Here is a 46,556-nt window from a genome sequence, read left to right as displayed (position 1 = left end):
ATCCTTCTGGGGCTCCGCCCCAGACCCCGCTCCTCAAACGCCGGAGGGGCTGGATTTTGCCGGCCGAGGCTGGACTTTCCCGGCTGGGGCTTGATCTTTCTAGCCTGTCCGGCGTTTGAGGACGAGGCCGTTCAGGCCGAAAGCGGGGGTCTGGGGGCGGCAGCCCCCAGGGACGGGAATGGGCGGCGGGGGCGAAAACATCCCCCTCAACCCCCGGACGTGTCCAGCTCCGCGTCCTCGCCGATCCCCGCGCAGTCGTACGGGTCCTTCAGCCAACCGTCCGGCAGCACCACCCGGTTGTTGCCGGACGTACGACCACGGGGCCCGTCGGCACCGGTTGGCCAGAGCTGGTCGAGGTCCAACTCGTCCAGCCCGGACCGGAGTTCGGCCAGCGAGGACGTGATCGCGAGCCGCTTGCGCATCTCGGAGCCGACCGCGAACCCCTTGAGGTACCAGGCCACGTGCTTGCGGAAGTCGATGACCCCACGCGCCTCGTCGCCGATCCACTCGCCGAGCAGGGTGGCGTGCCGGACCATGACGTCGGCGACCTCGCGGAGGGAGGGACGCGCGATGTCAGCCGTACGCCCCTCGAACGCGGCCACCAGGTCCGCGAACAGCCACGGCCGTCCGAGGCACCCGCGCCCCACGACCACCCCGTCGCAGCCCGTCTCGCGCACCATCCGCAGCGCGTCCTCCGCCGACCAGATGTCGCCGTTGCCGAGGACCGGGATCTCCGGCACGTGCTCCTTGAGGCGGGCGATCGCGTCCCAGTCCGCCGTGCCGCCGTAGTGCTGGGCGGCGGTGCGGCCGTGCAGGGCGATGGACGTCACGCCCTCCTCGACGGCGATGCGGCCGGCGTCGAGGTAGGTGATGTGGTCGTCGTCGATGCCCTTGCGCATCTTCATGGTGACCGGGAGGTCGCCGGCGCCACTGACCGCCTCGCGCAGGATCGCCCGCAGCAGGTTCCGCTTGTACGGAAGCGCGGAGCCGCCGCCCTTCCGCGTCACCTTCGGGACGGGGCAGCCGAAGTTCAGGTCGATGTGGTCGGCGAGGTCCTCCTCCGCGATCATGCGGACGGCCTTGCCGACGGTGGCCGGGTCGACGCCGTACAGCTGGATCGAGCGCGGCTTCTCGGTCGCGTCGAAGTGGATCAGCTGCATGGTCTTCTCGTTGCGCTCGACCAGCGCCCGGGTCGTGATCATCTCGCTGACGAACAGGCCCTTGCCACCGCTGAACTCCCGACACAGGGTGCGGAAGGGCGCGTTCGTGATCCCGGCCATGGGGGCCAGGACGACGGGCGGCTGGACGGTGTGCGGGCCGATCTGCAAGGGGGACACGGGCGTGGACATTGCTCCATTGTCGCGTACGCGGGTGAGTGCCCCGTCGACCCGGTCAATGATCATGTACCACTCATTAGTTAGACGCACTATCGACATCGGCGTACTCTGGAGCGCATGCCCGAGCTCGGCCACCGGCGCCGCATGCTGGTGCTCGCGATCTGCTGTATGAGCCTGCTGATCGTGAGCCTCGACACCACCGCCCTCAACGTCGCCCTCCCCGCCATGCAGCGGGGCCTCGACGCGAGCACGGCTGGTCTGCAGTGGACGATCGACGCGTACACGCTGGTTCTCGCCTCGCTGCTGATGCTGGCCGGCTCCACGGCCGACCGGATCGGTCGCAAGCGCGTCTTCATCGCGGGGCTGATCGTCTTCACGATCGGCTCGGCGCTGTGCTCCGTCGCCCCGAACCTGGACGCGCTGGTCGCCTTCCGCATGGTGCAGGCGGTGGGCGGTTCGATGCTCAACCCGGTCGCCATGTCGATCATCACCAACACCTTCACGGAACCGCGCGAGCGCGCCCGGGCGATCGGCGTGTGGGGCGGGGTGGTGGGCATATCGATGGCCGCCGGGCCGCTGGTGGGCGGGCTGCTCGTGGACTCGGTCGGGTGGCGCTCGATCTTCTGGGTCAACCTGCCGGTGGGGCTGGCGGCGCTGCTGCTCACCCTGCGGTACGTCCCCGAGTCCCGGGCGCCCAAGGCCCGCCGACCCGACCCGGTCGGGCAGATCCTGGTGATCGCGCTGTTCGGCTCGCTGACGTACGCGATCATCGAGGCGCCGAACGCGGGGTTCGTCTCGATCCTTCCCTTCGCCCTCGTGACCGTCATCGCGCTGGCCGGGCTGCTCTGGTACGAGCCCAGGCGTGACGAGCCCCTCATCGACCTGCGGTTCTTCCGGTCCGCGCCGTTCAGTGGGGCCACGGTGATCGCGATCAGCGCGTTCGCCGCGCTGGGTGGGTTCCTGTTCCTGTCGACGCTGTATCTGCAGAACGTGCGGGGGCTGGACGCGCTGCATGCCGGGCTGTGGATGCTGCCGATGGCTGTGCCCATGTTCCTGTGTGCGCCGTTGTCCGGGCGGCTGGTGGGCAGTCGGGGACCGCGGCTGTCGTTGGTGATCGCGGGAATCGCCACGACCGCGAGCGGCGTGCTCTTCGCGGCCTTCGACGCGGAGACGTCCGACGTCACGCTGTTCCTCGGGTACGTGCTGTTCGGTATCGGGTTCGGGTTCGTCAACGCGCCGATCACCAATACGGCGGTCTCCGGGATGCCGCGGAGTCAGGCCGGGGTGGCCGCGGCGGTGGCTTCCACGAGTCGGCAGTTGGGGCAGACGCTCGGCGTCGCGGTGATCGGGGCGGTGCTGGCCACCGGCGTGGGCGCCTCGTCGTACAAGGACGAGTTCGTGTCCGCCGCGGTGCCGGGGTGGTGGATTCTTGTGGGGTGCGGGCTTGCGGTGCTGGTGCTTGGAGCGGTGACCAGTGGGGCCTGGGCTCGGGGCACTGCTGAGCGGGCTGCTACGGGGCTGGAGTCTGCGGAGGTCCGTCAGGCTGCGGGGGTTTCCGCCTGATCGCCGTAGGGATGGTGCTTGTAGGGCGGCTGCGGGTCCGTTGCGGCTGGTCGCGCAGTTCCCCGCGCCCCTTAAGGGCGGGGTTCCGCAGCCGACTTCACCAGTTCTGTTCAGCGCGCTGAGCCGTCCCGGCCAGGGCAGCCCCCCACCGGCCCGCAAGGTGCTGCAGTGAACCGGGGCTGATTCAGGCGGACTTGGCGAGTGCGATGGCGTGCAGCCGCTCCAGCCGTTCCCGCGACACCTGGTCCGCCGGCGCGTACGTCACCATGCGCGACCCCGTCTCCGGGCCGAGCCACAGGTCGGTGTGGTCGACGTCGATGCGGCCGACGTACCGGTTGAGGAACTCCTTGCGCTTGGGGCGGGGGGCGTTGACCTCGTGCCGGTCCCAGACCTCTCGGAACTCCGCGGACTCCGCGCGCAGCCGCTTGAGGAGCATCTTCCAGGCGGGCTCGGCGAGATGGCCGGCCATCGTGGCGCGCAGGCGGGCGGCCATGAGGCGCCGGGTCTCCTCCAGGTGCACGATCGACTCGGCCCACTCCGCGCTCGTGTAGCAGAGGACCATGCAGTTGCGGTCCTCGGGCGGCACCGCGTCCAGGTCGCACAGCAGCAGGCCGTACGTGCGGTTGTAGGCGAGGATGTCGTACCGGCTGTTCTGCACACAGGCCGGGATCGGCTCCATCTGTTCGAGGACCTGCCGCAGCGCGGGAGTGATCGACGGGCAGGTGGTCGCGGGCGTGGGGTCCACCGCCCCGGCGAGCTGGAACAGGTGGGCGCGTTCGCTCGGGTCGAGCAACAGGGTGCGGGCCAGGGCGTCGAGGACCTGGACGGAGACCTGGATGTCGCGGGCCTGCTCGAGCCAGGTGTACCAGGTGACGCCGACCGCGGAGAGCTGCGCGACCTCCTCGCGGCGCAGGCCCGGGGTGCGGCGCCGGCGGCCGCGCGGCAGGCCGACCTGCTCGGGGGTGACGTGCTCGCGGCGGTGGCGCAGGAAGGCGGCGAGTTCGTGCCGCCGGATGTCCGCCTCGCCCCTGCGGGGTGCCGCCGTAGTCTCCTGGGCCATCGTCGTCATGCCTCCAGCCTGCCGCCCCGCGGACCCTGTTTCCAGGTACTCCTTCTACCAGGATAAGAAGACTCTGGTACCAGGCTCGGAGTGGGAGCAGGCTCGACCGCGTGACCGAAACCACCACTCCACTCGCCGTCCGCTCCCCCGTGGCACCGCCCGCGCTGGGCGGCCTCGGCCTGTTCACCGTGCTGCTGGCCGCGGCACTCCCCCTCATCGACTTCTTCATCGTCAACGTCGCCCTGCCCACCATCGGCGCGGACCTCGCCGCGAGCGAGTCGGTCCTCGAACTCGTCGTGGCGGGTTACGGGTTGGCGTACGCCGTCCTCCTCGTCCTCGGCGGCCGCCTCGGCGACCTCTTCGGCCGGCGCCGGCTGTTCCTCGGCGGGATGGCGGCCTTCGGCGTGACCTCGCTGGCGTGCGGGCTCGCGCCCACCGCCTGGACCCTGGTCGCGGCCCGGGTCGCGCAGGGCGCGGCGTCCGCCGCGATGCTGCCGCAGGTGCTCGCCACGATCCAGTCGGCCACCGCGGGCTCCCGCCGCGCCAAGGCGATGGGGCTGTACGGCGCGACGGCCGGCCTGGCCATGGTGGCGGGCCAGATCCTGGGCGGGGTGCTGGTCGCCGCGACGCCTTTGTCTTTTCTTTTTGGCGCGGGCACCGGCTGGCGCGCGGTGTTCCTGGTGAACGTGCCCGTCGTCCTCGTCGGCCTGTTCCTCGCGGCCCGTACGGTCCCGGAGACCCGCGCCCAGCGCCCCGAGCCGGTGGACGGGCCCGGCACGGTCCTGCTGGCCGCCACCCTGCTCGCGCTGCTGGCCCCGCTGACCGAGGGCCGGGCGGCGGGCTGGCCGCTGTGGACGTGGCTGTCGCTGGCGGCCTTCCCCTTCCTGGCGTGGTCGTTCTACGCCGTGGAACGCAGGGCGGACCGCCAGGGCCGTACTCCGCTCGTGCCGCCGAGCCTGTTCGAGCTGGTGTCGCTGCGGCGCGGGCTGCTGCTGATCCTGCCGTTCTCGATGGGCTTCAGCGGGTTCATGTTCGTGATCGCGGTGGCGCTGCAGGAGGGCGCGGGGCTCGGTCCGGTCCAGGCGGGGCTGGCCCTGATCCCGCTGGCGGTGACGTTCCTGTTCACCTCGATCGCGGGCCCGCGGCTCATCGCCCGCTACGGCACGCGCGTGGTGACCGCCGGTGCGGTGATCCAGGCGGTCGGCCTGGCCCTGATCATGCTGGCCGCCTGGCGCTCCTGGCCGGACCTCGGTCTCGTCGCGCTCCTGCCCGGCGGCGCGATCGCCGGAGTAGGTCAGGCCCTCCAACTCCCCGTGGTCTTCCGGATCGTCCTGTCCGAGGTGCCGCCCGCCCGGGCCGGCGTCGGCAGTGGCGTGATGATCACCACTCAGCAGTCCGCGCTGGCACTCGGCGTCGCCACCCTCGGCACGCTCTTCCTGTCCCTCGCCCCGGGCATGGGCATGCGGAACGCCCTGGTCACCACGCTGCTGGTCCAGCTGGCGGGTGTCGCCCTGACCGGCCTGCTCAGCCTGCGGCTGCCGCGGACGATCGTGTGAGGAGGCTTCACGGTTTGACGAACTCGCTGTGAAGATACTGCTGTTGATGTTGGTCTTGCTGCACACTCCTATCCGGAGGCGAGGCACATGTTGCAGATCAACACGAGCAAGGTGAGCCGCTGGGACCAGCACGGACGCGAGCACGTCGTCCGGGTGCTGCGCAAAGGCACGCAGCGCACGGTCAGTTGCGAGACCTGCGGCTGGCGCAAGGGCGCGCAGTTCCTGCCGTGGCTGAAGGCCCAGGAGCATCTGGCGGAGGCGCATCAGGCGACGGTGGATCCGACGGAGACGTAGGAGATCCGGACGTCCCTCGTCACCGCCCGCTGAGCGCCAGCTTCGCGCCCAGCGCCACGAACGACCCCGCGAAGCTCCGCCGCAGCCATGCCATCACCCTCGGCCGCGAGATCACGTGACCGCGGACCGAGGCCGCGAGGACGCCGTACGCGGCGAAGACCACGAACGTCACCAGCATGAAGACGCCACTGAGCGCGAGCATCCGCGGCAGCGCGTGCGGGCGGGCCGGGTCCACGAACTGTGGCAGGAACGCGAAGAAGAAGATCGTCAGCTTCGGGTTGAGGAGGTTGATCAGCACACCCCGGACGATCACCCGGCCCGCCGAACTCGGAGTGCCCCGCTCGTCGACGGCGATCGCCTCCTTGTCCCGCACCGTCGCCCACGCCATGTAGAGGAGATAGGCGACACCGGCGTACTTGAGGACCTGGAAGGCCGCCGCACTGGCGTTCAGCAGGGCGGCGAGCCCGGTGACGGTGGCCACCACGTGCGGCACGATCCCGAGCGTGCAGGCGAACGCCGCGACGACACTCGCGCGGCGCCCGCGGGAGAGTCCGGCGGCAAGGGTGTAGACGACGCCGGTACCGGGGGTGGCGACCACGACGAGGGTCGTGAGGAGGAAGGCGATGCTTCCCATTCCCGTCCCTGGGGGCTGCCGCCCCCAGACCCCCGCTGTCGGCCCTGAAGGGGCCTCGTCCTCAAACGCCGGACGGGCTGGGTTTTTCAGCCCCTCCGGCGTTTGAGGAGCGGGGTCTGGGGCGGAGCCCCAGAAGGATGGGACGGGTAGGGGCGGCGGGGGCGAGAAAACTCGGCCTCAGCCCTGCCGCAGCGGGATCGCCAGGTCGACCACCTGGTGTCCCTTCGGGAAGGAGCCGGTGGAAGTGGCCGCGCCCGTGAGCAGGTTGACGCGGAGGGCCCGGGAACCCGTCACCGCGTAACCGCTGTTGGTGCCGGTGTTCGCCGAACTGTAGATGTCGAACCCGGAGTTGGACGGCACGTCGGTGCCCAGCTGACCGGTCGGGGCGAGGTTGCCCGCGTTGGCCGGGGACTGGACGGAGATCCGGTCCTGGGCGGTGTCGAGGTCGAAGAGGGTGGTGGCCGTCGCGGCGTTCAGGTCGTTGTTCGTGTACGCCGCTCCGGTCACGCCCATGGCCGTCGTGCCGGAAGTCGCGGGCGGGACCGGCGGGTTGGTGAGGGTGCCGTCCACCGCGGTCGTACCGGCCGCGGGCGCGCCCGCCGGGTCGTCGATGTTGTGGCGGAGGTTCTGGCCGGTGTCGCTGATGACGCGGAGCCGGTTGGCGGCCGGGTTGAAGTCGACGCCGAAGTTCGAGCCCTGCAGCGCCACACTCAGCTGCGAGACCTTGGTGGCCTTGGCGCCGATCTCGCGGATCGTGTAGATGCCGCCCTTGTCCCCGACTCCGTACAGCTTGGTGTTCTGGACGCGGTAGTCGATGCCGACCAGCCTGCTGTCGCCCTTGAGGCCGTTCACCTTGCCCAGCCGGAGCGTGCGGTCGGGCCGGTCGACGCGGAAGCTGACGAGGTTCTGGTCGCCGGTGAGACCGACCGCCTTCAGCCGGTCGCCCGCGGCGCCGGGCAGCCCGGCCGCGGTCCCGGACTGGGTGGAGATCCCCGAAGGGGAGTAACCCTGGTCGTTCGCCGCCACATAGCCGACCGTGCCGACGGCCAGGGCCAGCGTGGCCACGCCGATGACTGCTTGCTTGCGCATGGTGCCCCCGTAAGTGACGCGTGACCCCCGGTGGGCCGCGCATGACCTTCCCTTCGGAGCCGTATGCGCCCGGGATGGGCGAAAGCCCGGTTCTGTTACGTCTGTTACGGAACCAGGGTGTTCGTATGCCCTTGGTAACCGACGGTCCATGGAGCTCAAGTACCCTCCGCACGGGCGGGACAGGACGGGGCCGCCCGACGGGGACAGGGGGAGGGCGGGCGGATGATCGGGACGGCGTTCCGGACCGGGGACGTGCCGGTGGAGCACCGGTTCGAGTACTGGCGGCAGGTGATGAGTCTGGCGATCGCGCCCAGCGAGATGAGCAGTGAATACGCCGCGGACTTCCGGGCGGAGCAGCGATTACTCGAACTGGGGCCGGTGCGCGTGTGGCCGATCCGGATCCGGCCGACGCGGTTCAGACGGAACGCGCGGCTGGTGCGGCAGTCCGACCCCGAGGAGTACCACCTGTCGCTGGTGCTCGGCGGTGGGATGGGCTTCGACCACGTGGGGCGGGCCGACACATACGGCCCGCACGACCTGTGGCTGTCCGACACCTCACGCCCGTACGACGTGCAGCCCCACAACATGCGGCCGTCGGCCGATCGGGACATCCCCTTCATCGTCGGGGTGGGCGTGGACTTCCCCAAGTCCCTCCTGCCGCTGCCACCGGACCGGGTCCGGGAACTGCTGGGCAGGCGGCTGTCCGGGCGGGAGGGAACGGGCGCCCTGCTGACGGGGTTCCTCACCGGCCTGGAGCGGCAGTCCGACTTCCTCCAGCCATCCGACGCACCCCGCCTGGGCATGGTCCTGGTCGACCTGCTGGCGGCGTGGCTCGCCCACACGCTGGAGGCCGAGGTGGCCCTGTCGCCGGAGACCCACCGCCGGGTCACGGTCACCCGCATCCGCGCGTTCATCCGGCAGAACCTGCACGACCCGGAGCTGCGGCCGCCCGTGATCGCCGCCGCGCACCACATCTCCCTCAGCTATCTGCACCGGCTCTTCCAGGAAGAGGTGTCGGGCGAGACGGTGGCGGCCTGGATCCGCGGTCAGCGGCTGGCGGGCGCCCGCCGCGATCTGGCGAACCCCGCGCTGCGCACCACGCCGGTCCACACCATCGCCGCCCGCTGGGGCATCCGCGGCGCCTCCGAATTCACCCGCGCCTTCCGCGCCAGGTACGGGATCTCCCCCACGGAATACCGGTTCCAGGTCCTGTCCGGGGGCGAGTAGACGCATAGTCAATCCCCTGTGGACCCTGTGTCAACGACAGCCCCAGGAGCCCCTCCGCATTCTGGTGACGTGATGAGCACATACGTTTCACCCGAATCGAGAGAACTCCTTCATGGGTAGAACCTTCCGGATCCCCCTCGCCATGGCGGCCGTCGCTCTGCTGACCGCGCCCCTCCTGTCCGGTTCCTCCCTCACCGGCACGGCGACGGCGGCAGAGAGCACCACGACCACCACGACCGCGGCGGTCACCGCCGAGGCCGCCGCGGACCCCGTCTACGCCCGGCTCTACAACCAGGGCACCGGGAAGTGCCTCGCCGTGCCCGGCGGCGCCAGCGCGGAGGAGGGAGCCGAGCTGATCCAGTGGACGTGCAGCACGAGCGAGAGCCAGTACTGGGCACTCATCCCCGCGACGGGCGGCTACCAGGTGAAGAACCTGGCGACCGGCAAGTGTCTCGCCATGGCGAGCAGCACCAAGGTGCAGGGCGCCAACCCCATCCAGTGGACGTGCGACGGCGGTGACGGCGGCGAGCAGGTCTGGGCGCAGGACAGCAGCGAACGGCTGATGAACTACAACAGCAAGTTCTGCCTGGCCGTCCTCAGCACCGACACGACCAACGGAATCAAGCCCGCTCAGTGGACCTGCGGCGACAACAAGGATCAGCAATGGCTCTGGTAATGGAACAGCGGTCCTCGCGTCGGCCCCGGGTGGCCGTGCCGGCCGGGCTCCTCGGTCTCGTGGCCGCGCTGCTCGTGACCCTGCTCATCGCACCCGACCGCGCGTCCGCCGCGAGTATCTCCGCGCCGATGACGGCCTATCAGAACACGGCGACCGAGGGCGACGGGCCCCGCACCCCCGACATCATCAGCACCAGCGAGAACGACGCGGTGGTGGTCTGGCGGGAGGGCACGACCGCCTCGGTGATCACCGCCCCCGACAAGTCGGTCTTCGACCACGGGTACATCCGTTACTCGTACACCACCGACGGCGGCACCAGCTGGAGCCGGCCGCAGACGCTGGCGCAGGAGACCAGCGAATACTCCTGGCACTACGTCGAGCTCTACAAGACGGGCAACAGCATCATCGCGTACATGGGCAGGACCTCGCCCTCGGAGTACTCGGGCCTGCCGATCAACGCCATCGTCGCCAAGGAGAGCACCGACGGGGGGCACACCTGGCACGACTTCACCGTCAACCTGCCGCTCGCCGACCATGGGAACCTCGCCCTCGCCGGACGCCCGGTCCAGATGGCCACCGGAAGATACGTCATGCCGGTCTGGTGGACGGGCCGGCAGGTCGGGGCGCTGTACTCCGACAACCTCCAGACCTGGACGGCCGGCACCGCCGCAGCCAACCCGACCGCCTACCTGCCCGGCGAACCGCAGCTCGTCATCTCGCAGGACGACCCGACGAAGCTGCTCATGGTCGCCCGCAGCACGCCCGCCGACGGCACGTCGCCGACCTTCGCGTTGACGGCCGTCAGCACCAACGGCGGCGAGTCCTGGGGCGCCTTGAGCACGGACACCAACGTGCCCAACAACGATTCCAAGGGCTACTTCACCAAGGACAGCACCGGCCGGTACCTGACCATCTACAACACCAAGACGAACCCGATCCGGCAGGCCATGAACTACCGGACCAAGAGCCCCGGCGCGGCCTGGTCGAGCAGCAAGCTGTTCGCCGACCCCACCGGCCCCACCGACCCGACACCGGCCGGCACCGGCGCCGGCTGGGACACGTACCCGATGGGCGACGAGTACGCGCCCGGCAAGTACTTCATCGTCTGGGAGCACGACACCTCGGCCATCCTGGTGAGCAAGCTCGACATCTCCGACACCTAGGGCCATGTCCGGCGGATCAGGCCGGCTGCAGGACACGGCGCTCGCCAGGCGACCCGAGCGGGGTCTGGTGCGTGCGGCGGCAAGGCGGAGGAGACGCTGACATCAGCCGCTGCCGCGGCGGGCGACGCGATGGAGATCCCCCCGCGCGAGGTTGTTCGAGCGTGGGGGAGTCGGCGAGTGACGACAACGCAGCAGATATGCGTGCCAGGGCCCGCGACGCCGGCATGAGCCGCCGGACAGGCCCTAGGAGCGCAGCCCCCGCACCACGAGCTCCAGTACCGCCTCGAACTCCTCCTCCGCGCCCGGGAGTTCCCAGTCCCGGGCGTACCCGGGGTCGTGGAAGCGGGCCGTGGCCTGGAAGACGGCGCGGGCGGTGGTCGCCGGGTCGGGGGCGGTGAAGTCCCCGGCCTCGACGCCCGCCCGGATGATCCGCGTCAACTGGCCGAGAAGGTCGGCGAGATGGGTGTGCACCGCGTCGCCGCTCTCGCCCGCGAGGACCGAGTACGTGGCGAACAGCTCGGGGTCGCCGGCCGCCTTGTGGCGCTTGGCGGCGTAGAGGGCGGCGAGCCAGTCGCGCACCCGGGTCTCCGGGGTGCGGTCCCCCTCGGTGACGATGCCGGACAGGGTGTCCGTCGTACGGTCCAGCCACCGCTTCGTCACCGCTTCCCGCAGCGCCGCCTTCGTCCGGAAGTGCCGGTAGACGCTGCCGTGGCTGACCCCGAGCACGCGGGCCACGTCGACCACGGTGGCCTTGGCCGGGCCGTGCCGGCGCAGCACCTCCTCGGTGGCTTCGAGGATGCGCTCGGCGGTCAGGGTCTGTGGGGTCGGTGCCATGATCAGACCGTACCCGGCCCGGCGCTCACTGCTCGGTGCCGAGGTGCGGCATCTGCGCCGCCGGGTAGCGGGTGCCCGCGGCGGCGTCCGCCGGCACGGCCTCCTCGATCGCCGTCAGGTCGGCCCCGTCCAGCGTGACGTCCAGCGCGCCCAGCGCCTCGGTGAGCCGCTCGCGGGTACGGGCACCGACGAGCGGCACGATGTCCTCGCCGCGGGAGAGCGCCCAGGCGAAGGCGATCTGCGCGACGGAGACTCCCTTCTGCTCGGCGATCTTCCGCAGCGCCTCGACCAGGTCCAGGTTGTGCTGGAGGTTGTCGCCCTGGAAGCGGGGCGAGTGGGCGCGGAAGTCGCCCGGGGTGAACCGGTGGTCGCGGGTGACGTGGCCGGAGATCAGACCGCGGGAGAGCACGCCGTACGCCGTGACGCCGATGCCCAGTTCACGGGTGGTCGGCAGGATCTCCCGCTCGATGTCGCGGGTGATGATCGCGTACTCCAGCTGTACGTCGGCGATGGGCGCGGTGGCGGCGGCCCGCCGGATGTTGGCGGCGCTGGCCTCGCTGAGGCCGATGTGACGGACGTACCCCTTCTCGACCAGCTCCGCGACGGCGCCGACCGTCTCCTCGATCGGCACGTCGGGGTCGACCCGGGCGATCCGGTAGACGTCGATGTGGTCGACGCCGAGGCGCTGGAGGGAGTACGCGGCGAAGTTCTGGACCGCGGCCGGGCGTCCGTCGACACCGAGGAAGGCGCCGTCCGGGCTGCGCAGGGCGCCGAACTTCACGCTGAGCAGGGCGCGTTCGCGCAGGTCCGCGGGGGCCGTGCGCAGGGCTTCGCCGAGCAGGATCTCGTTGTGGCCCATGCCGTAGAAGTCGCCGGTGTCGAGCAGCGTCACACCCGCGTCGAGGGCGGCGTGAACGGTCGCGATCGACTCCGTGCGGTCCGCGTCGCCGTACACCGGGGACATGCCCATGCAGCCGAGGGCGAGGACGGAGACGTGGGGGCCGGTGGTTCCGAGGGTTCGGGTTCGCATCGTCATGCCCTTCACCATGACATGACAGCTGACAGATTTCAATATCTGTCAGCTGTCATTTGTCACGAAACCCGGGCAACAAAAAACGCCGAGCGGGCCTTTTCGGCCCACCCGGCGTTCCGGACGGATCTAAGCAGACCCGGCGAAGTCCGGTGCAGTACGGCAGCGCCCTGAAGGGGCGCGGGGAACTGCGCGACCAGCCCCCACCGGCCCGCGGTAAACGAACCGCATAACCAGCGGAGGGCTTAGGCGCCCAGCAGACGCCCGGCGAGGTACCCCTCGATCTGGTCGAGGGAGATGCGCTCCTGCTTCATCGAGTCACGCTCGCGGACCGTGACCGCGTTGTCGTCCAGGGTGTCGAAGTCGACCGTCACGCAGTACGGCGTGCCGATCTCGTCCTGGCGGCGGTAGCGGCGGCCGATGGCGCCGGCGTCGTCGAACTCGATGTTCCAGTTCTGGCGCAGCGCGGTCGCGAGGCCCTTGGCCTTCGGCGACAGTTCCGGGTTGCGGGACAGCGGCAGGACGGCCACCTTCACCGGGGCGAGGCGGTGGTCGAGGCGCAGCACCGTGCGCTTCTCCAGCTTGCCCTTGGCGTTCGGGGCCTCGTCCTCGATGTACGCGTCGAGCAGGAAGGCGAGCATCGCGCGGCCGACACCGGCCGCGGGCTCGATGACGTACGGAGTCCAGCGCTCGCCGGCCTCCTGGTCGAAGTAGGACAGGTCCTGGCCGGAGGCCTTGGAGTGCGCGCCGAGGTCGTAGTCGGTGCGGTTGGCGACACCCTCCAGCTCGCCCCACTCGTTGCCGCCGAACTGGAAGCGGTACTCGATGTCGGCGGTGCGCTTGGAGTAGTGGGAGAGCTTCTCCGCCGGGTGGTCGTACCAGCGCATGTTCTCCTCACGGAGACCCAGGCCGGTGTACCAGTTCCAGCGCTGCTCCATCCAGTACTCCTGCCACTTCTCGTCCTCGCCCGGCTTGACGAAGAACTCCATCTCCATCTGCTCGAACTCGCGGGTGCGGAAGATGAAGTTGCCGGGCGTGATCTCGTTGCGGAAGGACTTGCCCATCTGCGCGATGCCGAACGGCGGCTTGCGGCGCGAAGTGGTCTGCACCTGGGCGAAGTTGGTGAAGATGCCCTGGGCGGTCTCGGGGCGAAGATAGGCGATGGAGCCGGTGTCCTGCGTCGGGCCGAGGTGCGTGGAGAGCAGGCCCGAGAACTGCTTGGGCTCGGTGAACTGACCCTTGTTGCCGCAGTTGGGGCAGTTGACGTCCGCCAGGCCGTTCTCCGGGAGGCGCTTGTGCTTGGCCTCGTAAGCCTCCTCCAGGTGGTCCGCACGGAACCGCTTGTGGCAGGAGGTGCACTCGGTCAGCGGGTCGGAGAAGGTGGCGACGTGACCGGAGGCGACCCAGACCTCGGGGGCCAGGATGACGGACGAGTCGATACCGACCACGTCCTCGCGCGACGTCACCATGTAGCGCCACCACTGGCGCTTCAGGTTCTCCTTGAGCTCGACACCCAGCGGCCCGTAGTCCCAGGCGGCGCGCTGTCCGCCGTAGATCTCACTGCAGGGGAATACGAAGCCACGGCGCTTGCTCAGGCTGACGATGGTGTCGATCTTGTCGGCGGCCACGGTGCTCTCTTCATTACGACGACGGGCGACGAAGCGAGGATGCTTCAGAGCGAATGCTTCAGGTTACCGGCGGGGACTCCCCCTCAATCAAATCGGTTCGGACTGCGGACCCGCCCCGCGGGGTCTCACCCCCCTCTTACCCTGGCTTGTTGACAACGGTTTCCATAATTGTTGAAAATGACTGTCATGAACGTACGACGACAGCACATATCCAAGATCGCGATCGCGGCGGCCACCGCTCTCGGTCTCGGAACCCTGTCCGCCTGCTCCTCCGACAGCGCGGCCGCGACCAACACGGACAAGTTCGACGTCGTCGCGTCGTTCTACCCGATGGCCTTCCTCGCCGAGCAGATCGGCGGGAACCATGTGAGCGTCACCAGCCTCACCCAGCCCGGCCAGGAGCCGCACGACCTGGAGATCAGCGCCAAGCAGACCGCCGCGCTCCAGGAGTCCGACGCGGTGCTCTACCTCAAGAACCTCCAGCCCTCCGTCGACGACGCGGTGGCCCAGTCCGAGGTCAAGACGAAGATCGACGCCGCCTCCCTCACCTCGCTGGAGAAGCACGGCAACGAGGTCGGCGGCCACGCGGCCGAGCACGACGACCACGCGAACGAGGAACTGGCCGGCCTCGACCCCCACATCTGGCTCGACCCGGTGCGCTACGCCCAGGTCGCCGAGGGCGTCGGCAAGGCCTTCGAGAAGGCCGACCCGGACAACGCAGCCGACTACAAGAAGAACACCGCGGCCCTGGTGAAGAAGCTCGACGCCCTGAACACGCAGTTCGAGGACGGCCTGAAGAACACCAAGACCAAGGTGTTCATCACCACCCACGCCGCCTTCGGCTACCTCGCCGAGCGCTACGGCCTGACCGAGGAGGCCATCAACGGCCTCGACCCCGAGTCGGAGCCCAGCGCCGCGCGCGTGAAGGACCTTGAGAAGATGGCGAAGGCCGACGGCGTCACGACCGTGTTCTACGAGACGCTCGTCAGCGACAAGACCGCGAAGACCATCGCCTCCGACGCGAACCTGAAGACGGACGTCCTCGACCCGATCGAGGGCATCACCTCCAAGTCCCGCGGCAAGGACTACTTCTCGGTCCAGGAAGCGAACCTCAAGGCCCTGCAGACGGCCCTGGGAGCCAAGTGAGCAAGAACCGGAGGACGGCATGACCGAGCCCGTCATTTCCCTGCGCGGCGTACGCGCCGACCTGGGCTCGAGGCCTGTCCTGCGCGGCATCGACCTCACCGTGAACCACGGTGAGGTCGTCGCGCTGCTCGGCGCCAACGGCTCCGGCAAGTCGACCGCGGTGCGCACGATCATCGGCCAGGTGCCGGCCGTCGCCGGCGAGATCGAGCTCTTCGGCACCCCCAGGCAGCAGTTCCGCGACTGGGCGCGCGTCGGCTACGTCCCGCAGCGCACCACCGCCGCGGGCGGCGTCCCCGCCACGGTCACCGAGATCGTCTCCTCCGGCCGCCTCGCCCACGCCCGCTTCGGCATGCTCCGCAAGGCCGACCACGCGGCGGTACGCCGGGCCCTGGAGCTGGTCGGGATGGCCGACCGCGCGAAGGACTCCGTGAACGCCCTCTCAGGCGGCCAGCACCAGCGCGTCCTGATCGCCCGCGCGCTCGCCGCCGAGCCGGAGCTGCTGATCATGGACGAGCCGATGGCGGGCGTCGACCTGGCGAGCCAGGAGGTGCTGGCGCAGACCCTGCGGGAGCAGGTGGCGCAGGGCATCTCCGTGCTCCTGGTCCTCCATGAACTGGGCCCCCTGGAGCCCCTGATCGACCGGGCGGTCGTCCTGCGCGACGGCTGCGTCCTGCACGACGGTCCGCCCCCGAAGGCGGTCGGCCAGCACGCCCTCCCCGGCCATGACCACGTACACCCGCACGCGGCTCACGACGCCGAACCGATCCGGACGGGACTGCTGAGCTGATGGACTTCCTCGACTACGCCTTCATGCAGCGGGCCCTGCTCGCCGCCGTCCTGGTCGGCATCACCGCCCCCGCCGTCGGCATCTACCTCGTCCAGCGCCGCCAGGCCCTGCTGGGCGACGGCATCGGCCACGTGGCGATGACGGGCGTCGGCCTCGGCTTCCTGCTGAACGCCTCGCCGGTGTGGATGGCCACGCTCGTCTCCGTCCTCGGCGCCGTGGCCATGGAGCTGATCCGCTGGTACGGCCGCACCCGCGGCGACATCGCCCTCGCGATGCTCTTCTACGGCGGCATGGCCGGCGGCGTGATGTTCATCAACCTCGCGCCGGGCGGTTCCAACGCCAACCTGACCTCGTACCTCTTCGGCTCCCTGTCCACCGTCTCCGAGTCGGACGTGACGGCGATCTGCCTGCTCGCGGCCTTCGTGGTGCTGGTCACGATCGGCCTGCGCCGCCAGCTGTTCGCGGTGAGCCAGGACGAGGAGTTCGCGCGGGTCACGGGCCTCCCGGTGCGTGCCCTGAACCTCCTGACCGCCATCACGGCGGCGGTGACGGTGACGGTGGCCATGCGCGTGGTGGGCCTGCTGCTGGTGTCGGCCCTGATGGTCGTGCCGGTGGCGGCCGCGCAGCAGCTCACCCGGAGCTTCGCCGCGACCTTCGCCGTGGCGGTGGCCATCGGCGTGACGGTGACGATCGGCGGCACGGTGACGTCGTACTACCAGGACGTGCCGCCCGGCGCGACGATCGTGCTGCTGACCATCGCGGCGTTCGTCGCCATGACGGCGCTGGCGACCCCGCTGGCCCGCCGCCGCGCGCGTGCGGCGGCGGCCGCGCAGCCCGCCGGAGACCCGACGGAGTGCGCGATTCCGGCCAGTCGGGAGGCGGGCGGCAAGGTCGGCGTCTGACCGGGCACAGGCCGGGCTGGCACAATGGCCCGGCAGGCTCAGACGTCAGGCGAGCCGAAAGAGGAGGAACCGGTGACGACCGCAGGACCGCCCGTGAAGGGCCGCGCCACCCGGCAGCGGGCCGCCGTGGCGGCGGCCCTCGACGAGGTCGACGAGTTCCGCAGCGCGCAGGAACTCCACGACATGCTCAAGCACAAGGGGGACGCGGTCGGACTGACCACGGTCTACCGCACGCTCCAGAACCTCGCCGACGCCGGTGAGGTCGACGTCCTCCGCACCTCCGACGGCGAGTCCGTCTACCGCCGCTGCTCCACCGGCGAACACCACCACCACCTGGTCTGCCGGGTGTGCGGCAAGGCGGTGGAGGTGGAAGGTCCCGCCGTCGAGAAGTGGGCGGACGCGATCGCGGCGGAGCACGGGTACGTGAACGTGGCGCACACGGTGGAGATCTTCGGCACCTGCGCGGATTGCGCCGCGAAAATCAGCCCCTCCGGCGTTTGAGGAGCGGGGTCTGGGGCGGAGCCCCAGAAGGACGGGACGGGTAGGGGCGGCGGGGGCGAAAACCCTCTCGCGCACCCCGGCGCACCGTCAGTCCTCCGTCCGGCCCTCCATGGCCAGCAGCTCCTCATTGGGAATCGCCCCGCCGAAGCGCCGGTCCCGCGAAGCGAATTCCACGCACGCGCGCCACAGGTCGCGCCGGTCGAAGTCCGGCCACAGCACATCCTGGAAGACCATCTCGGCGTAAGCGCTCTGCCAGAGAAGGTAGTTGGAGGTGCGCTGCTCGCCGCTCGGCCGCAGGAAGAGGTCCACGTCCGGCATGTCCGGGTAGTACAGGTACTTCGCGAAGGTCTTCTCGTTGACCTTCGACGGATCGAGGCGGCCCGCCTTCACATCCTCCGCCAGCGCCTGCGCCGCGTCCGCGAGCTCGGCGCGGCCGCCGTAGTTCATGCAGAAGTACAGGGTGAGCTTGTCGTTGTCCTTGGTCTGCTCCTGGGCGACCTGGAGCTCCTTGGCCACCGACTTCCACAGCTTGGGCATACGGCCCACCCAGCGGACCCGGATACCGAGCTCGTCGAGGGTGTCGCGGGTCTTGCGGATGAAGTCCCGGTTGAAGTTCATGAGGAAGCGCACCTCGTCCGGCGAGCGCTTCCAGTTCTCGGTGGAGAAGGCGTAGAGGGAGATGTTGCGCACACCCATCTCGATCGAGCCCTGGAGGACGTCCAGCACGCGCTCGGCACCGACCTTGTGGCCCTCGGTGCGCGGCAGCCCGCGCTCCTTCGCCCAACGGCCGTTCCCGTCCATGACGATCGCCACATGCTCGGGGACCAGCTCACCCGGCAGCTTCGGCGCGCGGGCACCGGACGGATGCGGCTCCGGCGCCTTGTACTCGCGGCGCTGACGCCCCAGGAACCCGCGTACGACCATGGTGCTTCTCGTCTCCTCGTGCTTGCTTGCTAGGACTTTTCCACGTACCGAAGTGAACGCAGGCCGCGCTCCAGATGCCAGTGCAGATAGGCGGACACCAACCCGCTCCCCTCCCGCACATACCGCGGCTCGCTGGCGTCCGCGGTCTCCCAGTCTCCCGTAAGCAGCGCGGCGAGGAGTTCCAGGGCCTGTGGCGACGGTACGACACTCCCCGGCACCCGGCAGTCCACGCAGACGGAACCTCCGGCCGCGACGGAGAAGAACCGGTTCGGCCCGTCCATCCCGCACTTCGCGCAGTCGCTGAAGCTGGGCGCGTAGCCGTTGACCGCGAGGGAGCGCAGGAGGAAGGCGTCGAGGATGAGGTGCGGGGCGTGCTCGCCGCGGGCGAGGGTCCGCAGGGCGCCGACGAGCAGCAGATACTGCTGCACCGCCGGCTCGCCCTCGTGGTCGGTGAACCGCTCGGCGGTCTCCAGCATGGCCGTCCCGGCGGTGTACCGCGCGTAGTCGGCGACGATCCCGCCACCGTACGGCGCGATGGTCTCGCTCTGTGTGCACAGCGGCAGCCCGCGCCCGACCAGCTCGCTCCCCCGCGAGAAGAACTGCACGTCGACATGGGAGAAGGGTTCGAGGCGGGCGCCGAACTTGGACTTGGTCCTGCGCACCCCTCTGGCCACGGCCCGTACCCGTCCGTGACCGCGGGTGAGCAGCGTGATGATCCGGTCCGCCTCACCCAGCTTCTGGGTGCGCAGCACGATGCCGTCGTCGCGGAACAGGCTCATGGCCCCATTCTCTCGTACGGCAGCCCCTTCAAGGGACCTCACCCCGACTGCGGGCGTTGGCATACGCCGTCGCCGCGCTCAGCCGCTCGGCCGAGGTGGCGCCCCGTACGGCGCCGGGCTCCACGTCCCACTCCCTGCCCCCGCCGTACGGTCTCAGCTGGACGTAGGGCCCTTCGTGCCCCATGACGATCCCGACCTTTCCGCTGCGCGTATCCACGACGTGGCTGCCGACGGGGGGTTTCATTACCTCTCCTTAATTAACGACCGTAACGAACGCGACGCACAATTCCGAGTGGTGTGTGCGGTGCGCCTCCACCGTGCTCCCCGCTCTTTTCGAGTTTCACGCTTTGCATCTCCAGCGTGACCCGTTTTACCTACACTCGGCAGGAGTCTGTGCACTACAAGTGCGGGTCAGCGCTAGGGGGTTGGCTGTGGCCAACGGTTCGCGGCAGGCGGCTTGGGAGTTCTTCGGGACGGAACTCAAGCGACGGCGGGAGGATGCGGGGATCACTCAAGCGGAGCTGGGGACACGGGTCTTCGTTTCCGGTGGCTATATCGGTCAGTTCGAACAGGCGATCCGGAAGCCGCAATTGGACGTGGCAAAGCGGATTGACATGGAGCTACAAACCGATGGTTTTTTCGAGCGGCTGTGGCGGAAGCTCATCAAAGAACAGCGGTACGCGGATTACTTCGCCCACGCAGCAGAGCTGGAACGGCTGGCGACGACCATCTGCGAGTGGGCGCCGGCCGTGGTACCGGGTCTCCTGCAAACACCCGGGTACGCCCGTGCGATCTACCTGGCGAGCAACCCGCTTGTCGCCGACACCTACATCGAGGAGATGGTCGGCCTCCGTATGGAGCGTGCCCAGCTCCTCAAGGACGCTACACGGCCCGTGTATTGGGCACTCCTGCACGAGACGGTCCTGCGCGTCCCGGTCGGCTCCCCCGCGGTGATGGCCCAGCAACTGGACCACATCGCAGCGTTGGTGCGCAGCCGCCAGGTCCTGGTGCAGGTGCTGCCATTCTCGGCAGGAGCGCACCCACAGATGGGCAAGATGATGACGCTCATGGAGTTCGAGGACGCCCCGCCGACCGTCTATACAGAGGGCGTGCTTTCGGGGAACCTCCTGGACGATCCGGCCGTAGTGAAGCAGACACAGGCGGATTACGATCTGCTCAGGGCCGCCGCCGCATCACCGGAGGTGTCCCTGGCCCTGATCGAGTCGGCGGCGGAGGACTACAGACGATGCACGGGTACGACGTGACCAACGCCCGCTGGCGCAAGAGCACCTACAGCGGCGGCAGCGGCGGCGAGTCGTGCGTCGAGGTCGCCGACGGAGTCCCCGGCGTCGTCCCGGTCCGTGACAGCAAACTCCCCGCCGGTCCCGTGCTGTTGGTCGGGGCAGCCGCCTGGACGGAGTTCACGGGAGCTGTGGCTACTCGGCCAACGCCGTGATCAGGGTGTCGATCCTTAGGCGCAGGTCGCCGGAGTCGGCGCCGGCGACGAGGACGGACACCGTGTCGGGCTCGCCGTCGTCGTCCTCGGGGTAGGGCCGGGCGTACGCGAGGCTGACCCGCACGGCGTGGATGCTGCCTTCGAGTGGATAGGTGTACCAGGCGGCCACGTCCTCCTCGTCGTCGGTCGGTTCGATACCGAGGGCGATGGTGTCCCAGTCGGTGTCGTCGAACTCGTAGCCGAGGTAGCCGGAGAGCAGCTCGAGGAAGGTGCGGAGGTTCCGGCTGCGGACAGGGCCGTCGAGTTCGTGCGGGGCGGGGTTGTGGGCCAGTCCCCCGCTCACGGCGTGCCGGTCGCGGATCGTGACGTGCAGGCCGGCCCAGAGATCGAGCTGACGGACGGCACTCCTGGGGTCGTACGCGGCCTGGGGAAGCCGGGGGACGCGCTTGCGGCCGGTCGGATCCAGACGGTACGGAACCTCGAACGCGGCGCCCCAGCGGGCGAGTTCGGGGGCGTACCGCTCCTCCGCCTCCGCCTCGCCGATCCCCAGGTACTGCCCGATCTCCGCCCAGGACGCTCCCCCACGCTCGAACAACCTCGCGCGGGGGGACCCCCATCGCTCCCGCTCGTACACCACGGCTCGCACGAGCGTGCGTTCCGCGGCCTGCGTCAGCCGCACCGCCTCACTGACCCGTCCACCGAGCCCGGTGTCCACGTCGTTGCGCGTCGCCACGAGGGCATGCGCGGCGCCCGCGGTGTCCACGGCCTGCGAACAGAGAACGAGACGAGCGAGGTCTTCGCGGGAGTAGGCGGCGCGATCCGCGTCGTAGGGAGTGGTGGTGGGGAGTGTCACGCGGGTCAGGGTTCCATGCGGCCCTCGGAACGTCACCGGGTTTTGCGCGCAGCCCGGGCAGTCGGTACCAGCCGACCACGTCGTCCGGAACCCCGGCGACGTTCCCGAACCAGTCACAGCAAGCGCAGCCATGGGCGGGCAGGAGAGACATGGTGCCCAGTTAGACTCCGGCTTCCCCCGACCATCCTGTAGCCGCCCCGGAATGCGTTTCCGCTCTCACCTCGGAGATCTCCTCGCGTTCCACCCGGAATCGCCGCAAGAACCCCCGCTCTCCCTCAACTCACGTATGCATCATGAAAGTTGGGGAGCCATGACCAGCGGGGGCCAGCGTGGGAGTCGAGTACCGATTACTCGGGCCGGTCGAGGCCTGGTACGAGGGCAGGCCGTTGCGGATCGGTGGTCCCAAGCCGCGGGCCCTGCTGGCCGCGCTGCTGTTGCGGTCCGGGGAGGTCGTGTCCGCGGATGCGCTGGTCGACGTCGTGTGGGGCGAGGGCCCTCCGGGGACGGCCCGGGCGCTGATCCAGACGTATGTCTCGGCGTTGCGGCGCGCCCTGCCGGGGACCGCGTCGCAGCCGGCGATCGAGACACGGCCGCCGGGCTATCTCATCCGGCCCGGCCCCGGCGCCCTCGACCTCGTACGGTTCGAGGAACTGACCGGCGAGGGACGGCGCGCGGCCGGCGCCGGTGACCACGACACCGCCGCCCGACTCCTGCGCGAGGCCCTCGCATTGTGGCGCGGGCCCGCGCTCGGCGGGGTCGGGGAGGCCCTGTGGAGTGAGGCCGTACGGCTGGACGAGGCGCGGCAGGCGGTCCTGGAGGAGCGGATCACCGCCGAGTTGGAGTGCGGCACAAACACGGCCGAGCTCGTCACCGAACTCACCGCACTCGTCGGGGCGCGGCCCACCCGGGAGCGATTACGCGGCCAACTGATGCTCGCCCTCTACCGGTCGGGGCGGCAGGCCGACGCCCTCGCGGTGTACGGCGAGGGGCGTGCCGTACTCGCCGAGGAGCTCGGCATCGATCCCGGGCCGGAACTGAACCGGCTGCACGAGGCCGTCCTGCGGGCCGACCCCGCGCTGCTGCCGGCCCGGAGCACGGCCGCACCCAGCGCCTCCCCCGCCCGCCCCGTCTCCGTCCTCCCGCCCGCCATCGGTGACTTCACCGGGCGGGAGGAGGAGCTGGCCGAGGTCGTCGACGGCCTCACCGGGCCCCGCGAGGCCACCTCCCTGGTCGTCATCTCCGGGCCCGCCGGTGTCGGCAAGTCCGCGCTCGCCGTGCAGGCCGCGCACCGGGCCGCAGCCGAATACCCCGACGGCCGGCTCTACGCCGAACTGCACGGCTTCAGCGAGCCGGTACCGCCCGACGAGGTGCTCGGGCGGCTGCTGCGGGCGCTGGGCGCGGACCCGCCCGAGGGCACCGCCGAGCGCGGCGACCTGTTCCGCAGCCTCGTCTCCGGGCGCCGCGTCCTGCTGGTCCTGGACGACGCGGGCAGCGAGGCGCAGGTGCGGCCCCTGCTGCCGGGCAGCGCGAGCTGCGGGGTGCTGGTCACCTCGCGGGCCCGGCTCGGAGGCCTGGGCGGGGTCCGTCGTACCGATCTCGCCGTACTGGACGACATACAGGGGCTGGAGCTGCTGAGCCGGGTCACCGGCGAGCGCCGGACCGACCCGCGGGAAGCGGCCGCCGCCCGGCGGATCGTCGCCCTGTGCGGCGGGCTGCCGCTGGCCCTGCGGATCGCCGGCGCCCGGCTGGCGACCCGCAGGCACTGGACACCCCGCGTGCTCGCCGACCGGCTCGCGGACGAGCGCCGGCGCCTCGACGAGCTGTCGGTCGGCGACCTGGAGGTCCGCGCGAGCCTCGGCCTCAGCTACCAGGCCCTCGATCCCGCCGCCCGCACCGCACTGCGCCGGGTCGCCACCCTCGGCGCCTCGGACGTGGCCGCCTGGATGGTCGCCGCGCTCGTCGACGGGCCGGAGGACGAGGCGGAGGAGGTCCTGGAGCGGCTCGTGGACGCGCAGTTGCTGGACTGGACCGGGACCGACCCCGCCGGGCAGTCGCGCTACCGGGCGCACGACCTGGTCCGCGTGTACGCCGCCGAACGCGCGGAGGCGGAGGACCCGCCCGCCGTACGCAAGGCGGCGATGGGGCGTGCGCTGGGGGCGGGGGTGCGGCTGGTGGAGCGGGTGGCGCAGGAGGCGCCATCGGGGGTGGTGGTGCTGCGGCCGTATCTCGGGGGTCCGGCAGGTGTGAACCGGTCCACGGGCGGCTCCCCCGATCCCTTCGCCGACGTCGGCCCCGAGACCGCCCGCCGTGCCCTGGCGGATCCCTTCGCCTGGTTCGAGGCCGAGGCCGATGCGCTGGCCACGGCGGTGGAGCGGGCGGCCGGGTACGGTCTGCACTCGCTCGCGTGCGCGGCCGCCGCCGTGCTGTGTTCCTCTTCCTTCGCCATGGGAAACCGCTTCGACGCGTGGTGGCGCAGCCATGATGCCGCGCTCGCCGCCGCGCGGCGGGCCGAGGACCGTGGCGGGGAGGCGCTGCTGCTCATCGGGCTGGGGCAGTTGCGGTACGAGCAGGACCGTTACGCGGAGGCCCAGGAGTACTTCGGGCAGGCCGAGCGGCTGTGTGCGGAGGTCGGCGACCCGCACGGTCATGCCGCCGCCCTCGCCGGTCTCGGCAGCAACAACCGGGAGACCGGCGAACTGCGCGCCGCCGACGAGGCCCTCGCCCGTGCCGCCGCCGGCTTCCGCGACCTCGGCGACAACACCGGCACCGGCCTGACCTGCCGGTTCGCCGGCTCCGTACGGCTCGAACTCGGCGACCACGAAGGTGCGTTGACGTTGCTCGACGAGTCACTGCGGGCATACCGGCGGCTGGGCAGCAGACGGGGAGAGGCGCTCACGCTGCGCACGCTGAGCCTCGTACGGCGGTCGATGGGGACGTACGAGCAGGCCGAAGCGCTGGCCGGACGGGCCCGGGAGATTCTCGTCGCGCTGGGCGATTCCCTGATGGCGGCGTACGCGGGGCGGGCCCGGGCGAAGGCGCGGCTGCGGATGGGCCGCGTCCCGGAGGCGGAGGCCGAGCTGCAGGACGTGCTGGGCGTCTGCCGCACCCAACAGGACCGTTTCGGCGAGGCGTTGACGGTCCGCACGCTCGGCGAGTGCGCGCTCGCCGACGGCCGCCTGGGCGAGGCGGAGGACCTGCTGACCACCGCCGTCGCCCTGTGGGACGTGCTGGGTCTACGGCTGCCTCGTGCCCGTACGCTGCGCGACCTGGCGGCGACGCGTGAGGCGTCGGGCGACACGGTGGGGGCGGCCGCGTTGCGCGCGGAGGCCATGGAGGTCTTCGTCGCGTGCGCGGCACGGGAGCGGTACGAGCCGTAGAGGCCCGGAGTTGCAGAGAACTTACAGCGGCTTGCGCAAGCCTGGTCGGTGTCGGGGGAATCGCCGACCGGCCGGGTGCAGGGGCACTCGGCCGGTCCGCGCTCCCGGAGGAGCAAACAGCCACTGTCCCAGGGGGGAAGCCCCGGGGAGCGACCGTCACCGCACCGGTCCTCCCCGGGGTCCAGTCGCGCGGCCGTACGACGAACACCATCACCTGAACGACCGGAAGACGACGCATGCCCCCGATCATCCTCATGAACGCCCCCGAGGTCGCCCGCATCCCCGTCGAGGAATGCGGTGAGCCCCTCGCCGATCTGCGGGAGTTGCCCTTCGTGACGGTGGACCCCCGGCAGGCCGACCCGGCCGGGGCCTACGCGAGGGTGCGCGAGGGTGTCGCCTGGCGGCTCGCGCGGGCGGCGCGGCTGCTGCCCGACGGGGTGCACCTGCTGGTGACCGAGGGGTACCGGCCGCTCGAGCTGCAGATCCGGTACTTCGAGGAGTACGCGGCCGAACTGCGCCGGGCCCATCCCGACTGGCCGGAGGACCACCTGCGGACCCAGACCAGCAGATCCCTCTCACCCCCGGAGATCGGGCCGCACGTGGCCGGCGCCGCCGTGGACGTCACCCTGTGCACCGCCGCCGGGGAGGAACTCGACCTCGGCACGCCTGTCGACGCGAGCCCCGAGGAGAGCGACGGCGCCTGCTACACCGACGCACCGGGCATCGACGAGCGGGCGCGGGCGAACCGCCGTACCCTCTGCGCGGCACTCAGCACGGCCGGACTCGTCAACTACCCCACCGAGTGGTGGCACTGGTCCTACGGCGACCGCTACTGGGCGCTGCTGACGGGTGCCCGGACCGCCCTGTACGGGCCGACGGGCCTGGACGGGTAGCGGCGTCAGTCTTTGTCGGGGCCCTCACACTGCACGGACGGGCTCTTGTCCGGCCAGGCCGGGGCATCGAAGCGCACCCTCGCCAGTAGGTGGTCGACGGCCGGGCGCAGGGCCAGGACAGCCGAGTCAGCCGGCTCGGGGTGCGCTCGACCGCGCCCGTGACGGCGCCACGACCGCGGAGCCCACCGAAACCGGAGAACTGCCGCTGGTCGCCTGGTGGCAGCCCCAGACCGAGCGCCCAAGGCCGGTCATGCGGAGGAGCGGGGGTGGTTCTGGTCGCGCCAGGCCCGAGGCGAGATTCCGTATGCCTGTTTGAACACCTTGCTGAAGTGGGTCGCGTCCATGAAGCCCCACCTTCGTCCTATCGCTGCGATGGTCCGCAGTCGGCCGTTCGGGCCGGCCAGCTCTCGCCTGCATTCGGCCAGGCGGCGTGTACGGATCCAGTCTCCGAGACTGATGCCCGACCGGGACAGCACAGTGTAGAGATGACGCACGGAGATGCCGTGTGCGGCGGCGATCCGTGCCGCCGACAGATCGGGATCAGCCAGGTGCGCCCGGATGTACTGAGTGACCCGCAGGCTGAGTGTCGCCTCCAACGGCCCCTTGGCCAGGCTGGAGTTGCCGTGCTGGGACGTCAGGACGGCGCGGAGGAGTTCGACGCTGGGTTCCACGACGGCGTCGGCGTGCACGCCCTGGTGCAAGTCGTCGTCGACGGCCAGTTGGGAGAAGTAGGTGAAGGCGAGGCGCGCAATGGGGTTGTCGGATCCCAGGGGGACCGCGGTGATGTCTCGTAGCAACCGGTCGGGGAGCGCGAGTGCCGCGCGGGGGAAACGGATGAAGTGGTAGTCGACTCCCTCGTCGAAGAGAAGTGTGTAGGGAGCGATCGATTCGTAGACGACGAATTCCCCCGGCCTCAGCAGGCACTCGCGACCGTTCTGCACCACCACGCTGCTGCCCGTCATCTGTACACCGAGAGTGACGGCCGGCTCCTCGTCCTCCCGGGCGAGCCGCTCCGTCCGACGGAGAGCGACCGCGGTCGCCCGCGCCGAACAGACCCTGATGGGCCCCACGGTGCCGAGCCCTATACGAACGGAGATGTCCTCAGCCGGAGGACGGTGGTCGATATCGACCGCCACCATGGATTCCCACACCGCGTGCCGGATCACTTCCTCCCGGTCCTGCGGCGGTATGAACGCGGTGTCCAGGACCGGGCTCATGAGGCAGACCCTCGTCTACGTCGGTCACAGAGTCGGCCTGGCAGTACCTCGGCCCGTTCCCCCACAAGTCACCCCTCGACACGCACAGTTCCTGACATCAGTCTGGCGGGATTCCCTCTCGCTGCACAACGGCTTCGACGGGCGCACACAGGGCCCTCACCTGGTGCGGCGCCACCTTGAAGCGGTGCACCACTGACAAAGATCCCTGCACGGGTGACAAAGTCCGAAGCTCACGATGACCCTAAGGTCCATGGACGAGGCCGGAGAAAGGGGCGTCACACACCCGCGTCACGAGCCTTGTCCAGGCCGTCCTCTGCCTGCATCACGCCAGCTCAGACCGAGGATGGAAAAGGCTCACCGTCTTGTCGCGGGAACGCCATAGCCGCACACACGACTTTTTCCGCCACTGGCATCCCATATGCCCCAGCCAGCGTCCTCCCGGTCTTTCCGATGACGCCGGTTTCGTACCCGAAGGAGAAGCCATGTCATCGTCCAAGGTTCTCAACCGCCTGCTCCGCCGGGCCGCTGTACCCGTAATCGCGTCCGGCCTCGCGTTCGGAATGAGCGTGACGCTCGCCGGCCCCGCTGCCGCCAGCGGTTCCTACAGCGGACGTGCCTACATTTACGGCCCGGTCGCGGGAACGATGACGGACGACTGGACCGACGAGGGCGTCGTCAACGTCGCCACCCACCGGTCCTCGAATGTGACCTGCCTCTGGCAGACCATTCTCATGGCGGATGGCTACCTGTCCGCCTCTGGCGTCGACGGCATCTTCGGCGACCAGACTCATGCCGCCACTGTCAAATGGCAGAGGGACCGCGGGCTCGTCGCCGACGGCTCGGCCGGGAGAGACACCTGGACCAAGGCCGGTACGAAGCTCACGGACAACGGGTCCGACAGTGACGGGTACCGGTACGGCGGGTACAACGGCACGAAGTTCTGGTTCGCGGTCCGCCGCAGCAACTCCACCGGCAACTGGGGCTTTTACGAGGAAGGCGGGATCTTGAGGAGTGCCGCCTACAACTCCAGGACCTGCAGCTGACCCCTGCCCGTGCACGTACCCGGCCACGACGAGGCCCCGCCAGACCGACATCGGTACGGCGGGGCTTCCGCAGTCGTCGCGTCGGCCTCAGGCGGCGAAAGCGGCGCCCTTGACGGCCGACACGAACGCCGACCACGGTACAAGGACAGGCACATCGGAGGCGAGTGTCACGGACGACCGGCTCCTGAGGATCAGAGGCGCCACCGGGGCCACCCTGACCTATGACCGTGGGGTAAACCCCCGCAACGACAGGGCTGTTGGCCGGATGGGGCGTTCGTCAAAGATCCGCGAGGCTCGTTCACATGAAGCCGACCACGCAAAGTCTCGCCCTGATCGCCGCCGCCTCCGGCATCGTCTTCGGTGTAGTCACTCCCCTCACCGCGTCGGCCGCCGACGCGCCCGCGCCGCTGAAGTGGACCAAGTGCGAGGGCAGTGGGCTCGACCCCCGCCAGCAGTGCGCGACCCTCGAAGTCCCCATGGACTACGCCGACCCCGGCGGCCGGACGATCGGCATCGCCGTCTCCCGGATCCCGAGCGAGAACCCGGACGCCCGGCGCGGGGCGCTGTTCCTGATCCCCGGCGGGCCGGGCGGGTCGAGTCTCAACAACCCTTCGGGGAAGGGGCAGAAGCTGCCGCAGAGCGTGCGGGACGCCTACGATCTCATCGGGTTCGCACCGCGTGGCAACGCTCCCTCCACATCGGTCGATTGCGACCTGGAGCACGCCGACCTCGCCCTCACGAAAACGCGCCCCTGGCCCGCCCCGGACGGATCCGTCACCGAAAACATGACCACCGCCCGGCGCGTGTCCGACGCCTGCGCACGCAACGGCGGTGAGCTGATGCGGCACATCAGCACCAAGAACAACGCCCGCGACCTCGACCGCCTCCGGGCCGCGCTCGGCGAGCGCAAGGTGTCCGCGTGGGGCGTCTCGTACGGCACGTATGTCGGTGCCGCCTACGCCGAGATGTTCCCGCACCGCACCGACCGCTTCGTGCTGGACAGCAACGACAACCCCGACCCGGTCCGGGCGGAACGCGCCTGGCTCGCCGCCTACGAGGTCGGCGCCGAGGACAACTTCCCCGAGTTCGCCAAGTGGGCGTCCACGCCCGGCAATCCGGACCGCGTGGCCACCTCGGCCGCCGAGGTGCGCTCGCTCTTCCTGCGCCTCGCCGCCCGCCTCGACCGTGAGCCGATCCCCTGGCCCGGCGCCAATCCGGAGGAGCTGAACGGCAACGTCCTGCGCCAGACCATGCTGAACAGCCTCGTCGACCCCGACGACTACCCGACCCTGGCCAAGCTGATGCTGTCCGCACAGCAGGGCACGGTGCCGCCCGCGCCCCCGGCCCCGCCGGAGGCTGTCCTGCAGAACGTCCTCGCGGTCGGCATCGGCACCATCTGCAACGACGCCGAGTGGCCGAGTGACGCCGCCGTGTACCAGAAGGGCGTCGCCGAGAGCCGCGCCAAGTACCCCCTCACCGCCGGCATGCCCCGCAACGCGATGATGTGCGCCGCCTGGCCGTACGCGCCCCAGGAGCCGCCGGTGAGGGTCACCGATCGGGGCCCCTCCAACATCCTGCTCGTGCAGAACGAACGGGACGTCAACACCCCGCTGAGCGGTGCACTGAAGCTGCGCGAGGCCCTGGGCCGACGTGCCGTCATGGTGACCGTGAACTCCACCGGCCACGACGCCTACTTGGCCAACGGCAACGCGTGCGGAGACGCGGCGGTCTCCCGTTTTCTGGCCACCGGTGAGCGGCCCGGCGCGGACCTCTACTGCCGCTGACGCGCCTGGCAGTAGCTGCGGGCCACCGCGTGGAACGCCTCCTTCGGCTCCCAGTGCCAGTCCGAACGCGGGTCGTCCGGGCGGTCCTTGATCGCCTTGGTGATGCTGTAGCTCGCCATGTCGAGGTCGTAGCGCGGATTGTCGGCCCGGTGCGGGGCATCCGCGGTGACGAACTCGAAGGCCATCGCCGCGTACAGGTTCATCGACTCGAAGACGTCCAGCAGGTCGGTCAGGTAGGCGGCCTGGGTGCGTTCGCTGCGGACCGGGTTCCCCTTGATCTCCGGTGGGTCCTTGTCGTAGTCGACGATGTCCCAGCCCATGCCGCCCGCTTCGGGGGCGCCGACGAAGGTGCAGGTGCCGAACTCGGTGATGGCGAGGGGCTTGCCCCAGCGGAGGTACTTCCTCAACTCCCTTGTGTAGTCCGCCTTGTTGGGGAGGTAGGAGTAGTAGTCGATGCCGACGACGTCGAAGAGATTCCAGTCGACCTTGTCGTCCTGCGCGGCGGCGTAGCTCAGGCGGCCGTGGAAGACGGAGCGGCCCACCTTGGCCGCCTTCGCGGTGAAGCGGTCCAGGAGGCGCTGCATCTTCTCCCAGTCGACCGTGCCGTTCTGCAGGTTCTCGATGCGGTCCAGGACCGTCTCCCCCGGCACGATCCCCGGCACGAACAGCCAGAACTCGCAGCCCACGCTGAACTCGACGCTCGCGCCCTGCCTTCGCAGCCGTTCCGCGAACCGGCCGGTCTCCGCGAGGTGTTCGAGGATGTCCCGCTCCGGGACGTCCCCGAGGGTCGGCTGGAGCCAGACGTGCAGTCCTGCTTCGGCGGCCTCGGCAGCGGTGGCGGTGAGGCGTTCGACGCCGTCGCCGGTGACGTCGACGGTGTCGGCGTGCAGGTCGTCGCGGATGGCGCGGATGTCCGCCCGCATGCGGGCGGCGCTCCACCCGGTCGCCGGCGTCTCGCCCTCCCCGACGGTGTAGACGACACCCCGGCGGGTCAGTCCCCTCTGGCCCCTCAGTGCCGCCCGTTGCGTCGCCTGTGCACCGTGAGCCGGTAGTAGCACCGCACCGGCGAGCCCCAGTGCCGCCGCCCCGGCCAGGAACTGCGCCCGATTGATCCCCTTGGTGTTCTCCATACGGCCACTGTGGCGAGCGCTCACCCGCACCGCTGTCCGCCGATGGTCTACGGCGCCGCAACCAAAGGATGACATCCGGCGTCGATCACTATGGAGATCGTCCACGTCCGCCGACCGAAGGAGAGCGCGATCTTAGCCCGCCGTACGCTTCTCGCAGCCACCACCGCCTCCCTCATGACCAGTACGCCCGCACACGCCTCTCCCTCGGGCGCAACCACCGGTCTGCGCAAGCTGGAGGCCCGACACGGCGCCCGGCTGGGCGTGTTCGCGCACAACCTCGCGACGGAGCGGTTCGTCAGCCATCGCGCCGACGAGCTCTTCCCCATGTGCTCCGTGTTCAAGACCCTGGCCGCCGCGGCCGTCCTGCGCGATCTGGACCGGCACGGCGAGTTCCTGGCCCGCCGCATCCACTACACGGAGGCCGACCTGCCGGAGGGCTCCGACAAGACGAGGGAGCACCTGGCCGACGGCATGACCGTCGCCGAACTCGCCGACGTCGCCATCACCTACAGCGACAACGGCGCGGCCAACCTCCTCCTGCGCGAGCTCGGCGGCCCCACCGCGATCACCCGATTCTGCCGCTCCCTCGGCGACCCGGTGACCCGCCTCGACCGCTGGGAGACCGCACTCAACTCGGCCGAACCGTGGCGGATCACGGACACGACGAGCCCGCGCGCGATCGGCCGTACGTACGGCCGACTCGTCCTCGGTGACGCGCTCGGCCGCCGCGACCGCGGGCTGCTCACCCACTGGCTGCTGAACAACACGACCAGCTCCACCCGCTTCCGCGCCGGCCTGCCGAAGGCCTGGACGGTCGCCGACAAGACGGGAGGTGGTTCCTACGGCACCAACAACAACGTGGGCATCGCCTGGACCGAGGACGGCGCCCCGATCGTGCTCGCCGTGCTGACGACCAAGCCCGACCAGGACGCGGCACGCGACGACGAGCTGGTCGCCGACACGGCCGCGCTGATCGCCAAGACCCTCACCCTCAGCTGACCGGCAACGGGAAGTACTGCCTCGGCGTGACCCCCACCAGCCGGTGGAAGGCCGCCGTGAAGGAGCTGGCCGTGGCGTAGCCGACGCGGTGGGCCACGGCCTCGATCGGGAGGCCGGCGGCGAGGTGGGGCATCGCGGCCTGCATGCGCAGCCGTTCGCGCCACTGGCCGAAGGCGAGACCCGTCTCGGCGACGAAGAGACGGGCCAACGTGCGGGCGCTCGCGCCGACTTCGGCGCCCCAGGCCGCGAGGGTGCGGGCGTCGGCCGGGTCGGCCCGCAGCGCCTCCGACACCTTGCGTGCGCGCGGATCACGGGGCAGGGGCGCGGAGACGCTGGTGACCGGCACCGGATGCAGCTCGTCGAGGAGAACGGCCTCGGCGCGTGAACGGGCGTCCCGCGCAAGGTCGTTGCGGATGAGATGGTCGATGAGCGCCCGCAGCAGCGGCGTCACCGCGACGACGGTCGGCTCGCTCCAGTCGATGTGCGGGCAGTACGCCGGATCGACGTACGGGCTGCGCATGACGGCACCGCCCGCCGACTCCGTCGTATGCGGAAGTCCCGCCGGAATCCACAGGGCCAGCCCCGGCGGCAGCAGCCACGCGCCCTGCTCGCTGCTCACCCGCAGCAACCCCTGGGCGGACCAGGCGAGTTGGTGTTTGTCGTGCCAGTGCGTGCCGAAGTAGCTGCCGCGCGGCATGCTGAAGTGGCCGACGAAGATGCCCGATCCGGCGGTGTCGTAGGGACGGTACTGTCCGTTTCCCGACATGGGACGGCACACTAGCGCGTGGTGGACAGCCGTACGTCCCGCCTAGCGTCGACGGCATGCCGATGAACCGAGCACACCGCAGGATCTGCAGCTCCGAGGACTGGGCGCAGAAGACGAAGGACTTCCTCCTCCCCTGGGCCCTGGAGGACGTGGACCTCGGCAGGGACGTACTGGAGATCGGCCCCGGCTACGGCGCCAACCTCCGCGTCCTCGTCGACCTGGTCCCGCGTCTGACGGCCGCCGAGATCGACGCCGACACGGTCCGGCTGCTCCAGGAACGGTGGGGCGAGCGCGCCCACATCGTCCTCGCCGACGGCGCGGACCTGCCGCTGCCCTCCGCGTCGTACGACTCCGTCGTCTGCTTCACGATGCTCCACCACGTGCCCACGGCCGCCCACCAGGACCGCATCTTCGCCGAGGCGTTCCGTGTCCTGCGCCCCGGCGGCACCTTCGCCGGCAGCGACAGCCAGCCGAGCCTCCGCTTCCGTCTCCTCCACCTCCGGGACACGATGAACACGCTCGACCCGGCGACCCTGCCGGCCCGCCTGAAGGAGGCCGGCTTCACGGACGTGGCGGTCGACCTGCACCCGGAGAGCGGGGGCCTGCGGTTCCGGGGCCGGCGACCCTGAAGCCCTTCAGGCGGTCCTGAAGCCCTTCACATATCTCCGCTGCCACGGCGTCTCCACCGCCCGCCGGTCGTAGTGCTCGCGCACATACGCGACGGCCTCCTCCGGCGGTACGCCGTCCAGCACCGCGAGACACGCGAGCGCCGTCCCCGTACGGCCGCGGCCGCCACCGCAGGCGATCTCCACCCGCTCGGCCGCGGCCCGCTCCCACGCCTCGGCGAGCGCCGCACGTGCGTCCGCGCGGTCCGCCGGCAGCCGGAAGTCGGGCCAGCGGACCCAGCGGGACTCCCAGGGGACCGCGGGCGGCCGCCCGCCGAGGAGATGGACGCCGTACGACGGTGTCGGCGCCCCCGGTTCGAGGGGGCGCCGCAGTCCGCGCCCCCGTACCAGCCGCCCGGAGGGCAGCCGGAGTACGCCGCTGCCCTGTTCGTCCCACCGTTCCCCGTTCACCATGGGCCCATTCGAAACCCGTGTCAGGTCCCGGGCAACCGAATCCGCGCAAGTGGTGGTCTGGAGGGCGAGGGAGGGTGCTTGATGCAGGCCGAACAAGAGGACCGGTTCCAGGAATTCGTCAGAGCGCGCTGGTCGCACCTCGTGCGGACCGCGTATCTGCTCACCGGCGACGCACATCACGCCGAGGACCTGACGCAGACGGCGCTGGCGAAGGCGTACCGCTCCTGGCGGCGCGTGTCACGCAGCGACAGTCCGGAGGCGTACGTCCGGCGGATGCTCGTGACGTGCAACAGCGACCGGTTCCGCAAGCGGCGCGTCACGGAGTCGCTGACCGCGGCGCCGCCCGAGACGGCGGGGCGCGACGAGGCCGTCTCCCGGGTCGACGAGCGCGGTGTGCTGCTCGGCGCGCTGGCCCAACTGCCGCCCAAACAACGGGCGGTGGTGGTCATGCGCTATTGGGAGGACCTGTCGGAGGCGGAGGTCGCCGAGGTGCTCGGCTGCTCGCCCGGCACGGTCAAGAGCCAGGCGTCGAAGGGGCTGGCGAAGTTGCGTACGTATCCGGGGCTCGCGCAGGTCATGGACCGCGCCCCGCAGGGAGGCACCAAGTGAGCGAGCAGGAGCGCCAAGAGGCAGGCGACGAGCGGGACTTCGAGGATCAGGTGCGTGAGCTGCTCGCCGAGGACGCGTACACGATCCGGCCGTCGCCGGTGCCGTATCCGGCGATCCGGCGCCGGGGCATGGTCGAGCGGCGGAGGCGGGTGGCGGTGGCCGGGGCGGTGCTGGTGACGTTGACGGCGGTGCCGGTGGGGGCGTACGCGATGACGGGTGGGGGGTCGGCGACGCAGCGCCCTCAGACGTTGACGAGCACGACACAGTCCGTGTCTCCGACGCCGACGGTGTCCGCGTCGCCGAGCCGGGCCGTGGGGCCGGCCACTCCGGGGCAGTTGGTCGACGGGGTCACGCTGGAGCAGGCCAGGGACGGAGTGGAGGACTGCCTCGCCTTCGAGCAGGGGGCGCAGGCCGCCCGGCCCAAGGACATGCGGTCCGACCTGGGCGACCCCGCCGACTACCGGATCCTGCTCGCGCTGAAGAGCACCGGGGACTCCAACGCTCCCGGCGACGGTTTCGCCGTCGTGGCGGTGCGGGAGAAATCGACTCCGGTCCGGCTCATCTGCACGGTGAAGGACGGCGAGGTGTCCGGGGTCAACACCAGTGTCGGCGAGGACACGGATCCCGATGCGGGGCTCGTGCGGCCGGACATCAACGCGCTCAAGCTGTACTCGCAGTCCGTCATCGACAAGGGCAACTGGAAGCTGCCCTTCCGCTGGGGCAGCGTCGGCACGGTCGATCCGTCCGTGACCAAGGTGACCGCCACGTACGGGGACGGGACCGGTGAAGTGGTCCTGGACCATGGCTGGTTCGTCGCCACGGGCGTCCTGAACCAGCAGGTCACCGAGGCGCCGCACATCAAGGGGTACGACGCGGGCGGCGAGCTGGTCTACGACTCCGACACGGACAAGTCGTACATGGCGACGCTGCCGTAGGCCTGTCGGCGACCGATCGGGCCGGGGCGCCGTACAGGGGTCGGCGCCCCGGCCGGTCGCGCGGCTACCCTTTCGTACGCCTTCGTACGACAGTGTCGCCCCAGGGAGCCGCCATGACCTTCCCCGCCCCGCTGACCGGTGTCGTCCCGCCCGTCTGCACTCCCCTGACACCGGAACGCGAGGTGGACGTCCCCTCGTTGCTCAGGCTCGTCGACCATCTCGTGGAGGGCGGGGTGCACGGGCTGTTCGTGCTCGGGACGACCTCCGAGGCGGCGTATCTGACGGATCGGCAGCGCCGGCTGGTGGTGGAGACGGTGACCGGGCACGTGGGCGGTCAACTCCCGGTCCTCGCCGGGGTGATCGACATGACGACACCGCGCGTGCTCGACCACGTGGCTTCGGTCACGGCGGCGGGGGCGGACGCGGTCGTCGTGATCTCGCCCTTCTACACCCGCACCCATCCTGCGGAGATCACCCGTCACTACCGTCTGGTCGCCGCGGCCAGTCCGGTCCCGGTCCTCGCCTACGACCTCCCTGCGGCCGTTCACACCAAGCTGCCCGGGGACGTGGTGCTCGCCCTCGCCGCGGAGGGTGTGCTGGCCGGACTCAAGGACTCCAGCGGGGACTTGGGGGCCTTTCGCGAGGTCGTGCGCGGTGCCCGCGCTCACCCCGGCTTCACCGTGCTCACCGGCTCCGAACTCATCGTCGACGCGGCCCTCGCGGTGGGGGCGGACGGGGCGGTGCCGGGTCTCGCCAACGTCGATCCTTCGGGGTACGTCCGGCTCGACCGCCTCTGCCGGGCCGGCGACGTGGACTCTGCGCGGGCCGAACAGGAGCGGTTGTGCGGGCTGTTCGGGATGGTGGGGGTCGGGGATCCGGGTCGGATGGGGGCGAGTTCGTCGGCGTTGGGGGCGTTCAAGGCGGCGCTGTATCTGCGGGGGGTCATCGACTGTCCGGTGACGGCGGAGCCGCAGATGCCGTTGTCGGAGGGCGAGGTGGAGCGGGTGGTCGCCCCCGCCGCCCCTACCCGTCCCGTCCCTGGGGGCTGCCGCCCCCAGACCCCCGCTGTCGGCCTGAACGGCCTCGTCCTCAAACGCCGGACGGGCTAAAAGATCAAGCCCCGGCCGGGAAAATCCAGCCCGGCCGTCAAATTCAGCCCCTCCGGCGTTTGAGGAGCGGGGGGCCGGGGGCGGAGCCCCCGGGATGGGACGGGTAGGGGCGGCGGGGGCGGAAAAGGCCCGGCAAACCGTCACGCGCCCCCCGGCGTCACCACTCCCGACTCATACGCCACGATCACCAGCTGCGCCCGATCCCGCGCCCCCAGCTTTCCCATGATCCGGCTGACGTGCGTCTTCGCCGTCAGCGGACTCAGTCCCAACGCCTCGCCGATCTCGGTGTTGTTGAGACCCCGCCCCACCAGCGTCAACACCTCGCGCTCGCGCTCCGACAGGCACTCGGGCCCGCCGCCCGTGGAGACCGACACAGCCCCACCCCTCAGAAATCGTGCGATCAGCCGAGCCGTCGGCCCCGGGGACAGCAGCGCCTCCCCCGCCGCCACCGTGCGGATCGCGTCCAGCAGCTCCGCCGGCCTCGTGTCCTTCACCAGGAACCCCGACGCCCCGGCACGCAGGGCCTCCACGATGTTCTCGTCGGTGTCGTAGGTCGTGAGGACCAGCACCTTCACCCCGGCCAGATCCTCGTCCGCGGCGATCAGCCGTGTCGCCTCGATGCCGTCCAGGTCGGGCATCCGGATGTCCATCACGACGAGATCCGCACGCGAGGCAGCGGCCAGCTCCACGGCCTCCCGACCCGTACCGGCCTCCCCCACGACCTCCATGTCCCCCGCCGACTCGACGAGCATCGCGAACGCGGCCCGTACCAGAGTCTGGTCGTCCGCGAGCAGTACGCGGATGGTCATCCGGCCCCCTCCAGAGCAGTTCTCAACGGCAGTACGGCCGTCACCTCGAAGCCACCCCCCACGCGCGGCCCGGCGTCGAGTGTGCCACCCACGCTGCGCGCCCTCTCCCGCATGCCGACCAGCCCGAAACCGGGGGTGCCCACGCCGGGCTGCGGCCCCGTGCCGTCATCCGTCACCGACAGACGCAGGGCGCCCTGCTCCTCGTACAACGAGACGCACACGGCGGGTGAAGGCCCCGCGTGCCGCACCGCGTTGGTCAGCGCCTCCTGGACGATGCGGTAGGCGGCGGCGCCGACGGCGGGCGGTGCCTGCCGTATCCGTACCGTCTGCTCCACCTTCGCGCCCGCCAGCCGCGCCGCCTCCAGCAGGTCGGTGACCCCGTCGAGGCCGGGCAGCGGGCCGCGGGCGTCGCCCTGCTCGGAGGCCCGCAGCACCTCCAGGGTCGTACGGAGTTCGCCCCGCGCCGTACGGCACGTCTCCGCGATGTCGTCCAGCGACTTGGCCACCGTCTCGCGGTCGAGGCGTTCGGGGTCCGCCGACAGCACATGCGCGGCCACCGACGTCTGCACGCCGATCAGCGTGATGGTGTGGGCCAGCAGGTCGTGCAGGTCGCGGGCGATGCGCAGGCGCTCCTCCGCGACCCGTCGCCGCGCCTCCTCCTCGCGGGTGCGTTCGGCGCGTACGGCGCGTTCGACGATGGAGGTGACGTAGCTGCGGTAGTAGCGGACGTCGATGCCGAAGAAGAGGACGGCGATCACCCAGCCGGAGATGCGGAGCAGTTCGACGGCCTGATGGGCGTTGACCGTGAGCATCACGCTCACCGAGATTCCGACGACGGCGCAGCCGACCAGGATCGTGCGCAGGGGGCGGCTGGTGACGGCGACCGTGTAGAGCGCGACGTACGCGGCGGGGGTGGGCGCGGTGTGGTTGTTGTCCAGGGCGTGGTACGGCACGATCAGCGCCACCAGCGCGGCGAGGACCAGCAGCGGGCGGCGTCGGCGCCACACCAGCGGCACGTGCGCGGCGAGCAGCAGCGTCCAGCCGAGCGCGTCCGGGCGGCGGGCCTCGTCGGTGAACAGCCCCATGCATACGGCCGCCACGGCGAGCGTGAGCGCCAGCAGCGCGTCGTTGCGGGTGCCGTGCGGGACGGTCCGCGGGTCGCGGTTGATCACCACCATGATCCGCTCGCCCAGCCCGGGCCTCGCCGGTGTCGTGGTTGCCGTGGTTGCCTGCACGCGCTCATCCTCCGCTAGGAGGGCGCCCCTCCGGGAGGGGAGGGGCGCCGGTCGTTCAGTGGGCGGATACGGCCGTCACCGGCTCCGGTTCCTTCGGCGGGAGCGGCCGCTCGGGCTCGCGCGAGAGACTGCCCGGCCACCACACCTTCCGTTTCAGCAGCACGCTCGCCGTCGTCACCAGGTACGTCCGGACGAGGAAGGTGTCCAGGAGCACCCCGACCGCGATCACGAACCCGAGCTCGACCATCCCCACCAGCGGCAGCGTGGTGAGCACGGCGAAGGTGGCCGCGAGGACGACGCCCGCGGAGGCGATGACGCCGCCCGTGGTGCGCAGCGCGGTGAGCGCCGCCGTCTCGGGTGCCGCCCCGGCCAGGGACTCCTCGCGCATCCGGTGCATCAGGAAGATGCCGTAGTCGACGCCGAGGGCGACCAGGAACACGAAGGACAGCAGGCCGAGCCCGGGGTCGGTGCCCTCGAAGCCGAGCACCGGTCCGAAGACCAGTCCCCCGATGCCGAGTGCCGCGCCCCACACCGCGACCACGGCCACAAGGAGCATCAGCGGTGCGATGAGGCTCCGCAGCAGGAACACGAGGATGACGAACACGGCGGCGAGCACCAGCGGCACGATGACCATACGGTCCCGGGCCTGGCTGTCGGCCAGGTCGATCTGCTGGGCGCTGGGCCCGCCGACGTAGGCGCCGTAGGAGTCGTCGAGGCTCTCGCGCAGGGCCTCGATGGTCCTCGTCTCGCCCGGTGTCTCGGGGGCGGCGGTGGTGAAGACGGAGATCTCCGTCCAGTCGGCGTCGCTGCGCCCGGCGGCCGCCTCGGCGACCCCGTCGGTCGTGCGGGCCTTGTCCAGGACGGCACCGGCCTTGTCGGTGGGGGCGATGACGGTGACCGACTGGCTGCTGCGCTCGGGGTACTCGCGGGCCAGCGTCTGCATCGCGCTGATCGACTCGGGCTTCTCGGTGAAGGAGTCCTCCTGGGCGAGGCCTCCGGGCAGGTTGAGGGCGCCGAGTGCGAGGGCACCGAGGAGTACGGCCCCGCCCGCGAGCACGGCGGCCGGCCTGCGGGTGGCCGAGGTGCCCATCGCGGCGAACAGCGAGCGGCGGACCTTGGGCACGCTGCCGAAGGCGGGGATCAGCGGCCAGAAGACCCGGCGTCCGAGCAGCACCAGGACCGCGGGCAGCAGGGTCGTCATCGCGACCAGCGCCGCGAGCACGCCGATCATGCCGACCGGCCCCATGCCGCTGCTGCTGTTCAGGTCGGCGGCGAGCAGGCACAGCAGCCCGGCCGCGACGGCCCCGGAGGAGGCGAGGATCGCCGGTCCGCAGCCGCGCAGGGCGGTGCGCATGGCGTCGTACGGCCGCTCGTGGCGCCGTAGCTCCTCGCGGTAGCGGGAGATGAGCAGGAGCGCGTAGTCGGTGCCGGCGCCGAGTACGAGGATGGTCATCACCCCGCCGCTCTGGCCGGTGATGGTGACGTCGAAGAGCTCGTGCAGCCCGTAGCCGGCCGCCATCGCCATGGCGGCGGCGACGCCCGCGACCGCGAGGGGCACCAGCCACAGGAACGGGCTGCGGTAGATGAGGATCAGCAGCACGGTGACGACGGCGAGCGTGGCCAGCAGCAGGGTGCCGTCGATCGTCTCGAACACCTTGTTCATGTCGGTGTTGAGCGCACCCGGCCCGCCGACCTCGACGCTCAGCCCCGCGCCGCCGTCGGCGATGTCGCGCACCCCGTCGACGAAGGTGTTCCGGGCCTCCTCGTCCTGGCCCGGCTGGGTGCTGGACACCGGGTACATGAGCGTGGTGCCGTCCGCGGACGGGACGCCCTTCGACTCGCCCCCGAGGTCGTACGCCCCACCGATCTCGGCGACCTGCTCCGCGGCCGTGCGCTCGTCGGCCGAGGTGAGCCCGCCGTCCCGGTGGTACACCAGCACCAGGCTGGTCGCCTCTCCCCCGGGCAACTGGTCCTGGATCTTCGCCACTTGGGTGGAGTCGGCACTGGCGGGCAGGTAGTCGACGGCGCGGTTCTGCTGCACGTCGCTGAACTTCCCCGCGAGCGGTCCCACGAGCACGAGCGCGGCCAGCCACAGCCCGAGCACCGCCCAGGGCACGGCACGTCGCCGCCGTACAGATGTCTTCGCGGCCCCCATGAGACGGGCCTCCCTCCGGTCGGGGTGTCTGGGTCGTTCTCCAGACTCCCGGCAGGGAGGAGGCGAATCGTCGGGCGGGAGGGCGAGTTGGGGGGTACTGCGCGGGGTGGCACGAGGGCCGGACTACTCCCCGGGGAGTAATCGAGCGAAGGTCAGGACGGTGTCCGCGCCGCCACCAGCAGCCGGGTCACGTCGTCCGCGCAGATGGTGAGCGCGGCGCCCACCGTCGCGAGGACCTCATGCTCGGCGGGGGTGTACGGGCCGTCGGCGAGGGCGATGCGGGCTCCCTGGAGCAGGATCGCCTCGCGGCCGGCGGGGGCGAGGTGCGGGGCCAGGGGGTCCAGCGCCTCGTGGAGCTCTATGGCCAGGCCCGCTCCGCAGGGGCGGCCGTAGACACGGCCGGTGTCCGCGGCGAGGGCCTCGACCAGGGCGCCCAGCTGTTCCTCGGTGCAGTCGTCGAAGCCGGCCGCGCGGACCGTGCCCGCGGCGGCCTCCAGGGACGTACGGGCGCAGGTGCCGCTCGCGGCGAGGACCGCGAGGGCGACGGTGTGGACGGCGTCGCGGAGCATCGCGGAGAAGCGGGTGGTGGTCGGGTGGTCGAGGACGTCGGCGCCGAAGTGGCGCTGACAGGCGGCGCACTCGACGACCGGGCCGGTGTCGCCGCGCGGGAGCACCGGCATGCCGAGCACGGTGAAGCGGCGGCGGCCGGTCAGGCGCTCGTAGTTGCGGTCGCCCCCGCAGCCGGGGCAGAAGAACTCGCCGTCGCCGACGGTCGTCCACGCGGTACGGGTGCCCAGGAGGCGCGCAGGCCTGGTGGCACGGCCGTTTCGTCCCCGTCCTGGCAGCACGTCGCACCTCCGCGTAACGCCGCGGCAACATCGCCGCGCTGGCGTGATGTTAGCCACACCAAGGAGGCGGAGTCATCACCCCGGACGAGACCTTTCCGTGACCTGCACAGGTCAATGGCCGGAAACCGACGGCCCCCGCTCGCTGAGTCCCAGCGAGCGGGGGCCTCAAAACGCCGGGCACAGCAACGCCCTGAAGGGGCGCGGGGAACTGCGCGACCAGCCACGACGGCCCCGCAGTCACCACCGACCCGTCGCGGCACTACCCCGCGGAGCGACCCGCCCGGTTGACGGCGGAGACAACCGCCTTCAGCGACGCCCGAGTCGTGTTCGCATCGATCCCGATCCCCCACAGCACCTTGCCGTCAATCGCACATTCGATATAGGACGCGGCCTGCGCAGACGCCCCCTCGCTCATCGTGTGCTCCTGATAGTCCAGGAGACGGGCGTCGATCCCGACGGACTGCAGCGCATCGAAGAAGGCCGAGATCGGACCGTTGCCCGTACCGGTCAGGACGGTGTCGACGCCGTCGACCGTGGCCTCCACCTTCAGCGTGTCCACGCCGTCCGTGTCGGTGGTCGACTGGCCGTTCTTGACCTGAATACGGCCCCACGGGTTCTCGGGGTTCGGCAGGTACTCGTCCTGGAAGGTCGCCCAGATGTCGGAGCCGGTGACCTCGCCACCCTCGGCGTCCGTCTTCGCCTGGATGAGCTTGGAGAACTCGATCTGCATCCGGCGGGGCAGGTCCAGCTTGTGGTCGTTCTTCAGGACGTACGCGATACCGCCCTTGCCGGACTGCGAGTTGACCCGGATGACCGCCTCGTAGGAACGGCCGACGTCCTTCGGGTCGATCGGCAGGTAGGGGACGGCCCACTCGATGTCGTCGACCGTCACGCCCTTGGCGGCCGCGTCGGCCTCCATCGCGTCGAAGCCCTTCTTGATGGCGTCCTGGTGGGAGCCGGAGAAGGACGTGTAGACCAGGTCGCCCACGTACGGGTGGCGCGGGTGGACCTCCATCTGGTTGCAGTACTCCCACGTACGACGGATCTCGTCGATGTCGGAGAAGTCGATCTGCGGGTCGACGCCCTGGGAGAAGAGGTTCATGCCCAGGGTCACCAGGTCGACGTTGCCGGTGCGCTCGCCCTGTCCGAACAGACAGCCCTCGACGCGGTCGGCGCCGGCCATCAGCGCCAGCTCGGCGGCGGCGACGGCCGTACCGCGGTCGTTGTGCGGGTGGACGGAGATGACGACGTGCTCGCGGCGGGAGATGTTACGGCTCATCCACTCGAAGCGGTCCGCGTGCGTCGACGGGGTCGAACGCTCCACCGTGGCGGGCAGGTTGAGGATGATCTCGCGGCCCGGGCCGGGCTGGTAGACGTCCATCACCGCCTCGCAGACCTCCAGGGCGAAGTCCAGCTCGGTGTCGGTGAAGATCTCGGGGCTGTACTGGTAGCCGAACTCGGTCTCGGGGCCCAGCAGCTTCTCCGCGTACTCCATGACGAGGCGCGTGCCGTCCACGGCGATCTGCTTGATGTCGTCCTTGGAACCGCGGAAGACCACGCGGCGGAAGACGGGGGCCGTGGCGTTGTAGAGGTGGACCGTGGCGCGCTTGGCGCCCTTCAGGGACTCCACCGTGCGCTCGATCAGGTCCTCGCGGGCCTGGGTCAGTACGGAGATGGTGACGTCGTCGGGGATGGCCCCCGGCTCCTCGACGATCGACCGTACGAAGTCGAAGTCCGTCTGTCCCGACGCCGGGAAGCCGACCTCGATCTCCTTGTAGCCCATCTTGACCAGCTGGTCGAACATCCGGCGCTTGCGCTCGGGCGACATCGGGTCGATCAGGGCCTGGTTGCCGTCGCGCAGGTCGGTCGAGAGCCAGCGGGGGGCGACGGTGATCCGGTTGTTCGGCCAGGTGCGGTCCGGGATGTCGACCTGCTCGTACTGGCCGTACTTGTGGATCGGCATGGCACTGGGCTGCTGACGGTTGTGGCTGGTCGCCATGATGCGGGGGCTCCTCAGGATGTCCGGAAGGACGGCCGACGACGCAACGCCAAGCTCCGCGGGGAGGGAGTCGACCTGGACTACAGGCCCTCGCCGCGGCAGCTAAGAAGAAGCAGCCCGAAACGCATGATGCTCCGCATGTTAGCCGAGCCGCTTCCCGTGCGGGGCGCCGTATCAGTATGCGGGACCCGGGGGACGAATGGGGCGAAAAGTGCGCCATACCACTTCGTCACGGAGCGTGCGGTTCCCTGTCCGTATATTTCACCAATCATGGTTGCGGCTAGTGACACCGTCATAACTCAGTGCAAGGGTGCCGGGCATGACGACCAACGGGGGCTTCGAGCCCGTCTTCTGCACCGTCGTACCGCCACACGTCCTCGACAAACTGGCCCGGAACGACGACCCCGCACTCTCCGGTCCCGCCCAGCGGACCCTGATGCGCGACAGCGAGCTGCGCGGCAGGCGCCGCGTCACCACCGAGTTCGGCCTCGCGGCCGCGCCGACGGCGAAGGCACCGTCCGAGCAGCCGCTGCGCACCATCTACGACGCCGAGCACAAGACGGACCTGCCCGGCACCAAGGTCCGCGCCGAGGGCACCGACCCCGGCCAGGACGCCACGGTCAACCGTGCCTACTCGGGTCTCGGCGCCACCTTCGAGCTCTATCTCAAGGCCTACCAGCGCCACTCCATCGACGGCGACGGGCTGCCGCTGGACGCGACCGTGCACTTCGACGAGAACTACAACAACGCCTTCTGGAACGGCGAGCAGATGGTGTTCGGCGACGGTGACGGCGAGATCTTCCTCGACTTCACCATCCCGATCGACGTCATCGGCCACGAGCTGACCCACGGCGTCACCCAGCACACGGCGAACCTCACCTACTACGGCCAGCCGGGCGCCCTCAACGAGTCGATGTCCGACGTCTTCGGCTCGCTCATCAAGCAGTACACACTCGGCCAGACCGCCGCCGAGGCCGACTGGCTCATCGGCGCCGGCCTGCTCGCCCCGAGCGTCTCCGGCAAGGCCCTGCGCTCCATGAAGGAGCCCGGCAGCGCGTACGACGACGACGTCCTCGGCAAGGACCCGCAGCCCGCGACCATGGACGACTACGTCCGCACCGGCCGCGACAACGGCGGCGTCCACATCAACTCCGGCATCCCCAACCACGCGTTCTTCCTGGCCGCCACCGCGCTGGGCGGCTACGCCTGGGAGAAGGCGGGACAGATCTGGTACGACGTCCTCACCGGCGGCGAACTCTCCGACCGGGCCTTCTTCACCGACTTCGCCAAGCTGACGGCCGCCGCGGCCAAGGCCCGCTTCGGCGAGGGCGGCGAGGAACTCCAGGCCGTGGAGAAGGCCTGGGAGCAGGTCGGGGTGCAGATCCTGTAAGTCCGTACTAGACAGGGACCCATGCGTATTCAGGTGAGGCGCACGGGCGGGTTCGCGGGCATCGAGCGGCATGCGGAGGTGGACACCTCGGGGCGGCCCGATGCCCACGAATGGCAGGCCCTGGCCGAGAAGGCGCTCGCCGCCGGCCGGGGTGTGCGGCCGATCGGGGTGCCGGACGGCTTCAGCTACGAGATCACGGTGGACGGGAAGACGGTGTACGCGGCCGACCCCCGGCTCACGGAGGAACAGCGGAAGCTGATCTCGCGGGTGCTGAAGGAAGGGGCGTAACGGGCAGTTCACGTGGGGGCGTTGACTTCCGTTACCCCCGGTACGGATGATCCCGCGCATGGCGACGAACCCGATACCTCAGTTCCCGGCCGGCTTCCTCTGGGGCGTCTCGACCTCCGCCCATCAGATCGAGGGGGCGGTGGACTCGCGCGAGCCGTCCGTGTGGGACGCCTTCACGGCCGAGCCGGGACGGGTGAAGGACGGCTCGACGGCTGCGGTGGCCTGCGACCACTACCACCGCTACCCCGAGGACGTGGCGCTCCTGGCCGGCCTGGGCGTGGACGCGTACCGCTTCTCGATCTCCTGGCCGCGGGTGCGCTTCGAGGGCGGCCTGGACTTCTACGACCGTCTCGTCGACGAGCTGTGCGCGGCGGGCGTCCGCCCGGTCCCGACCCTCTTCCACTGGGACCTGCCGGTCACGCTGGACTGGCTGGAGCGGGACACGGCGTCGCGTTTCGCGGAGTACGTGTCGGTCGTCGTCGAGCGCCTGGGCGACCGCGTGAAGAAGTGGATCACCATCAACGAGCCCGCCGAACACACCCTGTTCGGGCACGCGTTGGGCGCGCACGCCCCGGGCAAGCAGCTGATGTTCGACGCGCTGCCGGCCGCCCACCATCAGTTGCTGGCCCACGGTCTGGGGGTGCAGGCCCTGCGTGCGGCCGGTGCCACGGACATCGGGATCGCCAACTCGCACGGACCGACGTGGCCGGCGTCCATGGAAGCGGCGGATCTGGAAGCCGCCGGTTTCTACGACCTGCTCCTGAACCGCCTGTTCGCCGACCCGGTCCTGCTGGGCGAATACCCGGACGGCCTCGGCGAGTTGATGCCGGGGGACGTCTCGGCCGACCTGAAGATCATCGGTGAACCGCTCGACTTCTACGGCGTCAACTACTACGCGCCGACCCGGGTGGGCGCCCCGCAGGGCGCGGACATCGAGTTCGGAGGGCTGACGATCCCGGCCGAACTCCCCTTCTCCGTACGGGAGATAGAGAACGTCCCGGTGACGGACTTCGGCTGGCCGGTGGTCCCGGAGGGCCTGACCGACCTGCTCCTCGTCCTCCAGGAGCGGTACGGCGAATGCCTCCCGCCCGTCGTCATCACCGAGAACGGCTGCTCCTACGAGGGCATCGACGACCAGGACCGGATCACCTACCTGGACGGCCACGTCCGGGCCCTGCACCGGGCGGTGGAGGCGGGCGTGGACGTGCGCGGCTACTTCGTGTGGTCGCTCCTCGACAACTTCGAGTGGGCGGAGGGGTACGCGCGCCGGTTCGGGCTCGTGCACGTGGACTTCGCGACGCAGGAGAGGACGCCCAAGGCGTCGTACGGCTGGTATCAGGAGCTGCTCCGGGCCCAGGGGTGATGCCTGCGGCGCAGCTGCGGGTTCGGTGGGGGTGCGCGTAGCGCCTACGGGTGGGTGGTGGGTCGGGGACGGGGCGGGGGGTGTCCGTC

Annotated in this window: 44 protein-coding genes; 24 read left to right on the top strand and 20 right to left on the bottom strand. The window is 70.5% G+C overall.

Going from position 1 to position 46,556, the window contains the following annotated elements; all coding sequences use genetic code 11:
• Positions 1-206: 206 nt before the first annotated feature.
• Positions 207-1,349 (bottom strand): tRNA dihydrouridine synthase DusB, encoded by a 1,143-nt coding sequence (gene dusB, locus IG08_RS0149130; RefSeq protein WP_030620051.1) that lies wholly within the window; start codon positions 1,347-1,349, stop codon positions 207-209.
• A 105-nt stretch (positions 1,350-1,454) separates the two neighbouring features.
• Between dusB and IG08_RS0149125 the strand changes: the two genes are divergently transcribed.
• Positions 1,455-2,900: an MFS transporter gene (locus IG08_RS0149125; protein ID WP_030620048.1), complete on the top strand. Its 1,446-nt coding sequence runs from the start codon at positions 1,455-1,457 to the stop codon at positions 2,898-2,900.
• Positions 2,901-3,084: 184 nt separating this feature from the next.
• Here IG08_RS0149125 and IG08_RS0149120 read toward each other — a convergent pair whose 3' ends face one another.
• Entirely contained in the window at positions 3,085-3,969 is an 885-nt protein-coding gene (locus IG08_RS0149120) for a helix-turn-helix transcriptional regulator (RefSeq protein ID WP_030620045.1), read from the bottom strand.
• 101 nt (positions 3,970-4,070) lie between these two features.
• Here IG08_RS0149120 and IG08_RS0149115 point away from each other — a divergent pair, with 101 nt between their 5' ends.
• Together IG08_RS0149115 and IG08_RS0149110 are read left to right on the top strand one after the other, a co-directional pair.
• Positions 4,071-5,516: an MFS transporter gene (locus tag IG08_RS0149115; protein WP_030620041.1), complete on the top strand. Its 1,446-nt coding sequence runs from the start codon at positions 4,071-4,073 to the stop codon at positions 5,514-5,516.
• A gap of 87 nt (positions 5,517-5,603) precedes the next feature.
• Complete coding sequence (locus tag IG08_RS0149110; protein ID WP_030620038.1) at positions 5,604-5,810, top strand: hypothetical protein; 207 nt, start codon at positions 5,604-5,606, stop codon at positions 5,808-5,810.
• A gap of 19 nt (positions 5,811-5,829) precedes the next feature.
• On the opposite strand, the gene IG08_RS0149105 is transcribed toward IG08_RS0149110, so the two are convergent.
• Both IG08_RS0149105 and IG08_RS0149100 read right to left on the bottom strand, forming a co-directional pair.
• Positions 5,830-6,444, bottom strand: a complete 615-nt coding sequence (locus IG08_RS0149105; protein ID WP_030620035.1) for a LysE family translocator — start codon at positions 6,442-6,444, stop codon at positions 5,830-5,832.
• 177 nt (positions 6,445-6,621) lie between these two features.
• A complete protein-coding gene (locus IG08_RS0149100) occupies positions 6,622-7,533 on the bottom strand; it encodes a DUF4394 domain-containing protein (protein ID WP_030620030.1) in 912 nt (303 codons plus the stop codon).
• Between the two features lie 222 nt (positions 7,534-7,755).
• On the opposite strand from IG08_RS0149100, the gene IG08_RS0149095 reads away from it, so the two are divergent.
• From IG08_RS0149095 to IG08_RS0149085, 3 genes are all read left to right on the top strand, one after another.
• Positions 7,756-8,760 (top strand): helix-turn-helix domain-containing protein, encoded by a 1,005-nt coding sequence (locus IG08_RS0149095; protein ID WP_030620027.1) that lies wholly within the window; start codon positions 7,756-7,758, stop codon positions 8,758-8,760.
• 112 nt (positions 8,761-8,872) lie between these two features.
• On the top strand, positions 8,873-9,436 hold the full coding sequence (locus IG08_RS0149090; RefSeq protein ID WP_052425248.1) for an RICIN domain-containing protein: 564 nt from the start codon (positions 8,873-8,875) through the stop codon (positions 9,434-9,436).
• On the top strand, positions 9,424-10,599 hold the full coding sequence (locus IG08_RS0149085; protein WP_078656052.1) for a sialidase family protein: 1,176 nt from the start codon (positions 9,424-9,426) through the stop codon (positions 10,597-10,599). The genes IG08_RS0149090 and IG08_RS0149085 overlap by 13 nt, the downstream gene beginning before the upstream one ends.
• A 243-nt stretch (positions 10,600-10,842) precedes the next feature.
• Here the strand turns inward: IG08_RS0149085 and IG08_RS0149080 are convergent, their stop codons facing one another.
• From IG08_RS0149080 to IG08_RS0149070, 3 genes are all read right to left on the bottom strand, one after another.
• Entirely contained in the window at positions 10,843-11,433 is a 591-nt protein-coding gene (locus tag IG08_RS0149080; protein WP_030620018.1) for a TetR/AcrR family transcriptional regulator, read from the bottom strand.
• A gap of 25 nt (positions 11,434-11,458) precedes the next feature.
• Positions 11,459-12,469 carry an aldo/keto reductase gene (locus IG08_RS0149075; RefSeq protein WP_030620015.1) on the bottom strand — a complete coding sequence of 337 codons (1,011 nt, stop codon included), beginning with the start codon at positions 12,467-12,469 and terminating at the stop codon, positions 11,459-11,461.
• Positions 12,470-12,708: 239 nt separating this feature from the next.
• Entirely contained in the window at positions 12,709-14,091 is a 1,383-nt protein-coding gene (locus tag IG08_RS0149070; protein ID WP_030620012.1) for a glycine--tRNA ligase, read from the bottom strand.
• A gap of 186 nt (positions 14,092-14,277) precedes the next feature.
• Here IG08_RS0149070 and IG08_RS0149065 point away from each other — a divergent pair, with 186 nt between their 5' ends.
• The 4 genes from IG08_RS0149065 to IG08_RS0149050 all read left to right on the top strand — a co-directional run bounded on the left by IG08_RS0149065 (position 14,278) and on the right by IG08_RS0149050 (position 17,427).
• Positions 14,278-15,237, top strand: coding sequence for a metal ABC transporter substrate-binding protein (locus tag IG08_RS0149065; protein WP_030620009.1), 960 nt, complete (start codon positions 14,278-14,280; stop codon positions 15,235-15,237).
• 19 nt (positions 15,238-15,256) lie between these two features.
• The gene (locus tag IG08_RS0149060) at positions 15,257-16,024 is read left to right on the top strand and encodes a metal ABC transporter ATP-binding protein (RefSeq protein WP_030620006.1); all 768 of its coding nucleotides are present in this window, start codon (positions 15,257-15,259) and stop codon (positions 16,022-16,024) included.
• Positions 16,024-16,926, top strand: a complete 903-nt coding sequence (locus tag IG08_RS0149055) for a metal ABC transporter permease (RefSeq protein WP_030620004.1) — start codon at positions 16,024-16,026, stop codon at positions 16,924-16,926. Before IG08_RS0149060 ends, IG08_RS0149055 begins: the two co-directional genes overlap by 1 nt.
• 72 nt (positions 16,927-16,998) lie before the next feature.
• Complete coding sequence (locus tag IG08_RS0149050) at positions 16,999-17,427, top strand: Fur family transcriptional regulator (RefSeq protein WP_030620002.1); 429 nt, start codon at positions 16,999-17,001, stop codon at positions 17,425-17,427.
• 87 nt (positions 17,428-17,514) lie between these two features.
• On the opposite strand, the gene IG08_RS0149045 is transcribed toward IG08_RS0149050, so the two are convergent.
• From IG08_RS0149045 to IG08_RS0149035, 3 genes are read right to left on the bottom strand one after another with little or no spacing between them, the layout of a single operon-like run.
• Positions 17,515-18,351, bottom strand: coding sequence for an isoprenyl transferase (locus IG08_RS0149045; RefSeq protein ID WP_030620000.1), 837 nt, complete (start codon positions 18,349-18,351; stop codon positions 17,515-17,517).
• Positions 18,352-18,380: 29 nt separating this feature from the next.
• The gene (gene recO / locus IG08_RS0149040) at positions 18,381-19,130 is read right to left on the bottom strand and encodes a DNA repair protein RecO (RefSeq protein ID WP_030619999.1); all 750 of its coding nucleotides are present in this window, start codon (positions 19,128-19,130) and stop codon (positions 18,381-18,383) included.
• 28 nt (positions 19,131-19,158) lie between these two features.
• Positions 19,159-19,374, bottom strand: coding sequence for a hypothetical protein (locus IG08_RS0149035; RefSeq protein WP_030619996.1), 216 nt, complete (start codon positions 19,372-19,374; stop codon positions 19,159-19,161).
• A gap of 187 nt (positions 19,375-19,561) precedes the next feature.
• Here IG08_RS0149035 and IG08_RS0149030 point away from each other — a divergent pair, with 187 nt between their 5' ends.
• Positions 19,562-20,395: a helix-turn-helix domain-containing protein gene (locus tag IG08_RS0149030; RefSeq protein WP_030619993.1), complete on the top strand. Its 834-nt coding sequence runs from the start codon at positions 19,562-19,564 to the stop codon at positions 20,393-20,395.
• A complete protein-coding gene (locus IG08_RS0149025; RefSeq protein ID WP_030619990.1) occupies positions 20,377-20,586 on the top strand; it encodes a DUF397 domain-containing protein in 210 nt (69 codons plus the stop codon). The genes IG08_RS0149030 and IG08_RS0149025 overlap by 19 nt, the downstream gene beginning before the upstream one ends.
• Here the strand turns inward: IG08_RS0149025 and IG08_RS62050 are convergent.
• Positions 20,567-21,439, bottom strand: coding sequence for a hypothetical protein (locus IG08_RS62050; protein ID WP_052425247.1), 873 nt, complete (start codon positions 21,437-21,439; stop codon positions 20,567-20,569). The genes IG08_RS0149025 and IG08_RS62050 overlap by 20 nt on opposite strands.
• A 329-nt stretch (positions 21,440-21,768) precedes the next feature.
• Here IG08_RS62050 and IG08_RS0149015 point away from each other — a divergent pair, with 329 nt between their 5' ends.
• On the top strand, positions 21,769-24,816 hold the full coding sequence (locus IG08_RS0149015) for an AfsR/SARP family transcriptional regulator (RefSeq protein WP_030619983.1): 3,048 nt from the start codon (positions 21,769-21,771) through the stop codon (positions 24,814-24,816).
• A gap of 236 nt (positions 24,817-25,052) precedes the next feature.
• On the top strand, positions 25,053-25,709 hold the full coding sequence (locus tag IG08_RS0149010) for a M15 family metallopeptidase (RefSeq protein ID WP_030619980.1): 657 nt from the start codon (positions 25,053-25,055) through the stop codon (positions 25,707-25,709).
• Positions 25,710-25,957: 248 nt separating this feature from the next.
• Here the strand turns inward: IG08_RS0149010 and IG08_RS0149005 are convergent, their stop codons facing one another.
• On the bottom strand, positions 25,958-26,926 hold the full coding sequence (locus IG08_RS0149005; protein WP_030619977.1) for an AraC-like ligand-binding domain-containing protein: 969 nt from the start codon (positions 26,924-26,926) through the stop codon (positions 25,958-25,960).
• A gap of 482 nt (positions 26,927-27,408) precedes the next feature.
• Here IG08_RS0149005 and IG08_RS0149000 point away from each other — a divergent pair, with 482 nt between their 5' ends.
• Positions 27,409-27,969 carry a peptidoglycan-binding domain-containing protein gene (locus IG08_RS0149000; protein WP_052425246.1) on the top strand — a complete coding sequence of 187 codons (561 nt, stop codon included), beginning with the start codon at positions 27,409-27,411 and terminating at the stop codon, positions 27,967-27,969.
• Between the two features lie 302 nt (positions 27,970-28,271).
• Positions 28,272-29,753, top strand: coding sequence for an alpha/beta hydrolase (locus IG08_RS0148995; RefSeq protein ID WP_030619970.1), 1,482 nt, complete (start codon positions 28,272-28,274; stop codon positions 29,751-29,753).
• On the opposite strand, the gene IG08_RS0148990 is transcribed toward IG08_RS0148995, so the two are convergent.
• The gene (locus IG08_RS0148990; protein ID WP_030619967.1) at positions 29,741-30,883 is read right to left on the bottom strand and encodes an abortive infection protein; all 1,143 of its coding nucleotides are present in this window, start codon (positions 30,881-30,883) and stop codon (positions 29,741-29,743) included. The genes IG08_RS0148995 and IG08_RS0148990 overlap by 13 nt on opposite strands.
• Before the next feature lie 90 nt (positions 30,884-30,973).
• Between IG08_RS0148990 and bla the strand changes: the two genes are divergently transcribed.
• Positions 30,974-31,882 (top strand): class A beta-lactamase, encoded by a 909-nt coding sequence (bla, locus tag IG08_RS0148985; protein WP_052425245.1) that lies wholly within the window; start codon positions 30,974-30,976, stop codon positions 31,880-31,882.
• On the opposite strand, the gene IG08_RS0148980 is transcribed toward bla, so the two are convergent.
• Entirely contained in the window at positions 31,875-32,648 is a 774-nt protein-coding gene (locus IG08_RS0148980; RefSeq protein WP_030619959.1) for an AraC family transcriptional regulator, read from the bottom strand. The two genes, bla and IG08_RS0148980, sit on opposite strands and share 8 nt — an antisense overlap.
• 56 nt (positions 32,649-32,704) lie before the next feature.
• Here IG08_RS0148980 and IG08_RS0148975 point away from each other — a divergent pair, with 56 nt between their 5' ends.
• Complete coding sequence (locus IG08_RS0148975) at positions 32,705-33,277, top strand: class I SAM-dependent methyltransferase (RefSeq protein WP_030619956.1); 573 nt, start codon at positions 32,705-32,707, stop codon at positions 33,275-33,277.
• 6 nt (positions 33,278-33,283) lie between these two features.
• On the opposite strand, the gene IG08_RS0148970 is transcribed toward IG08_RS0148975, so the two are convergent.
• Positions 33,284-33,727 carry a phosphatase domain-containing protein gene (locus tag IG08_RS0148970; protein WP_030619954.1) on the bottom strand — a complete coding sequence of 148 codons (444 nt, stop codon included), beginning with the start codon at positions 33,725-33,727 and terminating at the stop codon, positions 33,284-33,286.
• A gap of 81 nt (positions 33,728-33,808) precedes the next feature.
• On the opposite strand from IG08_RS0148970, the gene IG08_RS0148965 reads away from it, so the two are divergent.
• From IG08_RS0148965 to IG08_RS0148955, 3 genes are all read left to right on the top strand, one after another.
• A complete protein-coding gene (locus IG08_RS0148965) occupies positions 33,809-34,336 on the top strand; it encodes a SigE family RNA polymerase sigma factor (RefSeq protein ID WP_030619951.1) in 528 nt (175 codons plus the stop codon).
• Positions 34,333-35,271, top strand: a complete 939-nt coding sequence (locus IG08_RS0148960; protein ID WP_030619948.1) for a hypothetical protein — start codon at positions 34,333-34,335, stop codon at positions 35,269-35,271. Before IG08_RS0148965 ends, IG08_RS0148960 begins: the two co-directional genes overlap by 4 nt.
• Before the next feature lie 113 nt (positions 35,272-35,384).
• Positions 35,385-36,380 (top strand): dihydrodipicolinate synthase family protein, encoded by a 996-nt coding sequence (locus tag IG08_RS0148955; protein ID WP_078656051.1) that lies wholly within the window; start codon positions 35,385-35,387, stop codon positions 36,378-36,380.
• 140 nt (positions 36,381-36,520) lie between these two features.
• Here the strand turns inward: IG08_RS0148955 and IG08_RS0148950 are convergent, their stop codons facing one another.
• From IG08_RS0148950 to leuA, 5 genes are all read right to left on the bottom strand, one after another.
• Positions 36,521-37,189, bottom strand: coding sequence for a response regulator transcription factor (locus IG08_RS0148950; protein ID WP_030619942.1), 669 nt, complete (start codon positions 37,187-37,189; stop codon positions 36,521-36,523).
• Positions 37,186-38,424, bottom strand: a complete 1,239-nt coding sequence (locus IG08_RS0148945; protein WP_030619940.1) for a sensor histidine kinase — start codon at positions 38,422-38,424, stop codon at positions 37,186-37,188. The genes IG08_RS0148950 and IG08_RS0148945 overlap by 4 nt, the downstream gene beginning before the upstream one ends.
• Positions 38,425-38,479: 55 nt before the next feature.
• On the bottom strand, positions 38,480-40,579 hold the full coding sequence (locus IG08_RS0148940) for an MMPL family transporter (RefSeq protein WP_030619938.1): 2,100 nt from the start codon (positions 40,577-40,579) through the stop codon (positions 38,480-38,482).
• Positions 40,580-40,731: 152 nt separating this feature from the next.
• Complete coding sequence (locus IG08_RS0148935) at positions 40,732-41,427, bottom strand: tellurite resistance TerB family protein (RefSeq protein WP_030619935.1); 696 nt, start codon at positions 41,425-41,427, stop codon at positions 40,732-40,734.
• Positions 41,428-41,686: 259 nt separating this feature from the next.
• A complete protein-coding gene (leuA, locus tag IG08_RS0148930) occupies positions 41,687-43,426 on the bottom strand; it encodes a 2-isopropylmalate synthase (protein WP_030619933.1) in 1,740 nt (579 codons plus the stop codon).
• A 319-nt stretch (positions 43,427-43,745) separates the two neighbouring features.
• Between leuA and IG08_RS0148925 the strand changes: the two genes are divergently transcribed.
• From IG08_RS0148925 to IG08_RS0148915, 3 genes are read left to right on the top strand one after another with little or no spacing between them, the layout of a single operon-like run.
• Positions 43,746-44,816 carry a M4 family metallopeptidase gene (locus IG08_RS0148925; RefSeq protein ID WP_030619931.1) on the top strand — a complete coding sequence of 357 codons (1,071 nt, stop codon included), beginning with the start codon at positions 43,746-43,748 and terminating at the stop codon, positions 44,814-44,816.
• Between the two features lie 21 nt (positions 44,817-44,837).
• On the top strand, positions 44,838-45,104 hold the full coding sequence (locus IG08_RS0148920; protein WP_030619928.1) for a protealysin inhibitor emfourin: 267 nt from the start codon (positions 44,838-44,840) through the stop codon (positions 45,102-45,104).
• Between the two features lie 46 nt (positions 45,105-45,150).
• Entirely contained in the window at positions 45,151-46,467 is a 1,317-nt protein-coding gene (locus tag IG08_RS0148915) for a GH1 family beta-glucosidase (RefSeq protein WP_199821108.1), read from the top strand.
• The last annotated feature ends 89 nt before the right edge of the window (positions 46,468-46,556 follow it).

It is taken from the genome of Streptomyces fulvoviolaceus (assembly GCF_000718165.1).
GTDB classification, from domain to species: Bacteria; Actinomycetota; Actinomycetes; order Streptomycetales; family Streptomycetaceae; genus Streptomyces; species Streptomyces fulvoviolaceus.
The sequence above is the reverse complement of the archived record's forward strand: the minus strand, read 5'-3'. Positions and strand labels throughout refer to the sequence as shown.

Bases quoted from the DNA above. Each gene is read 5' to 3' on its own strand.
- IG08_RS0149080 (WP_030620018.1), bottom strand. From the start codon at position 11,433: ATGGCACCGACCCCACAGACCCTGACCGCCGAGCGCATCCTCGAAGCC.
- IG08_RS0149105 (WP_030620035.1), bottom strand. From the start codon at position 6,444: ATGGGAAGCATCGCCTTCCTCCTCACGACCCTCGTCGTGGTCGCCACC.
- IG08_RS0149000 (WP_052425246.1), top strand. From the start codon at position 27,409: ATGTCATCGTCCAAGGTTCTCAACCGCCTGCTCCGCCGGGCCGCTGTA.
- IG08_RS0149045 (WP_030620000.1), bottom strand. From the start codon at position 18,351: ATGGTCGTACGCGGGTTCCTGGGGCGTCAGCGCCGCGAGTACAAGGCG.
- IG08_RS0148995 (WP_030619970.1), top strand. From the start codon at position 28,272: ATGAAGCCGACCACGCAAAGTCTCGCCCTGATCGCCGCCGCCTCCGGC.
- leuA (WP_030619933.1), bottom strand. From the start codon at position 43,426: ATGGCGACCAGCCACAACCGTCAGCAGCCCAGTGCCATGCCGATCCAC.
- IG08_RS0148975 (WP_030619956.1), top strand. From the start codon at position 32,705: ATGCCGATGAACCGAGCACACCGCAGGATCTGCAGCTCCGAGGACTGG.
- IG08_RS0148950 (WP_030619942.1), bottom strand. From the start codon at position 37,189: ATGACCATCCGCGTACTGCTCGCGGACGACCAGACTCTGGTACGGGCC.
- IG08_RS0149090 (WP_052425248.1), top strand. From the start codon at position 8,873: ATGGGTAGAACCTTCCGGATCCCCCTCGCCATGGCGGCCGTCGCTCTG.
- IG08_RS0149075 (WP_030620015.1), bottom strand. From the start codon at position 12,469: ATGACGATGCGAACCCGAACCCTCGGAACCACCGGCCCCCACGTCTCC.
- recO (WP_030619999.1), bottom strand. From the start codon at position 19,130: ATGAGCCTGTTCCGCGACGACGGCATCGTGCTGCGCACCCAGAAGCTG.
- IG08_RS0148940 (WP_030619938.1), bottom strand. From the start codon at position 40,579: ATGGGGGCCGCGAAGACATCTGTACGGCGGCGACGTGCCGTGCCCTGG.
- IG08_RS0149025 (WP_030619990.1), top strand. From the start codon at position 20,377: ATGCACGGGTACGACGTGACCAACGCCCGCTGGCGCAAGAGCACCTAC.
- IG08_RS0149095 (WP_030620027.1), top strand. From the start codon at position 7,756: ATGATCGGGACGGCGTTCCGGACCGGGGACGTGCCGGTGGAGCACCGG.
- IG08_RS0149005 (WP_030619977.1), bottom strand. From the start codon at position 26,926: ATGAGCCCGGTCCTGGACACCGCGTTCATACCGCCGCAGGACCGGGAG.
- IG08_RS0149055 (WP_030620004.1), top strand. From the start codon at position 16,024: ATGGACTTCCTCGACTACGCCTTCATGCAGCGGGCCCTGCTCGCCGCC.
- IG08_RS0148970 (WP_030619954.1), bottom strand. From the start codon at position 33,727: ATGGTGAACGGGGAACGGTGGGACGAACAGGGCAGCGGCGTACTCCGG.
- IG08_RS0148990 (WP_030619967.1), bottom strand. From the start codon at position 30,883: ATGGAGAACACCAAGGGGATCAATCGGGCGCAGTTCCTGGCCGGGGCG.
- IG08_RS0148915 (WP_199821108.1), top strand. From the start codon at position 45,151: ATGATCCCGCGCATGGCGACGAACCCGATACCTCAGTTCCCGGCCGGC.
- IG08_RS0149060 (WP_030620006.1), top strand. From the start codon at position 15,257: ATGACCGAGCCCGTCATTTCCCTGCGCGGCGTACGCGCCGACCTGGGC.
- bla (WP_052425245.1), top strand. From the start codon at position 30,974: ATGGAGATCGTCCACGTCCGCCGACCGAAGGAGAGCGCGATCTTAGCC.
- IG08_RS0149065 (WP_030620009.1), top strand. From the start codon at position 14,278: ATGAACGTACGACGACAGCACATATCCAAGATCGCGATCGCGGCGGCC.
- IG08_RS0148925 (WP_030619931.1), top strand. From the start codon at position 43,746: ATGACGACCAACGGGGGCTTCGAGCCCGTCTTCTGCACCGTCGTACCG.
- IG08_RS0149110 (WP_030620038.1), top strand. From the start codon at position 5,604: ATGTTGCAGATCAACACGAGCAAGGTGAGCCGCTGGGACCAGCACGGA.
- IG08_RS0149120 (WP_030620045.1), bottom strand. From the start codon at position 3,969: ATGACGACGATGGCCCAGGAGACTACGGCGGCACCCCGCAGGGGCGAG.
- IG08_RS0149035 (WP_030619996.1), bottom strand. From the start codon at position 19,374: ATGAAACCCCCCGTCGGCAGCCACGTCGTGGATACGCGCAGCGGAAAG.
- IG08_RS0148920 (WP_030619928.1), top strand. From the start codon at position 44,838: ATGCGTATTCAGGTGAGGCGCACGGGCGGGTTCGCGGGCATCGAGCGG.
- IG08_RS0148965 (WP_030619951.1), top strand. From the start codon at position 33,809: ATGCAGGCCGAACAAGAGGACCGGTTCCAGGAATTCGTCAGAGCGCGC.
- IG08_RS0149125 (WP_030620048.1), top strand. From the start codon at position 1,455: ATGCCCGAGCTCGGCCACCGGCGCCGCATGCTGGTGCTCGCGATCTGC.
- IG08_RS0148980 (WP_030619959.1), bottom strand. From the start codon at position 32,648: ATGTCGGGAAACGGACAGTACCGTCCCTACGACACCGCCGGATCGGGC.
- IG08_RS0149085 (WP_078656052.1), top strand. From the start codon at position 9,424: ATGGCTCTGGTAATGGAACAGCGGTCCTCGCGTCGGCCCCGGGTGGCC.
- IG08_RS0148955 (WP_078656051.1), top strand. From the start codon at position 35,385: ATGACCTTCCCCGCCCCGCTGACCGGTGTCGTCCCGCCCGTCTGCACT.
- IG08_RS0149010 (WP_030619980.1), top strand. From the start codon at position 25,053: ATGCCCCCGATCATCCTCATGAACGCCCCCGAGGTCGCCCGCATCCCC.
- IG08_RS0149100 (WP_030620030.1), bottom strand. From the start codon at position 7,533: ATGCGCAAGCAAGCAGTCATCGGCGTGGCCACGCTGGCCCTGGCCGTC.
- dusB (WP_030620051.1), bottom strand. From the start codon at position 1,349: ATGTCCACGCCCGTGTCCCCCTTGCAGATCGGCCCGCACACCGTCCAG.